Below are 44,990 nucleotides of genomic sequence, written 5' to 3' on the forward strand. Positions count from 1 at the left end.
GTCTTTCCATTGAAATGGCTTGTGTGAGGTGTCCTCTTCCTTCTCCCTGAACGATAAATAAGATTTTCATGATGCGATAGGTATTAGCGGTATGACATTATTTTCTTCAGGTTTCGTAGCCTGCTGTTCCAATTCGGTGTAATAGATTACTTTCCATTCCCCGTTTTCATCTTCGGTAAGTGCCGACATGGTTTCTACCCAGTCGCCTGAGTTCAGGTAGTGTATCTGGTCGGTCATGCGGTTTTCCGGATGGTGGATATGACCGCAGATAACCCCTTCGCACTGACGGTTCTTCGCGAATTCTACCAGTACGTTTTCAAAATCAGAAATATAGGATACGGCAGATTTTACTTTCTGCTTGATGGCCTGTGAAAGTGAATAATAAGGTTTTCCTTTTCTTACGCGATAGCGGTTGTACTGGCTGTTGAGCCACAGCAGGAGCGTATAGCCTATATCTCCCAATTTAGCCAGCCATTTCATGCTGGTAGTTACTTTATCGAACACATCGCCGTGTGTTACGAAATAATGTTTTCCATTGCTTTCCAGTATATAATCTTTTGTAATGGTCAGGTTAGCAAATTGCAGGGGAGCAAGATTGTCAAGAAAATCGTCATGATTGCCGCGGATATAGATGATTTCCGTACCGTGTTTTTCCATCATTTTCATGATGATTTTAAAAAAGTGCGTGTGTTCCGCTTTCCATTTGCTGATGCCGGATTTCTGCAGATGCCATCCGTCGATGATGTCACCGTTCAGAATCAGTCGTCCGCAGTCTACTCTACTAAGAAAATCGCTGATTTGGTTTACTTTCGAATGGGTAGTTCCCAAATGAATGTCCGACACCACAATGGTCCGGTAATAAGGTCTTTCTTTCATGCTTCATGTTTTTCTTAACGCTGTACAAAAGAAGGGAATGTATATTACAAGGGTATGACTGTCAAATGAATAACTTGTTTCAACAAGCGAGAAGACGGAGCAAGAAGAAAGCCATTCCTGCGTCCCACAGAAATGGCTTTTGATAATGACTAAATATTGGCAATTTATTTACAATGTGTGTTTTTTGGAACACTATCAAGCTATGTCTTCCATGTAGAATATGGAACTGAATTCATTGTAGAACTCTTCTGCGGCAATCTCCAGATTTTCCAGGACCTCTTCTTCTGTTTCACCGTATGCAAAACATTGTTCATGATTGCACAGATAAGCATAATATCCCCCGTCGGGAGTACACTCCACTGTATATTTGTCAGCAATTGTTTCCATAATAATCTCCTTTTTTAAAGTCTGCCCAAAGGTCAGTGTTTTTTATTACAGAAAAGTTGCTACGCAGTTACGTTTGCGTGAAATTATGTATCTGTAAAAATTTGGAATGAGAAGTGACAGGCATTCTACTTACTTTATATCAGTTGCTTTATGTCATGTTTAGGCGTAAAGAATTAAGAAACTTTATTTTGAATAGCTATAATGAAGAAACTTTTACCCAATCAATCCACATTTCTCCTGGTAAGTCATCGTCATTGATTTTCCCTGGCCAAGTCGGATTCCCGTTTAAGTCTCCACCGAGTGAGAAATTTAAAATAATATCGTATTTGTATTGGCAAAATGGATATTGCATTTTTTCTTCTGGTAGATGCTGATTAGGATATCTCCATGTTTCTTTTCCATCTATGTAGAATATTATAGCTTCTTCCGTTCTGTCTGCTGCATAAACATGATATTGGGTTATATCAAAATTGGTAGGTCGATTTGGATTAGTGGCTCCTGCGGAACCATTATCTCCATTTATAAAATAAGTGTGTACAGTTTGGTATATATCATTTGGAGTACCTTGTACCCATTCCATTAGGTCGATTTCGCCACCACGTGGCCATTGTGGTGCATCCATTGGCATTTGCCAGATGGCAGGAAATCCCCCTTTTACTAATTTAGTTAATTTAGCTTTGACTTCCAACCGGGTATTACAGGGAAATCCTGACGTCGTGCGAATCCCTCCATTTTTATAAGAATTTTTATCCTTAGAAACTTTTAGCTTTAATACTCCATTTTCTACTTTCACATTTTCATAGCCTTCTACATTCTTGAAATGTTGTCCCCATGTGTGATTACCATAAGTACATAATTTCCATATTGAAGAATCTGGTATAATAGAATTTTCGTTGAACTCATCTATAAATAAGATATTTCCTTTTTGAGGCGAAACTGATAAACATGGTAATGGAATGAGTATTGAAATAATGGTATAATATAAAATATGCAATGTTTTTTTCATACTGTTATTATTAAGATTCTATACTTTGATAAAGATAAAAATAGAGTTGTCTATTGACAACCCTATTTTTTATTCAGCATGTTATTTCCATTCATCGTGTTGAACAAGTTGCTTGTTTGTATCTATTTCTCCTTGTGGAATAGGCCAGACTGTATCTTGTGCTCCACGATAATTAAAATCATATACACAGAATTTATCACCATAGAATTCTTTATCATTTTGCATACGTTTTACGGCATTTTCCCACTCTCCCCATCTGTATAAATCTGCCAGACGTAAATCTTCAAAAGCTAATTCTACACGGCGTTCATGGCGGACTATTTTTCTTAATTCATCCTGGGAAAGGCTGGTTCCTTCTACAGCTTCTACAGCAGGCATACCTACGCGTGCACGCACTTCGTTGATGTATGGTGTTACTTCTGTCTGTGGAGCATTTTTTTCAATCTTAGCTTCTGCCATGGAAAGCAATACTTCAGCGTAACGAATAATGTAATAATCCAGGCTGCCGTCATATTCATTAGCTGTATTTTCTGGGGTAAACCATTTAAGAATACAAGCTGTAGATTTGGCAGGTAAATTATTTGTATATTCTTTTCCGTTCCAAGTCATTCCGGGCAGCATTAATGTTGCTTTTAACCGTGGATCACGGTTTTCGTATCTCGCATAATCAGGATTCTCTTGTGTGTGCTTACCTTTTTCAAGGCTGCCTTTATTAAAGAGAGGTGATATATCAATAGGTAACCCGTCTGTACAATAAAAATCATCACATAAATTCATTGAAGCTTCAATGGCATTCAAAGGAGCATTCCAACAGACTCCAAAAGTGCTGCCCTCTTTTAGTCCAGGGCCTGTGTAGTGTACACTTAAAAGAACCTCATCACAAGTCTCATTATCTTCTTTGAACAAATCTCTGAAATTGGCTTCATAATCAGTACCATCTCCAGATTTAAATAAAGAAACTTTACCAATTACATTGTTATATGCTTCGATGGCGTCATCCCATCTTTGATTGAATAATGCCATACGCCCCATAATTGCATATCCTGCTTCTTGTGACATTCTTCCTTTTTGTTCTGTTCCCTTTGGTGGCAAATTCGGATTATTAGCTTTCAAATCGGCTAAAACTTTGTCTGCAATGGTACTTTTAAGCTCTTTGGGAGCCTCCGGATTTTCAAGAGTTAAAGGGGCTGTGATGTATGGTACATCTCTATACAAAGAAGTCAAGTTGCAATAACCCAAGGCTCTTAATGCGATAGCTTCTGCTTTGATGGTACCTTTAGCCTTGTCTTCCATCGGAATAGCATCTATTTTAGATAATAGTAGATTGCAACGTTTGATTAGTTCATAGTTTGCATTCCAATAGTTTGAAAAACATCCGTCAGTCGTTGCGGAAGTTCCTTTAGAAACGGTGCTTCCCTGCATCCAGTCACCCCAAGTATGCTGTCCGTTATCGGTACTTGTTTCACGCATAAGGAAACCGAATCCACCTCCATCTACATTGTCATCGTATAAATGATCGGATTGTAAAGCATCATAACATGCTGCAAGAGCCATTAAGGCATCACTTTCAGATTGCCAGAACGTATTGTCTGATACTTGATTGGGATTATCCAATTCCAGAAAGCTATCGGAGCAAGAAATATTGGCTAACATTAAGCCGGAGAATAATAATCCTCTGTATAAGTGATTAAATTTTAGTTTCATAATTGTAGTATTTATAAGTTAAAAGGTTACGTTTATACCGAATGAGAATGACTTGGCATTTGGATAGTTATCATTTCTTGTATCACCAGCTCCTTTTTCTGGATCCCAGTTGTCAAGTTTGGTGAATGTAAGCAGGTTTGTTCCTGCGAAGTAGATACGTAGTTTTGAAACACCAATTTTGGGGAGATTGCCGAATGTGTAGCCGAATTCGAAATTCTTCAATCTTAAATAGCTTGCATTTTCCAGCCAGAAAGATGAGAATTGTTCATTCATTGTGTTGCCTAATGCCGGCATTTTACCATTAGGATTATCAGTAGACCAACGATCCAGCCATCTGTCTGTGAAATTACCACGAATATCTGTGGTTGTTTCCCAATTGTATCGATAAATGCCTGCTACTCCTTGCCAGAATGTAGAAAGATCGAATCCTTTCCAGCTGGCTCCTAAATTGATACCATAGGAATATTTAGGGAATGGGTTACCGATAATAGTTCTGTCTTCAGGAGTGATATTTCCATCGTCATTTAAGTCTGCATACATGATGTCACCTAATTTAGGAGCAACACCATTTTGCTTGATTACTTCACCCTTTGAGTTAGTTCTGTTCAAATCTTCTTCTGTTCTGTATAAACCAAGAGCCTGGTATGCGTAATATGCTCCGATAGGCTCACCTACCCGGTTGATTGTTTGTCCGCTGATACGTTCATCCAAACCACCCATATAAAGAATCTTATTATTCACATGTGACAAGTTAAATCCGGCATACCAGCTCCAGTCTCCTTTACTGTCATTATAATTCACATTCCATTCCCAACCTCTATTTCTTACTGTACCTACATTCTGGTAGGGAGCACTCAATGAGCCTAAGAAGATATTAGGCATTGCTAATTGCATCAGGATGTCAGAGGTTTTCTTATCGAACCATTCAAAAGTTGTTTGAATTTTGTTGTTCAGAAAACCTAAATCAATAGCAACATTTAAAGTACGTGTAGTTTCCCATTTTATGTTTTCATTTGGAATTGAGGTGGATACCATTCCAGTTTGTGGGTCTTTACTTTGGTCAAAATAATAATTTCCCGATGCACCTAAACTTGCTAAATAAGCGTAGCTGCCAATTTCTTGGTTTCCTAACTTACCCCAAGAAAAACGGAGTTTACCGAATAGCCATTGATAATTCTCCATGAATGATTCATTGGTAAATACCCATCCTGCAGATACAGAAGGGAAGGTTGCATATCTGTTATTTTTAGGCATACGTGAAGAACCGTCATGTCGTACATTTACTTCAAGAAGGTATTTATCAGCGTAACTATAATTGATACGTCCGAAGAATGATTGCAATCTGTATTCATCACTATTACCTACTGCTGATGGATTTTTTGATCCTCCATCCATTTCATAAATATTCTCTGTAGGAAAGCCTTCTATGCCGGCTGTAGTTGTGTAGCGAGTGTAGCTGATAAGAGAATGCCCTAATAATACATTTAAATTGTGAAGCCCGAATTTTTTGTCGTATGTAAGAATGTTTTCATTTGTCCACGTAGCTTCTCTCCAATAATAATCTTCTAATCTGTTGTTTTGTCCGGCTGCTTTTAATATATTGCCTTCTGCATCATATCGTGCCAGTTCTTTGGGCGTATATTTTTTAGTGGCATTCATGTAGAATGCATATGCCAGGCTTGTTTTGAATTTTAGTCCGTCAATAATATCGATACCTGCATATGCTTTTCCATTAAAACGCCAGGCTTCGTCAAGACGATATCCTTGTTCCATGAATTGTAGCGGGTTTTTGACTAATTCTGCATTTTTTAAAGATCCGTCTACATAGCCATAGTAACCGTTGGAATATTTTACAGGAACTGTGGGACGTGAGAACCATGATAAATAACGCATGACACTTGTTTCACCGCTTGGAGCGATAGAGGCTGGCTGGTCAACATTGTTTTTGTTTCCTGAAACGTTTAAGCCAAAATTGAAACGGCCGATATTGCTATCTACATTAGAGCGGAATGAAAATTTCTCAGCTCCTGTTTTCTTCATTATACCTTCTTGGTTAGAATAAGAGATAGAAGTCATATATTGGGTATGTTCGTTACCTCCAGAAACAGAAAGATGGTGTTGGTGCATACTTGCATTTCTGAATACCTCGTCAAGCCAGTTTGTGTTAGCATAATGATCCGGATCTGATCCATCTTGGAGTTTCTGTAATGCTGTTGCATCATAAGTGTCTGGAGCTACATCGTTTTTCATTAAAGCCCATTGATAACTGTCAATATAAGTTGGCAACATTGGTTTTTGCAGGGTATAGCTACCTGAGTAGTTTACAGAGATTTTTCCGGCTTTTCCTTTTTTTGTGGTTATTAAAATGACACCATTTGCTGCACGTACACCATAGATTGCAGCAGAGGCGGCATCTTTTAAAACAGAAATATTCTCGATGTCGGCTGCTGGAATATCACTCATTTGTGACAGGGTTCCTTCAACTCCGTCAATTAAAACCATCGGGTTATTATTTCCAAATGTTCCTACACCGCGTACTCTAACTTCCATATCTTCTTTACCTGCCTGACCTCCATTTTGGCTTATTACCAAACCAGGCATACGGCCTTGTAACAAGGATGCTGTATTTGAGGTTGGTACATCTTGTATATCTTTAGCTGAAACAGAAGAAACAGAACCTGTAAGGTTTACTTTTTTCTGTGTTCCATAACCAACAACTACTACTTCCTCTAATGTTTCTGAATCTTCCTTTAGAGTTATAGTAAAATCTTTTTTACCTTTTGCTGATATTTCTTGACTTACATAGCCGATATAAGAGAATACCAGTGTGGAATTAGATGATGATAAATTTAAAGTAAAATTTCCATTAAAATCAGTGATGGTACCATTGGTTGTTCCTTTTTCCAGCACGTTTACACCAATTAGAGCCTCTCCATTGCTGTCCAGAACTTTACCTGTAATCGTAGATGTTTGTTGTACGATTAGTTTCGAATCAATAGTTGTGATGGGGTCTGCATGACCGTTAGCGACAACGAATAACCCTGTTATGACAGGTATTGATTGCAATAATCTTTTTCTCCATACGGAGTCCTCTCTGAAAAAAATGCCTTTTTTCATACTACTATGATTTTGGGTTAATTTGGTTTGTAATATATCCGAAGTTTTTATTATTCTGCTTCAGATGTTTTTTCGATGTAAATATATTTATTATTTTATAAAAAAAATGATATGCCAATTAATAAAATCTATTGAGAGTAAATTTTTAATATTTTTTATATTTGTCAGGATAACAAAAAAGCCCGCTAAAATGTCGTTTTAGCGGGCTTTTGACTATAAATGTCTTGAAAAACGTTGGACTACCAGGATTCGAACCTGGACAAACAGAACCAAAACCTGTTGTGCTACCATTACACCATAGTCCAAACTTCTTGGTGTTTTCCTCAGAAAACGCTGCAAAGATAAGCGTTTTTATGAATACCTTCCAAATAATTTCTGACTTTTTTTCTGTTTCTGACGGGAATCCTTACCTTTGTTTGCAAAACAACTTAGCTTATGAGGAAAAAAATATTGTGCACATTGTTGCTGGGGACTACTTTTGCACATGCCATGGCGGTTACTCCGCTATGGATGCGTGATGTACGTATCTCTCCAGACGGAAAAGAAATTGTATTTTGTTATAAGGGCGACATTTACAAAGTGTCTGCCAAGGGTGGAGAAGCGGTACAGCTGACTACACAAGATTCGTATGAGTCGTCTCCGGTGTGGTCGCCGGACGGTAAACAGATTGCTTTTGCCAGCGATCGTTTTGGAAATACAGATGTGTTTGTTATGCCGGCTAATGGAGGTTCTGCCCGCAGACTGACTACGAATTCTGCTTCGGAAATTCCTTCTGCGTTTACACCGGACGGAAAGTTTATTGTATTTTCTGCAAGCATTCAGGACCCTGCCAGCAGTGCATTGTTCCCGACTTCTGCCATGACAGAACTGTATAAGGTTTCTGCAGAAGGTGGAAAAACGGAACAAATTCTGGGTACTCCTGCCGAAATGGTTTGTTTTAATGCGGCAGGCGACAAGTTTTTGTATCAGGACCGGAAAGGATTTGAAGATGAATGGCGTAAACATCATACTTCTTCTATTACACGGGATGTATGGATGTACGACATGGCATCGGGCAAGCATACCAATCTGACCAAGCGGGCAGGAGAGGACCGTAATCCGGTGCTTTCGTCGGATGGTAAGGAGGTTTTCTTCTTGAGTGAACGCAACAAAGGCTCGTTTAACGTCTATTCTTTCCCGCTGGATAATCCGGAACAGGTGAAACCGCTGACTTCATTCTCTACACATCCGGTACGTTTCCTTTCTTTGGGAGGAGACGGTACGCTGTGCTATACCTATAATGGAGAAATTTATACACAGAAACAAGGAGGAAAGCCAAGTAAGGTGAATGTGTCACTGACACGGGATGACCAGGAAATTCCGGTTACATTAACTTATACTCGGGGAGCATCGGAAGCAGTCGTATCGCCCGATGGCAAGCAGGTGGCTTTCATTGTACGAGGAGAAGTGTTCGTGACTTCTGTGGAATATGGTACTACCAAACAGATTACGCACACACCTGAAGCAGAAGAAGGTCTTTCTTTCGGGGCAGACAATCGTACACTGGTATATGCCAGCGAACGCGATGGAAACTGGCAGCTTTATAAGGCGGAAATTGAACGGAAAGAAGATTTGAATTTCCCGAATGCGACATTGATAAAAGAAGAAGTGCTGTTGCCTTCCAAGACTGTGGAACGGATGTATCCTAAGTTCTCACCCGATGGCAAGGAAGTGGCTTTCATTGAAGACCGTATCCGTCTGAAAGTATTAAATCTGGAAACGAATAAGGTACGTCAGATTACTGATGGAAGTACTTGGTACAGCTTGAGTGGAGGGTTTAATTATGCCTGGTCGCCCGACGGTAAATGGTTTACGTTGGAGTTTATCGGAAACAAGCATGATCCTTATACGGACATTGCCTTGGTCAGTGCAGACGGAAAGGGAGAGTTAGTTAACCTGACGAACAGTGGTTATACAAGTAGCTCTCCGAAGTGGACAATGGACGGTAATGCCATTTTGTTTACTACAGAGCGTTACGGTATGAGAAATCACGCTTCATGGGGTTCACTGGACGATGTGATGATGGTATTTGTCAATCAGGATACCTACGATAAATTCCGTATGAGCAAGGAGGATTATGAACTCCAGAAGGAACTGGAAAAAGAACAGGAAAAAGCTGCGGACAAGAAAGACGGAAAGAAAAAAGAAGATAAAAAAGAGGATAAGGACAAGAAAGAAGAAGCCGACAAGGTGAAAGATATTGTGGTGGAACTGGAGGGTATTCAGGACCGCATCGTACGTCTGACTCCGAATTCATCAAGCATTGCTTCGGCTATTCTTTCAAAGGATGGAGAAAGTTTGTATTACCTGTCGGCTTTTGAGCGTGGATTTGATATGTGGAAGATGGATTTGCGCAAACGGGAAACCAAATTGTTACACAAGATGGGTTCCGGATGGGCCGATATGGAAATGGATAAGGAAGGAAAAAATCTTTTCGTATTAGGTTCAGGCTCCATGCAGAAAATGGATTTGGGCGGTGAGAAGTTGAAACCGATTTCTTATCGTGCAGAAATGAAGATGGATTTGGCTGCCGAACGTGCTTATATGTATGATAATATGTGCCGTGAGGAACAGAAACGTTTTTATGAGGTAAATATGCACGGGGTAGACTGGAAGGCTATGACCGCTAATTATCGTCGTTTCTTGCCGCATATCAATAATAAGTATGACTACGCGGAAATGTTGAGTGAGTTGCTGGGCGAACTGAACGTATCGCATACAGGTGGCCGTTATCGCCCGGGAGTGAAAGAGGCAACTGCCAGCTTGGGATTGCTTTATGACTGGAATTACACCGGAAAAGGCATGAAAGTGGACGAAGTGGTGGAAAAAGGTCCGTTCGACCGGAAAACTACACGGGTAAAACCGGGTGTGGTGATTGAAAAGATTGACGGTCAGCCGGTAGATGCTGATTTCTCTGCTTTGCTGAACGGAAAGGCAGGCAAGAAGATATTGGTTTCATGCTACGATGTACAATCAAAAGAACGCTGGGATGAGGTGGTGAAGCCTATTAGCGGTGGAACGTTGAGCAGTCTGCTGTATGAACGTTGGGTAAAGCAGCGTGCAGCAGATGTGGATAAATGGTCAAACGGCCGTTTAGGCTATGTACATATCGAATCAATGGACGACGGCAGCTTCCGTACGGTATATTCCGATATTTTGGGTAAATACAACAACCGCGAAGGTATTGTGATTGATACCCGTTTCAACGGAGGAGGACGTTTGCATGAAGATATTGAAGTGCTGTTCAGTGGGCAGAAGTATCTGACACAGGTGATTCGTGGTCGTGAAGCATGCGACATGCCGAGCCGTCGCTGGAACAAGCCTTCTATCATGGTACAGTGCGAAGCCAACTATTCCAATGCACACGGCACACCGTGGGTGTACAAACATCGCCAGATGGGTAAGCTGGTAGGTGCTCCGGTACCTGGAACCATGACCAGTGTAAACTGGGTACAGATGCAGGATCCGGATTTGATTTACGGTATTCCTGTGATTGGTTATCGTCTGCCAGACGGAAGCTACCTGGAAAACAAAGAGCTGGAGCCGGATGTATATGTATTGAATGCGCCTGAAACAGTGGTGAAAGGAGAGGATACACAGTTGAAGGCTGCGGTAGATGAACTGCTTAAAGAGCTGGATGCAAAGAAATAAGTACTGAAATATCCGGAAGGATTGCCTTCCGGACATACTCTAAAGTACCGGTTAATTCACAAGGAGTCAGCCGGTATTTTTTTATCCCTGGCTTTATTTCCCGAGGTGATTTTCATCTCCTGCCAGTACTTCTTTGGCAGTACTCCAGTACTTCCTTGAAAGTACTAAAGTACTGCTTAGGGAGTACTGCAGTACTGGCCTGAAAGTACTGGTAACTTGTTCCTTGCTGTTTGATAAAGAATTATGGAGGAACTGTAAGATAAGAAAGGCTGCCCCAAATTGAATTGAGACAGCCTTCCGGTATTTTTTTCTGAAAGAATTTATTTGGCAATTACCAGATAATAGTTTTTCTTTCCGCGCTGTACGAGCAGGTATTTTTCATCCAGCAAGTCAGCAGTAGTAATTTCCTGATCAAATGCAGCCAGTTTTTCTTTGTTTAAAGAAACGCCGCCGCCCTGAACCAGCTTACGCATCTCACCTTTTGACGGGAAGATAGCAGCCTTTTCAGTAAATAAGTCTACAGCCTTGATACCGGCTTCAATATCCGATTTGGCTACTTCAAACTGAGGAACGCCTTCGAATACAGAAAGCAGGGTATCTTCATCCAGTTTCTTCAATGCTTCAGAAGTAGCGTTGCCAAACAGGATGCCGGAAGCTTCTACAGCAGCGTTGTAGTCAGCTTCAGAGTGAACCATGATAGTTACTTCCTTAGCCAGACGTTTCTGGAGTACACGCAAGTGAGGAGCCTGTTCGTGTTCTGCAATCAGGCCTTCTATTTCTTCTTTGCTCAGTGAAGTGAATATCTTGATATAACGCTTAGCGTCTTCGTCGCTTACATTCAGCCAGAATTGATAGAACTTGTAAGGAGAGGTATATCGTGCGTCCAGCCAGATATTTCCTGATTCTGTTTTACCAAATTTACCACCGTCGGCCTTTGTAATCAGCGGACAAGTCAAGGCAAATACTTCACCTCCGTTGGTACGGCGGATTAATTCTGCTCCCGTGGTGATGTTTCCCCACTGGTCAGAACCACCCAGCTGAAGCTTACAGTTTTTGGTTTCATACAGATGCAGGAAATCGTATCCTTGTAACAGCTGATAAGTAAATTCAGTGAATGAAAGACCGTCGCGTGCTTCTCCGTTCAGACGTTTCTGAACTGATTCCTTTGCCATCATGTAGTTCACGGTGATGTGTTTTCCTACGGTGCGGGCAAAATCCAGGAAAGAGAAGTCTTTCATCCAGTCGTAGTTGTTTACCAGTTCTGCACGGTTAGGGGCATCCGATTCGAAATCGAGGAATTTGCCCAACTGCTTCTTGATACACTCCTGATTGTGGCGCAGTGTTTCCTCATCCAGCAAGTTACGTTCCTGTGACTTACCTGAAGGGTCTCCAATCATACCGGTTGCACCTCCTACCAGAGCCAGCGGTTTGTGGCCGCAACGCTGGAAATGACGCAACATCATCACGCCACACAAGTGGCCGATATGCAACGAGTCAGCTGTAGGGTCAATACCCAGGTAAGCTGTCACCATTTCCTTCTCCAGCAATTCTTCTGTGCCCGGCATCATGGTATGTACCATTCCACGCCATCTTAGTTCATCTACAAAATTCATCGAATGAAATTCTTAGTTTAACATATTTATTTAATAATACAGAAGCAAAAGTACGACACTTTATCTGAATAACCAATTTTTAGCGATTAAAAAAGAGACGGTTAGCATTTTCTTTGATATTTTCAATCAAGCTGTCAAAAGAGGTTCCGCGTAGTGAAGCTACTTGCCGGTAGAAGTCTGGAAAGTCTGTGTCTGCTTCGTCACTCTCTAATAAAAATCTGTCTGCAGGGACGATAGATAAGGCTTTTTCCTGGTATTTTTTTCCGAAAGAGAGATAAAATCCGTGTCGTATCAGGTCGGTGGCAAGTTCTTTTTTACCTCGGAAACCATGGATAATCCAGGCTTGTGCGGGGTGATATTCCTTGTGTAGGGCAAGCAGTTCTTCAGTGGCTTTTACGGAATGTATCACTAAGGGGAGATGATAGGTTTCTGATATCTCTATTACTTTCTTGAAGGCCTGTATTTGTAAGTCGAAAGGGGTATCGCATACTTTGTCCAGTCCGGTTTCTCCCAGTGCGACTACTCGCGAATCACTTTGGATAGTCTGTACCAGCCAATCTATTTGTGGCTGAATGTTTTCTTCCGTGAGATACCACGGGTGCAGGCTGGCGGAGATAAATGTAGCTTGCAGGTAAGAGGAAGCCGTTTTCTCGTCCATGCGGCAGCTTACGATGGCAGTGATCTGCGGCTGAGGCAAATGATGTGTGTGTGCATCGAAAAAGGGAGTGTCAATCATGTGAAAACAGGCTTTTTAAGGAACTGGGTCATATCCCGAACCTCCCCAGGGGTGGCAACGAAGAATGCGTCGTATGGCCAGGTAAAGTCCTTTGAAAGGTCCATGCTTTTGTATCGCTTCTATGGCATATTGAGAACAAGTCGGAGTAAAGCGACAGGAGGGAGGTGTAAAAGGTGAAATGCAGTTCCGGTAAAAATAAATGGGGAGCAGGAGCAGGAAAGATATGAACTTTTTCATGCCAGACGTTCAGCGGTAAGTTGCAACAATTTAACCACCTTAGCTTCCACATCGGCCGATTCATGCAGTTCATTGTCGAGCCAGATAAAGGCGACGGCAATTTTCTGTCCTGAACTTTTTAAAGCATCGAGCAGGATGTGTTTGTTTTTACGGTAGGCCTCACGTACTTGACGTTTTACACGATTGCGTTTGACTGCCCGCTTGAATCTTTTTTTGGGTACGCTAATCAGGATAGTGGCTGCAGGTAGATTCTCTCCCTCTACCGGCATGTATACGATACGCAACGGAAAAGCAGGTAGTGATTTGCTGCCTCCTGTAAACAGTCTTTCAATCAGAATCCGGCTGTTCAGTCGTTCTACTTTCGGTAGGGTTAATTTTAGAGAATCGGTCATAGAGGGGGATATAATGAAACAAAGCGAAGTAATGAGAAAATGGATTGCTTCGCTTTGTTTGTCAGAATTATTTTTTATTTGTTGTGTTCGCGGATAAACATATCCAACGCTGCTGGCATGGAAGGAGCTACACTTGAAGGAGCTTCCAAATCAAGACGCAGACCTGCATCTTTTACGGCCTTAGCTGTAGTCGGTCCGAAGCTTCCGATAGCAATGTCTTTCTGTTCGAAATTCGGGAAGTTCTTCATCAATGACTGAATACCTGCCGGGCTGAAGAATATCAGCATGTCATAGTTGAATTCTTCTTCTGGAGTGAAATCGTTGCTGACAGTACGATACATTACAGCTTCCGTGTGCTGAATGTGGTTTTTGTCGAGCAAGTCTTTTACTTCGTCATTGTGTACATCTGACATCGGGATAAAGTATTTTTCCGTATTATGCTTGATAATTTGCGGAAGCAGGTCAGCAAACTTTCCGGTAGCTCCGAAGAATACTTTACGCTTGCGGTATTGAACGTATTTTTGAATATATAGAGCGATGGTTTCCGAAGTACAGAAGTATTTCATTGTTTCCGGAATTGTTACACGCAACTCTGCACACAGGCTAAAGAAGTGATCGATAGCATGGCGTGAAGTAAACACAACGGCTGTATGATCTAAGATAGAAACCTTTTGCTGTCTGAATTCTTTAGCTGACAAACTTTCTACTTTAATAAACGGGCGAAAATCTATCTTCACTCCGTACTTCTCAGCAATGTCAAAATAGGGAGACTTTTCTGTCGTCGGTTTTGGCTGAGAAACGAGGACTTTCTTTATTTTCAACGTTACTAAAATTTTAAAATCAAAATGTTATTTATATATATCAATCCTTTCCAGAGGAAAAGTAAGGGTATGATTTCGAGGGTGCAAAAGTACAGAATTAAATGTAAAATGCCATGGAAATGATTAAAAAAGTTCCTAATACACTTATAAAATAACAATATTTTGAAACTGACTACTGCAATGAATACGAAGGTTTTAGAAAAATTAAAGTCTAAGTTGAAATAGACAATAAGCAAGGATAGAGGAAATAAAACAAATGCGGCTCCAGAAAGCAAATCAAAATAGGCCGAAATCCAGGTGCTGTTTTTTTCTTTATCAAAAAAAATCCAGTTAACAAATTGATATAAAGCAGTTTTCCCTACAACGGTGAGTAAAATGCAGAAAATGTAGACAAACAGAATGGCATAGTGTGAAACTGTTTGAAATAGAAACGGTTCGGTCTTAGAGAAGAAATCATAGACAAATAACCCAGTAGATATGCAACTTATACCGCCTAAAGTGAGGGTGTAGCGAATGTTAAATCCGGAACTCTCATCAAAGAGTCCAGCTCGTTCTTTATGTCGGAAAAAGCTTTTGATGTGTTGATACAGGTATTTTTGTCCGTTTTTTAAGGAATAAGTGACCAAAAAGAAGCAAAGAAACACAATACCTGTAATTGCAAAGTCATTACGTAACTGATAAGGGACAGGTTCTCCTGCCATACCGTTTGTACACGGTGTTTCCTTACAATGCTGCAGTGCACTGTCTATTTGCTCTACGTGCTGGTTGTAGAGTTCTTGAATCTGTGAGAAACCGGTATGGCAGAACTTGTTCATATTGCGGCAAATTTACGAATTTCTTTGCTCCAGTGAGGGGTGGTATATAATAAATTTACAGCTTCTTCGGGAGTTTGTGCTACGTGCCAGATGTTTCCATGTTCCTTTCGCATGAAGTTTTGGGAAATAGCTTGTTGAAGCATCTCCAGCAGCAGGTTATAAAATCCGTTGGTATTCAGTATGACGATGGGTTTCAGGTATAGTCCGAGTTGTTTCCAGGTAATGATTTCGAGCAATTCTTCCAATGTACCGCATCCTCCGGGCAGGGCAATCACTCCATCGGACAAATCGGCCATAAGTTGTTTGCGTTCGTGCATGCTTTCCGTTTCTATTAGCCGGGTCAGTCCTTTATGATGCCAGCCTTGCTCCACCATAAACCGGGGAATGACACCGGTTACGGTTCCTCCGGCAGCAAGAGTCGCGTCGCTGATGCGGCACATCAGTCCCAGGCATCCGGCTCCGTTGATAAGGTTGATGTGCTTTTGTGCAAGAATTTTTCCAAGTTCTTCGGCTGCTTCGAAATAGATAGAATCAATTTTAGTGCTGGAAGCACTGTATACGCATATATTCTTGATATCGTTCATGGTCTTTTTAGTTTTTGCAAAGATAGGTAAAGGTGAGTGCATAGCCAAACCGTTGTGCCAGCAAAAAGGGCTTGACCATCTTCTGATGTATCAAGCCCTCTGTATGGTTAGTGGAAGATCTCAGCTTATTTCAGTCCGAAAGCTTCTTTCACTTTGTCTACATAATCCAGTTTCTCCCAAGTGAAGAGTTCCACTTCTACGTCTTTGTTGCCTTCGTAAACCGATTCGAAATGCTTGGTAACGATTTGCGGTTCACGGCCCATGTGTCCGTAAGCAGCAGTTTCGCTATAAATCGGGTTGCGCAGCTTCAAGCGTTCTTCGATGGCACGCGGACGCATATCGAAGATTTCATCTACTTTCTTAGCGATTTCTCCGTCGGTCAGAGCTACATTGCTACGTCCGTAAGTATTTACGTAGATATTGATCGGACGTGCTACTCCGATGGCGTATGAAACCTGTACCAATACTTCGTCTGCTACTCCGGCAGCTACCAGGTTCTTGGCAATGTGGCGTGCAGCGTATGCAGCACTACGGTCTACCTTGCTGGGGTCTTTTCCTGAGAAAGCACCTCCTCCGTGAGCTCCGGCACCACCGTAAGTGTCTACAATAATCTTACGGCCAGTCAGTCCGGTATCACCGTGAGGACCACCAATCACGAACTTACCTGTCGGGTTTACGTGGTATTTAATCTGGTCGTTGAATAAAGCCAGTACCTGCGGGTTGTGGATTTCGGCAATGACACGCGGCATCAGGATTTCAATTACGTCCTTGCGAATCTGTGCCAGCATTTCCTCGTCAGCCTTCAATTGAGCTTCTTTTGAGTCATTTTCTGGCTGGATAAATTCATCGTGCTGGGTAGATACTACGATGGTATCAATACGTACCGGACGACGGTTGTCATCGTATTCGATAGTTACCTGGCTCTTAGAGTCCGGACGAAGGTAAGTCATCACCTTTCCTTCACGACGGATGTCGGCCAATACCATCAGCAGTTTGTGTGCCAGGTCGAGCGACAGCGGCATGTAGTTTTCAGTTTCGTTGGTAGCATAACCGAACATCATACCTTGGTCGCCTGCTCCCTGATTCATCGGGTCTTCGCGTTCTACTCCACGGTTGATGTCAGGACTCTGTTCGTGAATGGCAGAGAATACACCGCATGAATTACCTTCGAACATGTATTCACTCTTGGTATAGCCTATCTTATTAATTACTTCGCGTGCTACGCGCTGCAAATCAATATATGCTTTGGTTTTCACTTCTCCTGCCAGTACCACCTGTCCGGTAGTTACCAGAGTTTCGCAAGCTACTTTTGAACTGGGGTCGTAAGCCAACAGTTTGTCAAGCACAGCGTCCGAAATTTGATCGGCCACTTTGTCGGGGTGTCCTTCAGACACCGATTCGGATGTGAATAAGTATCCCATTGTTGTGGTAAATTAAAATTGTTAATGGTTTGTTTTTATCCGTGTACGGACAGAGTAGAGAAGTAATCTTCGGGGAAATAACAATGTGTTTTAGCATTTTTTTCCGTGGTTGCAAGCTACTCAAATCTTTCCACTTTTTATTTTCGCTGCAAAGATAGTGATATAAATTGGAATAATTACAATTTCAGTTTCTTTTTAACATAGCTTTATGCTCCTGCCTGTCGGTAAATCATTCCAGATATAATTCTGACAATGTTTTTTGAAGGGTGGGGTGGATTGCATTTCCTGCAATTTCGATTAACGGTTTCATTACAAAATCTCTTTCCGTCATCAATGGATGAGGAACCGTAAGCTCAGGTGTCTGGAGTACGAGATTGTCGTATAAAAGAATATCAATATCAATGAGCCGGTCGCTGTAGCTGCCGTTGACTGATTTCTTTGTCCTGCCGAGTTCTTTCTCTATTTCCTGCGTGATATGAAGCACTTCGATAGGGGAGAGATTGGTTTCCAGTCCGATTGCTGCATTCAGAAAGCTGTGGTCTGATTTAAATCCCCAAGGGGCTGTTTCATAAAAAGAGGATAGGGAAACTTGCTTCCCTATCCTTTCCTGTAGTTTATAGATGGCGGTACGTAAATTAGCTTCTTTATCGCCAAGGTTTGTACCTAATCCCAGATAAATTGTTGCCATAGAATGATGGTTTATTTATCCAGAATCAGCATGGCATCACCGTATGTTCCAAAACGGTAGTCTTCTTTCAGTGCGATGTTGTAAGCATCCATGATCAGTTCATATCCTCCGTAAGCACATACAAGCATCAGCATGGTAGAAAGCGGCATGTGGAAATTGCTTACCATGGCATTGGCTACTGAGAAGTCGTAAGGAGGGAAAATAAACTTGTTGGTCCATCCTTCGAACTCTTTCAAATGGCCGTCTGTACCCACAGCTGTTTCAATGGCACGCATCACAGTAGTACCGATAGCGCATACTTTGTTGCCTCTGTCTTTGGCTTCGTTGACGATGCGGCAGGCTTCCGCGTTGACGAACATCTGTTCTGAATCCATTTTATGCTTGGTTAAATCTTCCACATCGATGTCGCGGAAGTTACCCAATCCGGCATGCATGGTGATGAAAGAGAAGTCGATGCCTTTGATTTCCATACGTTTCATAAGCTCACGGCTGAAGTGAAGACCGGCTGCCGGTACGGTAACGGCTCCTTCATTTTTGGCGTAGATAGTCTGGAAACGTTCTTCGTCTTCCGGTTCTGCCGGACGATGGATGAAAGGAGGCAATGGAGGTTCTCCCAAGGCATACAAAGCCTTCTTGAATTCATCATGAGGACCGTCGTACAAAAAGCGGAGTGTACGTCCGCGAGAAGTCGTATTGTCAATTACTTCGGCCACCATCGAGTCATCGTCGCCGAAGTACAACTTGTTACCGATACGGATTTTACGGGCGGGATCTACCAGCACATCCCACAAGCGCAGTTCTTCGTTCAACTCACGGAGCAGGAATACTTCAATGCGGGCACCTGTTTTTTCCTTGTTACCATACAAACGAGCAGGAAAGACTTTGGTATCGTTAAAGATAAACACGTCTTTGTCGTCGAAATAGTTCAGTATATCCTTGAAATTGACATGTTCAATTTCTCCGGTTGACTTGTGAATTACCATCAGGCGGGATTCATCTCTGTATTTAGCCGGATAAAGAGCGATTTTTTCTTCCGGCAACTTGAATTTGAATTGTGACAGTTTCATCTTCTTCCTTTCTTTCCTTAATCGTTTATAACTTCTATTTCTTGCTGGTCGAGCCAGGCTTCAAAATCTTCCACTTTCATGCAGTCTTCCAACTTTACTTCTCCTACCCGTGTACGTATCAGACCGGTCAGGTGGGCACCGCTTTGCAGTGCTTGGCCAATGTCTCTGGCCAATGCCCGTATGTAAGTACCCTTGCTACAGACTACCCGTATCTTAATTTCCGGCAGGTTGCATTCCAGCAGCTCGATTTCATCAATGACCAGAACTTTGGGTTTCAGTTCTACTTCATCTCCTTTTCTAGCCAGGTCGTATGCACGCTTCCCGTCTATCTTGCATGCGGAAAATGCCGGTGGTACCTGTTCAATGGTGCCGACAAACTTTTTCAATGTTTCCTCGACCATTTCTTTGGTGATGTGGTCGGTAGGGTAAGTCGCATCAACCTCCTTTTCCAGGTCGAATGAGGGAGTGGTTGCTCCCAGCTGGAGAGTGGCAATGTACTCTTTTGTATGATACTGGAACTCCTCAATACGCTTTGTGGCCTTTCCGGTACAGATAATCATCACTCCGGTGGCCAGTGGATCGAGCGTTCCGGCATGTCCTACTTTTATTTTCTTTACTCCTAATTTGCGACTGATGTGGTATCTTATCTTATTGACCACGGCAAAAGAGGTCCATCGCAGTGGCTTGTCAAAATATAATACTTCTCCTTCTTTGAAATTCATTCTTTGGTTGTAAATTGTTGTTGAGGCTGCTTATCCCAGCAGACTGCACGCAATTGTAATTACTCCGGCAATGGCGCAATATACGCCGAACCATATCAATTTTCCTTTCTTTACAATGTTAATCATCCATTTGCAAGCTACGCAACCTGAAATAAAAGCAGCCAGAAAACCAATAATGAGTGCTCCCATACTGATTTCTGCATTGGCGGCTGAAGCATTTTTTACGATTTCCATTCCGGAAAGTAGTGCTTCCCCTAAAATAGGAGGAATAACCATCAGAAAGGAGAATTGTGCCAGTGTTTCCTTTTTGTTTCCCAAAATCAGTCCGGTAGCGATGGTACTTCCTGAGCGTGACAATCCTGGCATGACTGCACAGGCCTGAGCCAGTCCGATGATGAATGCATCACGCAGGCTGATTTTTTCTTTCTGCCGAGGTCTGGCGTAATAAGAAAAAGCCAGCAACACGGCAGTCAGTAACAACATGCATCCTACGATCAGCAAACCGGAGCCGAAAATTTCTTCTACGTAATCTTTAAAGAATATTCCGACAATGCCGATAGGAATCATTGACACAAGAATGTTGATGACATATTTGGTCTCGTCATTCATTTTCCATTTAAACAATCCCCGGAAAATCCAGTCAATTTCTTTCCACAAGATAACCAGTGTACTCAGTACGGTAGCAATGTGAACCACTACAGTGAAAGTCAGATTTTCTTCACCTTGAATGCCGAACAAAGCCGATCCGATGGCAAGGTGTCCACTACTACTTACGGGGAGGTATTCTGTCAGTCCCTGCAGAATTCCTAAAATTAAGGCTTCAAACCAACTCATTGCATTTATTCTTTAGTAATTGTTTCTTCTTTGTCTTTAGGTTTTCTCAGAATGCCATAAATCATGAAAATAAATCCCAAAAAGCAAACAACGGGAGCTACTTTGATGCGGCGTACACTGAAAATATCTGGTTCAAAAGCTGTTTCAGTGGAGCCTGGTCCGCTCATTAACAGGAATCCGATGATAATGACTATCATACCTATGGCAAGCAGTATGAAGTTTGTTTTATCAAAAGCAAAACTTTTTTTGTCCATAATGAATTTTGTCTATTTAGTTTGAACATTAAAGGCGATATAAATCTCCGGCTTTCATCTTCAAATATTTGTTGATGGAGATGTAGGCACATAAGGTGGCGATGAGGATACCCGAGATAAAGACAGCTCCCATTACGCAAAGCATAATTTCCGGAGTAATAAGTTCCAGTAGCCCTGGTTCATAATTGACGAGCATGTAGGACATACTGATAAGCAGGGCATTGGCCATAGCCGCCGCAAGAATGCCTATCCATACATTTCTGACAATGAACGGTCGCCGGATGAATGACCAGCTTGCACCTACCAGTTTCATGGTGTGAATCAGAAAACGTTTGGAGTAAATGGTCAGTCGTATGGTATTGTTGATCAATGCAAATGAAATAAGGGTGAGCAAAGCAGCTAGCCCTAACAGGAACATGCTGATCTTACGTATGTTCTGGTTGATGGTGTCAATCAGGTCCTGCGGATAATTTACTTCAATGACTTTTTTATTGTCCAGCAGTTTTTCCTGAATCCAGCTCAGACTGTCAGAATTGGCATATGCTGCATTGAGCTTGATTTCGATGGAAGCCGTAAATGGATTATAGCCTAAGAATTCAGCCGGATCTGTTCCCATGGCTTCTGTCTGTTCTTTCAGAGCCTGTGCTTTTGATATGTAGGTGGCCTGCTTCACAAAAGGCTCTTCTTCCAGCTGCTTTTGGAAGCGGATGGCTTCTGCTTCTTTCATGTCGTCGTTGAGGAGAACGGAAAAGTTGATATTCTCACGTACGTATACAGAAAGATTATTGGCGGTCATAACAAAAAAGACCACCATACCCAACAACAGCAGTACCAGCATTGTACTGATGCAGGAGGTAATGAATTGCATATCGAAAAGACTGCCCGACTTCTGACTCATAATTTCTTATTTTTTTCTGAATACATAAATCATGGAACTGCTTCGGTCTTTCTTAGCCAGTGAAACAATCCATGCTTCCGTTCCGGCAATCAGGCCTTTTAGGAACGGGAAAGCACTTTTCCGGTACTTCTCGCTCAGCATAGATACGTAAAACGCATCAAAAGGCATCGGATGTCGCTCGCAGAGAATAAAGTCGTGTTTGGCTCCAAACTGCTGCATAACGGAAGGGCTGAAATGCCACAAATGTCGGGGAACATCGTAGGCACCCCACATTTCTTTGTACTTCTCTGCATCGAATGAAGTGGGGTTGGGCACGGCTATAATGAGTATACCCTGATCTTTCAGAATACGCTTCAGTGTTTCCCAGGTCTCATTTAAATGTTCCAGATGCTCCATGACATGCCACAATGTAATTACATCGAACGATTTGTCGGCGAATTCATTGAGGGCTTCCGGAGCTGCCACATCCAGTTCAAAGTGCTCTTTGGCAAACTGGCGGGCTTGAGGGCTTTTTTCGATGGCAGAAACGTGCCATCCTCTTTCCTGCATGAAATGCGGAAAATAGCCTGTGCCTGTACCGATGTCCAGCAGGCTGCCCTGGTTTAATCTGGAATTATGCTTGACAAGGCGTGCTTTACGGGCAAGCATAACACGGCGCACCCAGTGATATACACGGTTCATTAACCCTTTGTGTGTATCGCTGTGTGAAATATAATCTGGAGTTTCGTAGTAGCGTCCTATTTCTGCTTCAACCGGAACAGGATGAGTGAACTGGAAACCGCAGTCTTTGCAACGACAAATCTGAAAAGACTCACCGGAAGCATAGTGGTCTGTACATGTCATTACCTCTTCAAAGTGGTTTCCTCCACAAAGTGGACATTTATCTATTTTCAGTATATTCACTTTATTCCCTAATTTGCTGCAAAATAACAAATAAAAAGCCTATGCCATGATTTTCTTTAAAAGTTTTTAAGAGTAATAGGATGCTTTATGTATGTTTTTTGTAACTTAGCCCCGAATAATGAATATTTGCCAATAGATTATGGAGAAAAAGAGATTGACACGGTCAAACAATCGTATGATAGGTGGGGTCTGTGCTGGAATAGCCGATTATTTTGGATGGGATATTACTTTAGTACGTATTATTTATGTGCTGGTCACATTTTTTACGGCTTTTTCTGGTGGATTGGTTTATCTGATTCTCTGGCTGGTAATGCCGGAGGCCGGAAGAGAAAGTAATTAAAAAACAGACTTGTATAAAGCAGTATACGTGCTGTAATTGTTTAGGTTTTCCTCGCGCGAACCGTATGTTTTGCGGAGCGGAAACCTATGTTTTTCATGCCGGAAACGTAAGTTTCCGCCTTGTGAAATGTAAAAAACCTGCAAGCATCTTGAAAAAAATGCTTGCAGGTTTTTATTGAGATTTCTCCAAACTATTTCAGTAAGAATTATTCAGTTACTTCTATGCCTTTCAGAGTAGCAGAACTGGACTCTGTAATTTTTACCTTTACAAAGTCGCCGATGCGATGGCTGCCACGGTCAAAGACTACTACTTTATTTTGTTCCGTACGACCGAACAACTGTTCTTTAGAGCGCTTGGATACACCTTCTACCAATACTTCGAAAGTTTTTCCTACATCTTTGGCATTGCTTTCAGCAGAAAGCTGGTTCTGCAGTTCAATCATTTCATTCAGTCGGCGGATTTTGATTTCTTCGGGCACGTCATCCGGAAGATGTTTGGAAGCGTATGTACCCGGACGTTCAGAATATTTGAACATGAAAGCCGAGTCGTAAGCACATTCGCACATCAGCGACAAAGACATCTGGTGGTCTTCTTCTGTTTCAGAATGGAAGCCCGAGAAAATATCGGTACTGAGTCCGCAGTCGGGGATAATTCTCCGGATAGCAGCCACTCTTTCCAGGTACCATTCACGGGTATATTTACGGTTCATCAGTTTCAGGATGCGTGAACTTCCGCTCTGTACGGGCAAGTGGATGTGCTTGCATACATTGGGCACTTCTGCGATGACATGAAGCGTTTCGTCACTCATGTCTTTGGGGTGTGAAGTGGTGAAACGTACGCGCATGTCGGGCACCGCTTCGGCCACGATACGGAGCAGCATAGGGAAGGTTACTGTCTGGCCGTCTTTTTCAAAACGGTATGAGTTGACGTTCTGTCCCAACAAGGTTACTTCCTTATAGCCTTTTCGTTGCAGGTCGCGTACTTCGTTCAGGATACTTTCTACGTCACGGCTGCGTTCCCGTCCGCGTGTGTAAGGCACAATACAGTAATGGCAGAAATTGTTGCATCCTCGCATGATGGAAACAAAGCCTGAAATATGGTTTCCGCAAATGCGTGAAGGTATCACGTCGCGGTACGTTTCCGTAGTAGAAAGTTCCACATTGATGGCTTTTTCGCCTGCTTCTACAGCTCCAATCAGGTCAGGGAGGGTCAGATAGGCATCCGGACCAGCTACCAGGTCTACATGATGCTTTTCTATCAGCTCATTTTTCACTCTCTCGGCCATGCATCCCAGTACGCCCACAATCAGGTTTTTCCGCTTTTTGCGCAAAGAATGGAAAAATTCCAGTCGGTTCAGGATTTTCTGTTCCGCATTGTCGCGGATAGAGCAGGTGTTCATGAATACGGCATCGGCTTCCTCCAGTGTGTCGCAAGGAGAATATCCAGCCATTTGCATGATAGATGCAATTACTTCACTGTCTGCCACATTCATCTGGCATCCGTAGGTCTCGATAAACAATTTCTTGTTTTCGTGTTCAGTTGCAGATTTAAAGTCTGCTCCTGTAGCTTCTTTTGTCATAAGGTTTTCTATATTAAAAATTTGCTTGCAAAGATATCTGTTTCTTGGTTAACTTCCATAAAAAGGGTGGGAGATATAGATTTTATTCGTATCTTTGAAGAAAACCTTAACACTTAATATTTATGGATATAATTCAAGTTCTTGTTTTTTTAGGTATAATTGGCTGGGGACTTTTTCAGGTCAGGACTCAAAAACAGAAGAAGCCGAAGCGTGCAAAGACCGTAAGACAGGCACCTCCGGCAGCATCTTTTTCTGTAGAAGAGGAGATTCCTGAAGAAGTGATACCAGCTCCTGTACCCGAAGCAAGGAAGAAACGGAGATACACTTCTGTCAAACCTTCCACTCCGAAAGAACAAGCATTGAATGTACCGAAAAAAGAGGAGCAGAAGCCTGAAATAGCTTTTCGTAATGCAGCAGATGCACGTAGGGCTTTTATCTATTCTGAAATTTTTCGTCGTAAATATGACTGATTGACTAACTTTTTTAATACTAACATAAAAAACACTTGATACTATGAGCTTTAACTTTATTACGGCAGCCGAAGCTGCCAGCTATATTAAGGATGGAGACATTGTTGGACTGAGTGGCTTCACCCCTGCCGGAAGTCCGAAAGCTGTGACTGCAGAGTTAGCGAAAATAGCAGAAGAAAAGCATGCAAGGGGAGAAGCTTTTCAGATAGGTGTGATAACGGGAGCTTCTACGGGAGATTCTTGTGACGGGATGTTGACGCGTGCGCACGCCATTAAGTTCCGTGCTCCTTATACCACTAATACAGATTTCCGCAAGGCTGTGAATAACGGCGAAATCAATTATACAGACATTCACCTCTCACAAGTGGCTCAACGTTTGCGTTCTGGCTTTTTGGGGCATGTGAATGTAGCCATCATAGAAGCTTGTGAAATTACGGAAGACGGACGTATTTACCTGACTGCCGGAGTAGGTATTACACCTACTATCGCTCGATTGGCTGATAAAATTATTGTGGAATTGAATGCGGCGCATAGTAAAAGCCTGATAGGCATGCACGATTTGTATGAAATGGAGCGTCCTCCTTATCGCCGTCCGATTCCTATCGTACGTCCTAGCGACCGTATTGGTCTTCCTTATGTTCAGGTCGATCCTTCCAAGATTGTGGGTGTGGTAGAAACGAATATACCGGATGAGGCACGTGGTTTCCATGAATCTGACCCAGTGACGGATAAAATCGGTCAGAATGTGGCTGAGTTTTTAGCTTCAGATATGCGTAAGGGAATTATTCCTTCTACATTCCTTCCTTTACAATCGGGAGTAGGAAATATTGCCAATGCCGTGTTGAGCGCATTGGGTAAGGATCCCAGCATTCCTCCTTTTGAGATGTACACTGAAGTGATTCAGAATTCCGTTATTAAACTGGTGAAAGAGGGTAGAATCAAGTTTGGTAGCACTTGCTCTTTGAGTGTGACGAATGATTGTTTGCAAGATATTTACGATAATATGGACTTTTTCCGCCATAAACTGGTGTTGCGTCCTTCTGAAATTTCCAACTGTCCGGAAGTGGTTCGTCGTATTGGTGTGATATCTATGAATACTGCCATTGAAGCAGATATTTATGGAAATGTCAATTCCACTCATATTTGTGGAACCAAGATGATGAATGGTATCGGAGGTTCCGGCGACTTTACCCGCAGTGCCTACATTTCTATTTTCTCTTGTCCGTCAACGGCCAAGGGAGGTTGTATCAGTTCTATTGTACCGATGGTTTCTCATTTGGACCACAGCGAGCATTCGGTAAATGTTATTATTACTGAACAGGGTATAGCCGATTTACGTGGAAGGAGTCCGATGGAACGTGCGGAAGCGGTGATTGAAAACTGTGCACATCCTGATTACAAGCAGCTACTTTGGGATTACTTGAAGATTTCTACGAAAGGACAAACCTGTCACAGCCTGTCTGCAGCGTTGGGTATGCATCAGGTGTTTATCAATAAAGGTGACATGCGTTTGACAGACTGGGCTGAATTCCAGAAATAAAAAAGAAATAGTATCTCATAAAAAATGCCCCGTACTGAATTGGCAGTGCGGGGCATTGATTTTATCTGTAAATGCTTATTTCAGATAGTCTTTCAGGTCGCAATTCTGGAGCGAACGGATACCTTCTACCACAGATTCTGCATTCAATACAGCACCTTCCTGAGTGTTGTGTACAGAGTCTGCATAGTAAGCGGCAGTCTTTTCTTTTCCTATGGCTTCAAATTTATTGGCAGTCAGGTCGTTCAAGTCAATAAAGCTTACACCTTCCTGTTCTGCTACTTCTTTTGACCATTTGCCGTAAGTCTTATCGCAGCGGTTCATGTGATTGTCGGTCCAGCGGTTACCCGGAGTGTGTGACATCACGATGACTTTTGCTCCTTTAGCTTTTGCCTGGCGAATATACATACGGATGTAGTGGCCGAAGCTGTATACTTTTTCCGTGCTTCCGTCTTTTTCCATGACTACTTTTTTAGAGTCATCTCCAGTGCCTAGCAGAGAAGCGCGTGCACGTCCGGTATTCATCGGGCCTCCGTCATTGTGTCCGAAATCAATCAATACATAATCACCCGGTTTGATGGCAGGAAGTACACGGTTCCAAAGGCCTTCCGTGAAATAAGTACGGCTGCTTCTTCCTCCCAATGCACAGTTTTCAATGCTGATGCGGGTTGTGTCAAAGTAATTTTGCAAGTAGCTTCCCCATCCCCATTTGTTATCTTCTCCGTTGCCTGCTCCACATTTTACGGTAGAGTCTCCAATCAGGAAAGCGACAGGACTCTTTTCGTTGATACGGCTTACTCCTGCTACAAATTCACGCGGATTTCCCGGCTCAGAATAGAAGAAGATAGGTTCTTTCGTCTGCTGTTCTGTAGGATAGAAATGTACGGCGCTGTCGTTCATACGCGGATGCTGGTGCTTCAGTAAATTGAGCATTTCGGCTCCGGCCCAGATGACAGGACCATACCCGTGGGCTGCATATACATTTACCGGGCGGTAGTAATAGAATGCCGGGTCATATCCCATACCAGTTCCTACGCAGGTCATTTCTACCTGTCCCTGGGCGTTGATGGCAGAAGATACGGCATGCCATCCCAGTTGCACTACCGGACCGTATGCCATGGCGTCAATCCATCCTTTGTTGATGGCATGTGCTATACAGTATACGTAGAGGGCAGTGGCAGAAGATTCCAGGTAAGAATCATTGCGGTCGAGCAACTGATGCCAGAAACCGTCTTTGCTTTGACAGGCAGCCAGTCCGCGAACGTGTGCCTGCAACAGGCTGATAATTTTATCGCGTCCGGGATAGTCGGCCGGAAGTACATCCAGCACTTCACACATAGTAAGAATAGCCCATCCGTTGGCACGTCCCCAGTGGAAAGCCGGATGATCTTTCATTCCTTCTACCCATCCATGACGGAACAAGCCTTTTTCCGGAACAAACATGCGCTCTGCAAACTGCAGTACCTGGCGTACGGCTTCCTGATAATATTTGTCATTGTGGTCGGATGCATAGCGTCCCATCAGAGCAACAGAGGGGATGCCCATGAACATGTCGTCCAACCACAATGTGTTGTGGTAAGGACGGTTACGGGCAAATGTTCCGTCGGCCAGACGATGCTCTTTGTACATGATGAAATGGAAGTAATTGTCAATCATGTCCTGCAATTTCAGGCTTTTGTCTTTCATCTGTGCCTTCATCATTGCCGCACATACTGCTCCTGCATCATCCAAGGCGTGAGGAGTCAGAATCTGAAGCATCTGTGCATCGGTTGTACCGTATTTTTCATATACTTTCTTAAAGTAAGGAGCTACTTCCGATAAGAATTTGAAGCGGTCGTATACATATTTTTTGTAGGCTTCGTCACCCGTAGCTTCTGCAGCAGCCAGCATGGCGGAATAAGTAACTCCCCATTCATAACTGGCCAGACGGAAAGCACCTCTTTCCAATTGTGCATTGGTATCCATGTTCGCATAGTCGGTAATGACTTTTCTGTTGCGTTTGTCAACCACTCTGGTCGGTGTGTTACTTTCCAGATATCTCAAGACACGGTCCATGTCTTTTTTGATGTCTTCTGCTGATACAATACCATACCCTACCTGATAATCAGGCTGCAAAAGATGAAGCGGAGTATTGGAGTCATTGATGACTTCCTTTTTCTTTTGTGCATGGGCACTAAGACCGGCAGAAAGAGCCGCCAGCAGTGCGAAGTTTAAGACGAGTTTATTCATATAACTAGTTTTAAATGTAAGCGTAATGGGTTATTTGAATGTATATCCTCTGAAAGTGCCTTTCAGTTCCGGTCCGATATAGAAACCAGGCTGGGTAGGCTGGTTGTAAGCCACGTTCTGTGTAGCAATACTGATTCTATATACAGGGTCTTCCAGGAAAGTTTGGAAGCGGTACTCAGTAGGAATTGTGGTTACGTACAAGCGGAGAGACTTGTTGTCCTCGGTACGAACCAGCACCTCTTCTCTCCAGTCACCGATAAGGTCGCCCTGAAGTGAGGGATTAGATTTGGTACCATTGTTAAATGCGCATCCTTCAAATGTAAAGATGGTATTGCAACATTTGTTTTTCCAGTCGTATTTGCTTACTTTCCCTTTGTCAAGCAGTTCACGGAGCAAGTCGCCATCCCACCATACTGCCATGTTGTAAGACAGTCCGGGAACTTTTTCTGCCACTACTTCTCCTTTGATGTTACGAATTCCTCCTGAGGCTAGTGACCACATTTCTACACCGGGACTTGTCGGGTCAATTTCGGCAGCCATACAACGTCCTACATCGGTCTTGTCGGGATATTGAAGCAATACTTTTCCGGTTTTTGCATCTCGGAATGAAGAACCGTCTTTCCGGTTTTCATGGCAGGCCCATACTTGCAGACTGGCTGAAGCCGGATCAAATTGAGTGAGGTGCATGGCATCTCCGTGTCCCATTCCTGTGGAATAAAGTCCTTTTCCATCGTGGTCGAATGTACAAGAGCCATATACGATTTCATCGCATCCGTCCTGATCAATATCTCCTACACGGAGGTTATGGTTGCCTTGTCCGGCATATTTCTCACATCCCGGGTTGTTGCTGTCGAATACCCAGCGGTTTTTCAGTTCTTTTCCGTTCCAGTCGAATGCAGCCAGTACGGTACGTGTATAATATCCACGGCACATGACTACGCTAGGATGAACTCCGTCCAGGTAAGCAATGCATGCCAGAAAACGGTCACTACGGTTGGCACGCTCGTCTCCCCAGCCTTTCAAATCGCCACGTAATGGAATATAGTCAATGGTTTGCATAGCTTCGCCTGTCAGTCCGTTGAAGACAGTCAGGTATTCATTTCCGGTCAATATACGTCCTTGGTTACGAAGAGGGTCTGTAGGTTTTCCTTTACCTCGAGGATCATTGGGAGGAAAATCTCCTCCTTTAGGCTGGTTGGGATTTCCTGGTTCACGATAGTCGGCCGTGGCATCTCCGATTGCTTTTCCTTTTCCATCTATGGTTCCGTCGGAAGTTTTCATCACGATTTCAGCTTTTCCGTCTCCATCCAGGTCATATACCATAAACTGGGTGTAGTGAGCACCGGCACGTATGTTCTTTCCCATATCAATGCGCCATAGTTTTTCTCCGGTCAGGCGATAGCAGTCGAAATATACGTTTCCTGTGTAACCATCGTGTGCATTGTCGTGTGCGTTTGATGGGTCCCATTTCAGGATAATTTCATAGTTTCCATCTCCATCTACATCTCCGATGGAGGCATCGTTGGGACTGTAGCTGTATTTTTCTCCGGTCGGTGTAACACCGTCTGCGGGTTTGTCCAGTGGAATGTCAATGTATCCTGAAGGAGCATTTCCCGGAAGGGTATAGCTTCCTTCATTTGAAGTCTCTTTCCCATTGATCACGGGTTTTACCATATAGACTGCTTTCTGGTTTCCTGCATAATTGTCTGTATAAAAAGTTCCTGTTCCAGCTGGAACTTGTGCAATCTTTTTTCCGTTCCGGTAAACATTGAATGCGGTTTCCATTGGGTCGGAAGAAAGGTATCTCCATGAAACTGCTACTTTTTGTGCATTCTCTCTGACGGCGACAACTCCTCTTCCGAGTTTTTCTCGCTGCAGTTTACTGAAATCATAATTCGTTTGTGCGGAGCTGAGCACTCCCAGGCTGCAGGCAGCCAATGTCATGAGCCATTTCCTTTGTGTCTTCATTTTATGTGATATTTGATTATTGATTTATTGTGATTGAAACGTCTTCTCCATTCTCCCGAATATCTGTAAAGCGGATGTTTTCTACATCTTTGGTTACGAATAAAGGACGTCCATCCGGTTTCTCATAATAGAAGTTGATATGATGAAACGAGATATTCTTAGCATGTGAAATGTAGAAGCCTTTTGCCGGGATAGTACCGAACATCCATGGTTCAGGATATACCTTTTCTTGTTCCGGAAGCTCTCTTTTTCCATCTTCTTTTGTATATCCTCCTTTATAATACAAGTGAATATGGTCGAAGGTAACATCTTCTATAATCCCATTAGGGATACCGCTGATAATGGAAGAATAACGGGAGTCTACATTGTATACATTGATGTGACTGATACGGATACGCTTCATACTTCCGGCTGGAGTTCCTTCGGGGCTTCGCATACGGGCTCCCAGGCGGAGAAAGATACCGGCATTGACAATGTGTCGCATGGTGATATGGCTGATTTCGATGTCTTCCAGATGCCCTCCGTCTACCGTTTCCAAAGCCAGTCCCCTGCAGTGTTCAAAAATACAGTTGGTTACGGTGATATTCTTAAATCCTCCACTAGATTCTGTACCCAGTTTGATACGTCCTGTACGGTAGCCATGGTCCGGTGCCTGAGGCTCATCCAGTTCCCAAGTACCGCTGAGCATAGTTCCGCGATCGTATCCGCTGACGTAACAGTCGGAGATTGTTACGTTTTCTGTATCTTTAAAGTAGCCTAACGCATAAGATGATTTTAGTACAATAGCATCATCCCATGGAGTATTGACGCTGCATCGGCTGATACGTACATTTTTGCAACAGTCGATGTCAAATCCGTCACGGTTGGTATCTACTTTCAGGTTATCGATGGTCAAGTTGTCTACTCCAGTAGCCAGTAGGGCAAAGTGACCACAACGAAACATAGACAGATCTTTCAGTGTAACATTCTTGCATTCTTTCAGACTGATGGCTTTATTGCCTACTCCGTCGCGTCGGCTTTCTTCGCGTGTCAATCCTTTTCCGTCAATCTTTCCTGGACCACTGATTGTAATATCTTCCAGGTTAATTCCCCAGATAAGGGAATTCTTCCAGTGACTGTGTCCGAAGTCTTGATAGCTGTTATGGGGATTGGATTCTGCTTTGTCATATCCCTTTTCGGCCGTAGGGAAAGCAGCCACAATTGTAGCACCTTGTTCCAGATACAAATGAATCTGGCTGGCAAGTCGGATAGAATAACAGGCATATTTTCCAGCAGGAACATATATTGTTCCCCCTCCTTCGCGGGCAGCTTGCACGATAGCCTGATTGATGGCTTCAGAATCAATGTGCTGTCCGTCGCCTACGGCTCCGAAATCTTTTACGTTATAAATTTTTGCTTGCAGTATGTTTGTACAGAGAAACAAAATCCACAAGCAAATGATGATTTTCTTATTCATGGTTGTTGCTTTTCTTGGTAAAACAATGCTGGTAACATGTAGTCGGCATAGTCGGCCTTTGCATTTTGCTTGTATGCACAGAAGTACACTTTTTCTCCTTTACGAATCAGGCAGGTTGCTGCCAGTACGGGAGCATCCGTTTTCTTTCCGGATGTGAAAAGTGCCAACGGAGTATGTTGCTTGTGTCCGTCGGATAAACGAATAGAAGAAGCTGAGGGAACTATAAGATTGGTCACTTTTAGTTGCATAACTTTTCCGTGGTAGACTGTAACTTGTGTACCTTCTACATTGAAAACATTGTCTTTGCAATATTGAGGTTCAATATCTGTTTCTGGAGTGGTCGCATCGCATCCTCCAAAAGCCCATCCCAATGTAATATCTTCTCTCTTATTTTCGATTTCCAGAATGAATCCTTTTGTATCACTGAGTGGATGGCAATCGATATGCAGCTGTGTCTGTTTCTCATCCAGCCATCGGCTTGAGTCGTTTTCAATAATGCCTAGTCTGAGTGTACCTGAACCATCGGGCATAGAGAAAGAAAGTGCTTTGTTTTGAGCAGAAATTCCCCCCAAAATGCTCCATAAAAAAAATCCAGTCACAAATGATTTCAGTGAATTCATAGTTCTTGATAAAATGTTGTCCTTGTTTCAGCAAAGTTACGCATCTTGAATCGAAAGGAGCATGGATTATTATACATGTTCCTCGATTATCATACACTTTCCTGAAAAAAATGAGCTATCATGCAGGCTGATTGTGATTTCCTTCTACCTTTGCAAGAGTAATACATTTCAAAACTAATACTTGAATACGATGAAAAAACGTTTGCTTGCAATGGTATGCGGGTGCTTGTTCTATGGGGGAGTTTTTGCTCAGCATACCTGGTTTAATGACAAAGATTTGACCTTGACAGGAGCTTATTATTATCCGGAACATTGGGATGAAAGTCAATGGGAACGCGACCTGAAACAGATGCATGAACTAGGATTTGAATTTACTCATTTTGCAGAATTCGCTTGGGCGCAGCTTGAGCCACAGGAGGGGGTATATGATTTTTCTTGGCTGGACCGGGCAGTTGCCTTGGCGGCCAAATATGATTTGAAGGTCGTGATGTGCACTTCTACAGCTACTCCTCCTGTATGGTTAAGCCGTAAATATCCGGAGGTTTTGCTGAAGTCCGAAGACGGTACTGTGCAAGATCATGGGGCACGCCAGCATGCTTCTTTTGCTTCTCCTGTTTACCGGAAACTCGCTTATCGTATGATTGAAGAACTGGCCCGCCATTATGGAAAGGATTCGCGCATAATTGGTTGGCAGCTGGATAATGAGCCTACTGTACAATTTGACTATAATCAGGCAGCAGAAGAAGCTTTCCGGGAATTCTTGAAAGAGAAATACCATCACAATATTCAGGAACTGAATGCAGCCTGGGGCACTGCCTTCTGGAGTGAAGTCTATTCTCGGTTTGAGGAAATTACCTTGCCTAAAACCGCCCAGATGTTTATGAATCATCATCAGATTCTAGATTATCGTCGGTTTGCAGCCAAGCAGACTAATGACTTTTTGAATGAACAATGCAGGTTAATCAAGAAATATGCCAAGAACCAGTGGGTGACTACCAATTATATTCCAGATTATGATAAAGGACATATTGGAGGTAGCAAGGACTTGGATTTTGTCAGCTATACCCGCTATATGGTATATGGTGACAATGAAGGTATCGGTCGTAGAGGATATCGTGTGGGAAATCCTTTACGGATTGCCATGGCAAATGACTTTTTCCGTCCGGTAAATGGTATTTACGGGGTAATGGAGTTGCAGCCGGGACAGGTAAACTGGGGAAGTATCAATCCTCAACCCTTGCCAGGTGCTGTCCGTTTGTGGTTATGGAGTGTATTTGCCGGAGGCTCTGATTTTATCTGTACGTATCGCTATCGTCAGCCTTTGTATGGAACTGAGCAGTACCATTATGGTATTGTGGGCACAGACGGTGTGACTGTGACACCTGGCGGACGAGAGTATGAACAGTTTATGAAAGAAATCCGTTCTTTGAGAAAAGATTATCGCCCGAAGGAAGATAAACCGGAAACCTATCTGAAACGGAAGACAGCTATTTTATGGAATCCGGAAAATTATTGGAGTATTGACCGTCAGAAACAGAATGCAACATGGAATACTTTTGCTCATGTAGATAAATATTATCGTACACTTAAGTCTTATGCAGCTCCTGTAGATTTTATTTCTGAAGAGAAAGATTTCTCACAATATCCGGTGATGATAGTTCCCGCATATCAGTTGGCCGATAAAGAACTGGTAGCAAGGTGGAAAAAATATGTGGAAGAAGGAGGAAACTTGGTGCTGACTTGCCGTACCGCACAGAAAGACCGTTTTGGACGTTTACCGGAGGCTCCTTTTGGTTCAATGATTGATGAGTTGACCGGGAATCACATGGAGTTTTATGACTTGTTGTTGCCTCAAGATCCAGGACAAGTAAAGATGGATGGAAAGGTTTATACTTGGAATACTTGGGGAGAGATTTTGCAACCCAGTGCTTCCAATGAGGTTTGGGCTACTTATACGAATGAATTTTATGAAGGAAAACCTGCGGTTACTTTCCGTAAATTAGGAAAGGGGTCTGTGACTTATATCGGAGTAGACAGTTCAGACGGGGCTTTGGAGCGTCAGGTTTTGGATAAGTTGTATAGTCGTCTGCAAATCGAAGTAATGAATTTACCTTACGGTGTGACAATGGAATACCGTAACGGATTAGGTATAGTGCTAAACTATAGTGACCAGCCTTATCAGTTTGCACTTCCTCAAGGAGCAAAAGTGTTGATTGGTACTCCTAATATTGCTACAGCCGGTGTATTGGTCTTCAAATTTTAGAAGAGAGAAAATATAGGATGTAAAAAACGGCTTTAAATGATGTTTTCCTGTCATTTAAAGCCGTTTTTGTTATCTATTAATGTGGTGTTATTGCGGAATTACCTCCTGCATATAAATCGCATCCAGACTCCACAATGCAGCATCATTGGTGCTGATTGTCTTACATTCATCCATAGTTGCCGGGACTTCTGGAGGAAGCACTTTTTCTATCTTGAATTCCGGTGCCGGAGTATGTTCCAGTTTGCTCCATAAATCTTTCCAGGCCTCTGCGGCTGTTTTCGGGTCATACAGATGGGATGCAGCGTATGCCATTAGTCTGCAAACCCGGAAGCGGTTACGTGTTATTTCGAGTGCTTTTTGTTTGTAGTCACGTGCATGTTCCAGCCATACTTTGTTGAACTCCGGAACCTGAATCATTTCCTGCATTTCATTCATTATTTCAAAGCCTCCCATGATCGTCATCAGGTGATTGGTATTCTGTCTATTGGGATCGCCCTCATAACTGATCACTCCGGTTGCCGGGTCATATCCTAAGGCCATATTTCCAGTGAACAATCCATTTTTCAGGGCTGCAATGCTCTTCATGCCTGTGATAATCTTGTCGCAGTACTTCGTATTCTGCGTACGTTCCCATTCAGTCATCCAGTTGCCTGCGTAGGCCAGCCAGTCGGGGCCGATGCGTAATCGGGCAGGTGCGCTGCATGGGAACTGGCTCTTTGGCTCGGCCAAACGCATCGGATCGAGTGTATATAGCTTCTGGTCTGCATCGGTTACTTCTTTCATTAAGTCGCCGGCTCTTTCGTCTGTGGTCAGGTAATAATAGAAACGATTCCAGGCGGCCTGACTGATACGAGCCTCTTTTGCACCGCATCCCCAGTGACTGACGTTGTGACGGCTTCCTAAGCCTGCATTGGGACCGATGTGGTATACATCCACTTCTGCCGTATGACGTGTGATGGCTTCTGCCATTTTCCAGATGTCCTGCCGTCCTGTACGCAGGAAATTATACCACAGCCACATGTTGGATGCCAGTTCGGTGTTATCCCATGCATATCCGCCTACATCGTATCTCCAAGAGTGGCGTATCGGATCGTAAGCATGCATTAAGTCACCATAGTTCCAAAAACCATACCATTTATGTTGAGCAATAGCGTTTTGATATAAATCGATATAAGCATTCAGGCGGTCTTCTACCTTACTGCGCTGCGGATTACTTCTGTCAGGTAATGACCAGATGCCAAAAGCCCGGCAGGCATGGAGATATTCCGGTGTACACATCAGTGGAGCTGCTTCTGATAGAATCTGTGCCGTTTCTGCGATGCCGGCTTTACCTGGATAAGCAGCTTGTGGAACAACGGTCAGTGTGTGTGTGCGAGCAATACCATAGGGGGTACTCATTCCTTCCTGTACGTCTTCGTAGCTGGCTATCAGGTCATGTGCCACCTTGTCATAGTGTCTTAAGTCCATAGCTTCTGACTCCGGACTCCATAACCAGACAATCAGTGAAGCTTCCTGGCTACGTGCATATTGTACTTCCAGGGTAGAAGGATAAGCTTGCCAGAAATCCTGTAAGGCAACTCCTATTCCTCCACTGACATCACCGGCAAAAGCATATCCTCCGGCTTGTGTGCCGGTAAAAGTACCAATCCAGGGACTGTCTTCTGTAGCCCGTTTGCGGATGCTGAAAGAATTGTCTGTAAGTTGAGAGAGACGGAAATTATCCCATGCTGCCCAATTGTCAATCAAACTTCTGTTTTTTGCATCAAAACGCTGGTATTCAGGAATGCGTTTTCCTTCCATCTGTTGTTTCTGCCAGCTTTGGTCTTTGTCGAGTGTCAGGATTCTTCTTCCCACCAGCGGTTTAACCGGTTCGCTCCATACACCTCCGTCGGCACCGGCGAAGGCTACATGACGGTTATATAAATCCTCTCTCATCGGAACCTGGAATCGTACTCCTAGTGAGCGGATAAAATCTTTGTTTTGGTCTCCATCGTAGATGAAAGAGTGTACCATTTTGATTTGCTCATTTCCTGCGTAAAAATACATACGCAGAGTGAACGGAAGCCATTCACGTCCGTCTTTTCCCTGCTGTACACCCTCCAGTTTGATGGTAGTACGTATTTTTCCTTGCTGTTCAATTACGGCTTTTTTGATGAGGCTATTGAATGACTGATAATGAATCTCAGTGGCATCTTCTCGTGATGGAGAATCTTGTGTGCTGGCAATTAAATCCGCCTTTCCACCTACTTTCACATTCCCATACAGAAGACTGTCTAGAATACAAGTTCCAGATTTAGGGATAAAAGCAGTAATTTTTCCAGTGGCTATAGTCAGTTGGTTATCGGATTCTGTGACATGAATTTCTTCTGTATTGGTCGTTTTTTTCTTTTTAGAAGAAGGTATTACTTTTACTGAACGGGTATTACCCGGAATAACAGCAGCCATACCTGCCCATTTTACAGATCCATCGGGCCAGTATGCTGTGGTCCATGTGTCGGCCTCCACTAATTCTCCGTTTTCAGTTTGTACACACAAGGGGGTACCTGATTTTACTTTACCTTGTTTGAACGGAACTCCAAAACTGATGGGGCGTGCTTGTTCTGGAACCTTTCCAATCCAGTGTAAAGGAGCTTCGGTAGCTTTTTCTTTTTCAATGGAGTATTTGAAATTAGTGATACGTGTCCTAGATAATGTGGTACGGAAACCGAACCAGCCGGAAGTCAACGGTGACGGATCATAAAAGTCGACAAGTAATTTCCCGTCGATGTAATAGCGTATTCTGTTGTCTGTATTTTGAATCTTAATGTGATACCATTTATTTGCTGTCAACAGATTATTTTGGTCTTTGTATTCTTTCAAAATGGCAGGACGCACCTTTTCATCTGTAACCCCGGCTTCATTGCCGTCATAACGACGGAAACGAGTGGTCGAATTGTAGTTTCCTCCATATCCTAGATAATACAGCTGAAGGCTGTAGCAGTTTACGAAAACTCCGTTTCGCCAATTCATGCGTTTCCAGATGTCAGAAGCTTTCGGGTCGGAAGCCATCCAGAAGCAGTTTAAGTCGCTTAGTCTGTCACCTGGTTTCCCTTCTACTGCCACACAGGCATCGTATTCAATGGTGACGTTGCCCGACATTTTTTCTTTTCTCCACAGAGTCAGTCCTTTAGGAGATAAAATTTCACAGGTATCTCCTGAAAAGGAAACTTTATAGTCAGGAGATTCGGATTCCACCTTCCAGTATTTGCTGAAATGGCTTTTGTCCAGTCCGGATGTCGTTCCGGATTGTGCATTCATCGTAAACGGACTATACATCAAAAGTCCTATTAACCACAGTTTCTTCATAGTTTTATTGGAAAAATAATCATTTTACAAAGTACGGGAAAGCTTCTGTCTTAGGGACTGGAGTATTGTACATGTTGCTGTAAATTTGTATAAAAAAGAGACGCTTCTCTTTTTTGAAAAGCGTCTCTTAAAATTGTATGGAAAAATAAGGTTTTGGTTAATAGCCAGGATTCTGCATTGCTTGTTTTTCCTCATTGGTCAAAGCTGCTCCACTCTCATTTGTGATACCATCAAGGAATGATTGTGGAATTGGGCGATAGTAATGTTTGTCTGGGTTAAACTCACCGATACCACGGCTTACACCGTCGTTAAATGCATGCCAGCGTGCATCAAGAGTTTTTGTACGTGCCAGGTCTTCCCATCTATATCCTTCACCACAAAGTTCACGTGTACGTTCGTTCAACAAGAAGCACATCATTTTTTCTGCATTGCTAGTGCAATTCAGTGCCTGATAGATAGGTGCATCTGTTTGAGAATTATATACATCGTCTACGCTGTTCAGGTGCATGCCTGAAAGAGATGACTGTGCATTGTAAACACTTTCCTGTCCTTCCAGGTTATTAGATTCATAATAAGTGTTCTGTTCAGAATAGATGGCTCCGTCAGCAGAGTAACCTCCTCCTTTTCCGGAGCAGTATGTGTTGTTTTTGTAAGATTGACCACCATCCACGTTTACACTTCTGTCTTCACCTTCTTTATAGGCAGCACGGTCACGCAATTTGTTAATCCAGGTGATAGCGTCTGCATAATGGCTTTCTCCTTTACGGATATAAGCTTCTGCTACCATTAGCACATCATCAGCTGAACGTGCGATAATGGCATCACGAGTTCCAAACTGAGAACCAATAGAGTTACGCGAACCGTCACGGAACTTAGACAATGCAACAGAGCGTTTGTGAGGAATAATGTTATAATAGTTTCCTGTGTGTGTAGAGAGGTTCCAGTTCAGCTGATTTTCACCTTTGAAATAACGTACAAATGTGTGTGGTGCACAAATCTCTCCATTTTTCTTTACTTTGATATCAGCTGCCCCTGTTGAGTAGTTTTCAAAACGGTCGTCTCCCGGTTCGTTAACGATATATTTGATACCTACTTCTCCAGCGATAAAACGCTTATCTCCCACATTAACACCTGCGGGTGCGCCGTTATTTATATCTTCTTCAGTCCATGTAGGTGCTCCGGCTGTGTAGTTTGCTCCATAGCAAGTAATAAATGATTTCCAGAATCTGGAGTCATTAACTCGGTCGAATACCTGCATGGTATATTCAGTTGCACTTACATAAGAGAATTCACGGCCACCAGAGATGTCACGTTTAGTTCCCTGTATATCCTGGTATACAGATGGGTAATACAGATGCATCTGATTACCGTAACGTCCCCATGTAGATTCATCGTTTGAGAACTGTGCTGCCAATACGACTTCACTGACTTTTTCATTTGCTCCATTAGGTTCCTGGTAGTCCCAAAGTTCTACGTAGTTAGTACATATCGGGTGTTTGCTTACCACTTCCGAACCATACTGAATTACGGCGTCCAAGTCTTCAGCAACATAGCTTGAGTTCCATCCACTGTATAACTCAGAAGCACGGAACAGATGTGCTTTAGCTAAAAAATGGGCAGCGGCATATTTTGTAATACGGCCTGTCTGCTCTGGGCTTTCTGGCAACAAGTTATAAGCTTCTTGGAAGTCGCTGATAATCTGTTTGTAAACATCTTCTTCAGATGCGCGTGTGAAATAGGTCTCTACACTGGTTGAAGGGGTTAGCTTAAGGGGCACACCGCCAAATTGTTTAACCAGTTCAAAATAGGCAAACGCTCTTAAAAAATAGCCTTCTCCCAAACGGGTTTTATAGGTAGCACTATTTTTATCGTAATATTGAGGCATATTGGCAATGATGATATTTGCCGGTTCTACCAAGCCATAGAAATTATCCCAAACCGGTTGGTTAGCTCCAGTTTCCGCTGAGTTCAAGTCTTGGCTGTAGTGATTCCATGCAGGCATAGTATTGTTTGCATCGGTAAATTCATCTACTCCCATGTTGTAGCATTCGATTGCCCAAACGTAGTTATATTTAAATTTCAATTTCTGATATGCACCGGTAACCAGTTCATCGAGACCTTCTTGGGTTTCAAATCGGTCGGTACTATATTGGGTAATTAGTTCTTCATCCAGGAAAGAATCTTTACATGAAGACAGACTGCTTCCCATAGAACTGATCATTAATGCAGTATATAATATTTTATTTAGTTTCATAGTTCCTTAATTTTATGATTAGAATCCAATATTAACACCGATAACAAAGCTCTTCAGAGTTGTTGCAGAACCAAATGTTTTAGTGTTATTATCATAGTTAAGCAAATCAGTATCCAACCAGTCACAAGCTTTATAAATAGTGAATGGGTTCATGGCCTGTACGTATACTTTAAGATTGTTCAATCCTACATTTTTCAGTTGCTTAGAAGTAAAGTTATATCCCAAAGAAATATTACGTACTTTGATGTATGAACCATCCTGATAGTTCATAGAAGAGCTGTATGTATCTGCAGCCTCTCCATTTGAACCCGGAGAGTAATATTGTGCATTTTCGTTGGTGCCAGCTACCCAATAGTCCAATTTACGCATCATGTAACGGCCGTCAAGAGTGGCAGCTCCTTGTGGAACGGTAAAGCCCCAACGTGAAAGGATAAAGAATGAAAGTTCAAAATTCTTGTAGCTGAATGTATTATTCCATCCGGCAGTCCAGTCAGGACGTACTTTACCGACAATCTGACGGTCGTTTGTGGCATCAATAGAACTATCCTGATTTAAATCTTTTACTTTAATCTGACCAGGTTTACGACCATATTTTGCAGCTTCTTCAGCTTCAGATGTTTTCCAGATTCCATCATATACATAATCATAGTATACACCGATTTCTTCACCTACAAACCATCTGTTATTTACATCTTCAGTTCTTCCATTAGATAACTGTTCAATCTTGTTACGGTCCATAGACCATGTCAATGTAGTATTCCAAGAGAAATCTTTTGTTTGAACAGGAATGGCATTTACCTGTAAGTCAATACCCCATCCGGATGTCTTTCCTACGTTGGCATATGTAGAAGTGTAACCTGTTAATGAAGGAATCGTCATACCGAGCAACAAGTCATTGGTCTTAGTCTTATAGGCATCAATGCTACCACTTAAGCGGTTATTAAAGAATCCATAATCGATACCTACGTTGTACTGAGTTGTTTTTTCCCATCCTAAATCCTGATTAGCCATCTTAGCCGGATTTTTTGCAGAAGGATCTGAAGGAACATATCCTAATGAAGAATCTGTTTGTCCCCAGTTGTAGTATAATCCGGTAATAGCTCCTTTAGTGGCATAAGCTGCAATAGCGGCATTACCTGTGATACCAAATCCAAGACGCAATTTCAATTGGCTTAACCAGTTAACGTCTTTCAGGAAATTTTCCTGATCCAGGCGCCATGCCAACGCCATAGAAGGGAAGCTTGCCCATTTATGTCCTGGAGCTAACTGTGAAGCACCATCCCAACGCATAGATGCGGTCAATAAGTATTTATCCATGAATCCGTAGTTTGCACGAATCATGTAAGAAGTCATCTGGGTTTCTGTCAGTCCAGTGCCGAATGAACTTAATGTACCAGCTGTAGACATATTATACCATAATTCTTCTGATGAAGCAACATTAGTGGCACGCATATCACCCATTTCATAGTGATAAGCAGAAGCTGATTGCATCAAAGTCAATCCTAAATTATGTTTTTCAGCAAATGTCTTGTTGTAATAAATCAAGTTATCCAGTGTCCATGAACGTTTCTGTTCATTTTTGTATTGAGCTCCATTGTTTCCATCTCCGTTGATACCTTCTGCAGCATTGGCTATTCCCAGAGTATAATACTGGAATTCAGGACCAAACTGAATTCTATAAGAAAGTCCTTCCAGTGGTTCCCAGATTTTTCCGAAGTCTACTTGTGCATACATGCTGGCATTAGCTCGGAATGTACGGCGCTGGTTGGTATTGTAATCCAGTTCACGAATAGGGTTGATGATGTTTACATCACCATTCGGGTTACGAATGTATTCTCCGTTTTCATCATAAGGTACAGTCCATGGCAGCATGCTTCTCAATGCTCCATAAAGGTCTCCCGAACCTGTAACAGATTTTGTGAAGCTGTAACCATAATCCTGATCTGAATAAGATGCGTTGATTGAAGAACCCATCTTAAAGAAACTCAGAGGGGAAGCGTCGAAAGAAGTTTTTAATGTATAGCGTTCATAGGCCTGTCCAGGCTGTGTACCTTTCTGATTTAAATATCCGAATGAAGCATAACCCTGGAATTTGTCTGTACCGCCAGAAGCGCTTAATGTATGTTCATGAGTGATACCCGTTTGTTTGCCATTAGAAGCCCAATCATAGGAACCTACTTTTGAAGGATCATAAGTTCCTCCTTCCCATGCTTTTTCAATGTTTGCCCAAGAAGCGGCTACACTGCCAAATGCAGCTTTATCAGCTTCGTAATCAGGAGTTGCAGATACATAAGATCCCATGTTATATTTGGCAAGACGAGCGTAATCCAACCATTCTGAAGCAGACATCATTTCTGTTACATCATGCAGGGTCTCAAAGGTTACGGTTCCTGAATAATTCAATGAAATCTTTCCTTCTTTTCCTTTCTTAGTAGTAACCAAGATTACACCATTGGCACCGCGCGAACCATAAATAGCAGTAGCAGAAGCATCTTTCAATACGTCGATAGATTCAATATCACTCGGGTTGATATTTTCGATACCGCCGTTTTGGATAATCATACCATCTACTACATACAGCGGGCCTTGATCGGCAGTGATAGAACGTACACCACGGATATTAATGCTTCCTACTTCACCCGGACGCTGGCTGGAAGTAATGTCCACACCAGCGGTTTTACCTTGCATACCTTCCAGTGCATTTTTAACAGGCATCGCTTTCAATTCTTTTTCTCCGACACGTGCCATCGCACCAGTAACGTCTGACTTTTTCTGCACACCGTAACCTACCACAACAACCTCATCGAGCACTTCGGTGTCTTCTGCCATTGTGACATTAAATGTTGTTTTTCCTTGTACCGGAATCACTTGAGTCTTGTAGCCAACAAAGCTGATTTCAAGTGAAGCGTCATTAGGTACATTAGATAAGGTAAACTTACCGTCAAAGTCAGTAATTGTACCGTTAGTAGTTCCTTTTACTACTACACTTGCACCAATTACAGATTCCCCACTTTTATCGAGTACCGTACCCGACACCGTCTTACCTTGTGCATACGCTCCAATAGCGATAACAGAGAACAAGGCTAAGAAGAACAGGCGTTGCAAGTTAGAAGCGCAACGCATCAGACTAGAATAAGTTCTGTCTTTCATACCTCTAATTTGGTTAAGTTAAACAAAAGTTAGTTTCATTATATCTTTGTTTTTGCATTTTTGAATGCGATGTAAAAGTACAATTGTATGAGAGGGTAAACAATGTAAAATTGTGTAGAAACATGGAAAAATTTGTACAAATACCTTTCAAGAGTTTTTTAAGCCTGCTTTGACATGAAAATCTTCTTTATGTTATGCTCATCAAACAATCTTATCATACATATCGCAGATTTGTTAACAGATTAGGGACTTTAAGTTATTTCATTAACATTCAAACATACAAATCCTGTATATAATTCTTCTTTTCCCTTTGATGTATTCCTTTAAATTTAGGTGCCAATTCTCTGTTTCACACTGTGGGATATAAAAACCACAGTGTGGGATACATATTTCACAGTGTGAAATACAAATTCCACACTGTGAAACAGAGTTTTTGCAAAGTAGTTCTGAAAAAATGATTAGAACAAAATAAACTATCAATAAGAATCTTTTTCTTTATGTAAATTTTCATCCATTTAAATCTTATCATTATGACTACGTTTTCTATCGTCATTGTACCCACAAAAAGATTAGCGAATGGAAAGCACAGAATACGTATTGCTGTTGCTCACCAAGCGCAAACTCGTTACATTGCAACTCCTTTTATCTTAGACTCTATTTCACAGCTTAAGAAAGGACGAGTCGTCCGTCATGAAAATGCAGCACAAATAAATCTTTGCCTACAACGGACAATAAATGAATATATACTTATACTTTCTTCCATAAAACATGCTAATCAACTTACATGCACACAACTTATTCATTCTATTCAAGAGGAAGAACGTAAAAAGTATTTGACATTTGATGTTATAGCTAAAGAATTCTTATCAACTTTACAATCAGAAAGCAGAATAAAATCATATAAACTATATAAAACGGCAATTTCACATTTTAATCGATTTTTAAAAAAAGAGCATGATATACCGCTTGAACAAATCAGACCATCTCATATTCATCAATATCAGAATTTTCTAG

The 44,990-nt window shown here is 42.4% G+C and carries 34 protein-coding genes, 1 tRNA gene and 1 pseudogene; 6 read left to right on the forward strand and 30 right to left on the reverse strand.

Annotation, left to right across the window (positions count from 1 at the left end; genetic code table 11):
• Nucleotides 1-66: 66 nt before the first annotated feature.
• The 6 genes from WKT20_RS09755 to WKT20_RS09780 all read right to left on the reverse strand — a co-directional run bounded on the left by WKT20_RS09755 (nucleotide 67) and on the right by WKT20_RS09780 (nucleotide 7,395).
• Nucleotides 67-876 carry a UDP-2,3-diacylglucosamine diphosphatase gene (locus WKT20_RS09755; RefSeq protein WP_270653187.1) on the reverse strand — a complete coding sequence of 270 codons (810 nt, stop codon included), beginning with the start codon at nucleotides 874-876 and terminating at the stop codon, nucleotides 67-69.
• A 195-nt stretch (nucleotides 877-1,071) separates the two neighbouring features.
• Nucleotides 1,072-1,263, reverse strand: coding sequence for a type II toxin-antitoxin system HicB family antitoxin (locus WKT20_RS09760; protein WP_118028004.1), 192 nt, complete (start codon nucleotides 1,261-1,263; stop codon nucleotides 1,072-1,074).
• A 196-nt stretch (nucleotides 1,264-1,459) separates the two neighbouring features.
• Entirely contained in the window at nucleotides 1,460-2,269 is an 810-nt protein-coding gene (locus WKT20_RS09765; protein ID WP_118028003.1) for a glycoside hydrolase family 16 protein, read from the reverse strand.
• Between the two features lie 81 nt (nucleotides 2,270-2,350).
• Nucleotides 2,351-3,973: a RagB/SusD family nutrient uptake outer membrane protein gene (locus WKT20_RS09770; RefSeq protein WP_118164405.1), complete on the reverse strand. Its 1,623-nt coding sequence runs from the start codon at nucleotides 3,971-3,973 to the stop codon at nucleotides 2,351-2,353.
• Nucleotides 3,974-3,991: 18 nt separating this feature from the next.
• Nucleotides 3,992-7,090 carry a SusC/RagA family TonB-linked outer membrane protein gene (locus tag WKT20_RS09775; protein WP_118164408.1) on the reverse strand — a complete coding sequence of 1,033 codons (3,099 nt, stop codon included), beginning with the start codon at nucleotides 7,088-7,090 and terminating at the stop codon, nucleotides 3,992-3,994.
• A 234-nt stretch (nucleotides 7,091-7,324) separates the two neighbouring features.
• Nucleotides 7,325-7,395 (reverse strand) — tRNA-Gln (locus WKT20_RS09780).
• A gap of 130 nt (nucleotides 7,396-7,525) precedes the next feature.
• Between WKT20_RS09780 and WKT20_RS09785 the strand changes: the two genes are divergently transcribed.
• A complete protein-coding gene (locus WKT20_RS09785) occupies nucleotides 7,526-10,780 on the forward strand; it encodes a S41 family peptidase (protein ID WP_118164411.1) in 3,255 nt (1,084 codons plus the stop codon).
• A 320-nt stretch (nucleotides 10,781-11,100) separates the two neighbouring features.
• On the opposite strand, the gene tyrS is transcribed toward WKT20_RS09785, so the two are convergent.
• The 15 genes from tyrS to WKT20_RS09860 all read right to left on the reverse strand — a co-directional run bounded on the left by tyrS (nucleotide 11,101) and on the right by WKT20_RS09860 (nucleotide 22,765).
• The gene (gene tyrS, locus WKT20_RS09790; RefSeq protein ID WP_007559600.1) at nucleotides 11,101-12,393 is read right to left on the reverse strand and encodes a tyrosine--tRNA ligase; all 1,293 of its coding nucleotides are present in this window, start codon (nucleotides 12,391-12,393) and stop codon (nucleotides 11,101-11,103) included.
• Nucleotides 12,394-12,472: 79 nt separating this feature from the next.
• Nucleotides 12,473-13,129 (reverse strand): TatD family hydrolase, encoded by a 657-nt coding sequence (locus WKT20_RS09795; RefSeq protein WP_117701165.1) that lies wholly within the window; start codon nucleotides 13,127-13,129, stop codon nucleotides 12,473-12,475.
• Nucleotides 13,130-13,144: 15 nt separating this feature from the next.
• Nucleotides 13,145-13,366 (reverse strand): membrane protein insertion efficiency factor YidD, encoded by a 222-nt coding sequence (yidD, locus tag WKT20_RS09800; protein WP_007559596.1) that lies wholly within the window; start codon nucleotides 13,364-13,366, stop codon nucleotides 13,145-13,147.
• Nucleotides 13,363-13,758, reverse strand: a complete 396-nt coding sequence (rnpA, locus tag WKT20_RS09805; protein WP_118164413.1) for a ribonuclease P protein component — start codon at nucleotides 13,756-13,758, stop codon at nucleotides 13,363-13,365. Before rnpA ends, yidD begins: the two co-directional genes overlap by 4 nt.
• Nucleotides 13,759-13,832: 74 nt before the next feature.
• Nucleotides 13,833-14,579, reverse strand: a complete 747-nt coding sequence (locus WKT20_RS09810) for a uroporphyrinogen-III synthase (RefSeq protein WP_118164415.1) — start codon at nucleotides 14,577-14,579, stop codon at nucleotides 13,833-13,835.
• Between the two features lie 5 nt (nucleotides 14,580-14,584).
• Nucleotides 14,585-15,394 (reverse strand): DUF4271 domain-containing protein, encoded by an 810-nt coding sequence (locus WKT20_RS09815; RefSeq protein ID WP_117701161.1) that lies wholly within the window; start codon nucleotides 15,392-15,394, stop codon nucleotides 14,585-14,587.
• Nucleotides 15,391-15,978 carry an LOG family protein gene (locus WKT20_RS09820; RefSeq protein WP_118164418.1) on the reverse strand — a complete coding sequence of 196 codons (588 nt, stop codon included), beginning with the start codon at nucleotides 15,976-15,978 and terminating at the stop codon, nucleotides 15,391-15,393. The genes WKT20_RS09815 and WKT20_RS09820 overlap by 4 nt, the downstream gene beginning before the upstream one ends.
• A 125-nt stretch (nucleotides 15,979-16,103) precedes the next feature.
• Nucleotides 16,104-17,399, reverse strand: a complete 1,296-nt coding sequence (metK, locus tag WKT20_RS09825; RefSeq protein ID WP_007559587.1) for a methionine adenosyltransferase — start codon at nucleotides 17,397-17,399, stop codon at nucleotides 16,104-16,106.
• Nucleotides 17,400-17,628: 229 nt separating this feature from the next.
• Nucleotides 17,629-18,087 carry a 2-amino-4-hydroxy-6-hydroxymethyldihydropteridine diphosphokinase gene (gene folK, locus WKT20_RS09830; RefSeq protein WP_117701157.1) on the reverse strand — a complete coding sequence of 153 codons (459 nt, stop codon included), beginning with the start codon at nucleotides 18,085-18,087 and terminating at the stop codon, nucleotides 17,629-17,631.
• An 11-nt stretch (nucleotides 18,088-18,098) separates the two neighbouring features.
• Entirely contained in the window at nucleotides 18,099-19,154 is a 1,056-nt protein-coding gene (gene queA / locus WKT20_RS09835; RefSeq protein WP_007559583.1) for a tRNA preQ1(34) S-adenosylmethionine ribosyltransferase-isomerase QueA, read from the reverse strand.
• 17 nt (nucleotides 19,155-19,171) lie between these two features.
• The gene (gene truB / locus WKT20_RS09840) at nucleotides 19,172-19,876 is read right to left on the reverse strand and encodes a tRNA pseudouridine(55) synthase TruB (protein ID WP_118164421.1); all 705 of its coding nucleotides are present in this window, start codon (nucleotides 19,874-19,876) and stop codon (nucleotides 19,172-19,174) included.
• Between the two features lie 30 nt (nucleotides 19,877-19,906).
• Entirely contained in the window at nucleotides 19,907-20,710 is an 804-nt protein-coding gene (locus WKT20_RS09845; protein WP_117701153.1) for an undecaprenyl-diphosphate phosphatase, read from the reverse strand.
• A 5-nt stretch (nucleotides 20,711-20,715) separates the two neighbouring features.
• The gene (locus WKT20_RS09850; RefSeq protein WP_007559577.1) at nucleotides 20,716-20,964 is read right to left on the reverse strand and encodes a DUF3098 domain-containing protein; all 249 of its coding nucleotides are present in this window, start codon (nucleotides 20,962-20,964) and stop codon (nucleotides 20,716-20,718) included.
• Between the two features lie 28 nt (nucleotides 20,965-20,992).
• A complete protein-coding gene (locus WKT20_RS09855; protein WP_117701151.1) occupies nucleotides 20,993-21,862 on the reverse strand; it encodes a cell division protein FtsX in 870 nt (289 codons plus the stop codon).
• 6 nt (nucleotides 21,863-21,868) lie between these two features.
• The gene (locus tag WKT20_RS09860) at nucleotides 21,869-22,765 is read right to left on the reverse strand and encodes a class I SAM-dependent methyltransferase (protein ID WP_040312431.1); all 897 of its coding nucleotides are present in this window, start codon (nucleotides 22,763-22,765) and stop codon (nucleotides 21,869-21,871) included.
• A gap of 139 nt (nucleotides 22,766-22,904) precedes the next feature.
• Here WKT20_RS09860 and WKT20_RS09865 point away from each other — a divergent pair, with 139 nt between their 5' ends.
• Nucleotides 22,905-23,105 (forward strand): PspC domain-containing protein, encoded by a 201-nt coding sequence (locus WKT20_RS09865; protein WP_117701149.1) that lies wholly within the window; start codon nucleotides 22,905-22,907, stop codon nucleotides 23,103-23,105.
• Nucleotides 23,106-23,310: 205 nt separating this feature from the next.
• Here the strand turns inward: WKT20_RS09865 and miaB are convergent, their stop codons facing one another.
• On the reverse strand, nucleotides 23,311-24,684 hold the full coding sequence (gene miaB / locus WKT20_RS09870) for a tRNA (N6-isopentenyl adenosine(37)-C2)-methylthiotransferase MiaB (protein WP_340417298.1): 1,374 nt from the start codon (nucleotides 24,682-24,684) through the stop codon (nucleotides 23,311-23,313).
• Nucleotides 24,685-24,806: 122 nt separating this feature from the next.
• Between miaB and WKT20_RS09875 the strand changes: the two genes are divergently transcribed.
• Both WKT20_RS09875 and WKT20_RS09880 read left to right on the forward strand, forming a co-directional pair.
• Nucleotides 24,807-25,154: a hypothetical protein gene (locus tag WKT20_RS09875; protein WP_118164426.1), complete on the forward strand. Its 348-nt coding sequence runs from the start codon at nucleotides 24,807-24,809 to the stop codon at nucleotides 25,152-25,154.
• A 43-nt stretch (nucleotides 25,155-25,197) separates the two neighbouring features.
• The gene (locus WKT20_RS09880) at nucleotides 25,198-26,694 is read left to right on the forward strand and encodes an acetyl-CoA hydrolase/transferase family protein (RefSeq protein WP_117701143.1); all 1,497 of its coding nucleotides are present in this window, start codon (nucleotides 25,198-25,200) and stop codon (nucleotides 26,692-26,694) included.
• Nucleotides 26,695-26,769: 75 nt separating this feature from the next.
• On the opposite strand, the gene WKT20_RS09885 is transcribed toward WKT20_RS09880, so the two are convergent.
• The 5 genes and pseudogenes from WKT20_RS09885 to WKT20_RS09905 all read right to left on the reverse strand — a co-directional run bounded on the left by WKT20_RS09885 (nucleotide 26,770) and on the right by WKT20_RS09905 (nucleotide 32,964).
• Complete coding sequence (locus tag WKT20_RS09885) at nucleotides 26,770-27,537, reverse strand: rhamnogalacturonan acetylesterase (protein ID WP_340417301.1); 768 nt, start codon at nucleotides 27,535-27,537, stop codon at nucleotides 26,770-26,772.
• Nucleotides 27,532-28,920: pseudogene (locus WKT20_RS09890) on the reverse strand (glycoside hydrolase family 88/105 protein); the annotation flags it as partial. The gene WKT20_RS09885 and the pseudogene WKT20_RS09890, both read right to left, overlap by 6 nt.
• Nucleotides 28,921-28,950: 30 nt before the next feature.
• Nucleotides 28,951-30,888 (reverse strand): rhamnogalacturonan lyase, encoded by a 1,938-nt coding sequence (locus WKT20_RS09895; RefSeq protein WP_117701139.1) that lies wholly within the window; start codon nucleotides 30,886-30,888, stop codon nucleotides 28,951-28,953.
• Between the two features lie 16 nt (nucleotides 30,889-30,904).
• Nucleotides 30,905-32,344: a rhamnogalacturonidase gene (locus WKT20_RS09900; RefSeq protein ID WP_118164434.1), complete on the reverse strand. Its 1,440-nt coding sequence runs from the start codon at nucleotides 32,342-32,344 to the stop codon at nucleotides 30,905-30,907.
• Nucleotides 32,341-32,964: a DUF4450 domain-containing protein gene (locus tag WKT20_RS09905; RefSeq protein WP_117701135.1), complete on the reverse strand. Its 624-nt coding sequence runs from the start codon at nucleotides 32,962-32,964 to the stop codon at nucleotides 32,341-32,343. Before WKT20_RS09905 ends, WKT20_RS09900 begins: the two co-directional genes overlap by 4 nt.
• Before the next feature lie 211 nt (nucleotides 32,965-33,175).
• Between WKT20_RS09905 and WKT20_RS09910 the strand changes: the two genes are divergently transcribed.
• Nucleotides 33,176-35,227 (forward strand): beta-galactosidase, encoded by a 2,052-nt coding sequence (locus tag WKT20_RS09910; RefSeq protein WP_370859908.1) that lies wholly within the window; start codon nucleotides 33,176-33,178, stop codon nucleotides 35,225-35,227.
• Between the two features lie 87 nt (nucleotides 35,228-35,314).
• Here the strand turns inward: WKT20_RS09910 and WKT20_RS09915 are convergent, their stop codons facing one another.
• The 3 genes from WKT20_RS09915 to WKT20_RS09925 all read right to left on the reverse strand — a co-directional run bounded on the left by WKT20_RS09915 (nucleotide 35,315) and on the right by WKT20_RS09925 (nucleotide 43,976).
• On the reverse strand, nucleotides 35,315-38,572 hold the full coding sequence (locus WKT20_RS09915) for an exo-rhamnogalacturonan lyase family protein (RefSeq protein ID WP_278454746.1): 3,258 nt from the start codon (nucleotides 38,570-38,572) through the stop codon (nucleotides 35,315-35,317).
• A gap of 157 nt (nucleotides 38,573-38,729) precedes the next feature.
• Entirely contained in the window at nucleotides 38,730-40,826 is a 2,097-nt protein-coding gene (locus WKT20_RS09920; RefSeq protein WP_117701131.1) for a RagB/SusD family nutrient uptake outer membrane protein, read from the reverse strand.
• Nucleotides 40,827-40,844: 18 nt separating this feature from the next.
• Nucleotides 40,845-43,976 (reverse strand): SusC/RagA family TonB-linked outer membrane protein, encoded by a 3,132-nt coding sequence (locus tag WKT20_RS09925; RefSeq protein ID WP_340417299.1) that lies wholly within the window; start codon nucleotides 43,974-43,976, stop codon nucleotides 40,845-40,847.
• A 530-nt stretch (nucleotides 43,977-44,506) separates the two neighbouring features.
• Between WKT20_RS09925 and WKT20_RS09930 the strand changes: the two genes are divergently transcribed.
• Nucleotides 44,507-44,990 (forward strand): phage integrase SAM-like domain-containing protein (locus WKT20_RS09930; RefSeq protein WP_340417300.1); only part of this gene is annotated, 484 nt, incomplete at its 3' end.

The organism is Phocaeicola sp. ICN-14070 (assembly GCF_037892625.1).
Lineage (GTDB): Bacteria > Bacteroidota > Bacteroidia > Bacteroidales > Bacteroidaceae > Phocaeicola > Phocaeicola plebeius.

What these genes read in the sequence shown, in the direction of transcription:
- WKT20_RS09755 (WP_270653187.1), bottom strand. Translation starts at nt 876, where the DNA reads ATGAAAGAAAGACCTTATTACCGGACCATTGTGGTGTCGGACATTCAT.
- WKT20_RS09760 (WP_118028004.1), bottom strand. Translation starts at nt 1,263, where the DNA reads ATGGAAACAATTGCTGACAAATATACAGTGGAGTGTACTCCCGACGGG.
- WKT20_RS09765 (WP_118028003.1), bottom strand. Translation starts at nt 2,269, where the DNA reads ATGAAAAAAACATTGCATATTTTATATTATACCATTATTTCAATACTC.
- WKT20_RS09770 (WP_118164405.1), bottom strand. Translation starts at nt 3,973, where the DNA reads ATGAAACTAAAATTTAATCACTTATACAGAGGATTATTATTCTCCGGC.
- WKT20_RS09775 (WP_118164408.1), bottom strand. Translation starts at nt 7,090, where the DNA reads ATGAAAAAAGGCATTTTTTTCAGAGAGGACTCCGTATGGAGAAAAAGA.
- WKT20_RS09785 (WP_118164411.1), top strand. Translation starts at nt 7,526, where the DNA reads ATGAGGAAAAAAATATTGTGCACATTGTTGCTGGGGACTACTTTTGCA.
- tyrS (WP_007559600.1), bottom strand. Translation starts at nt 12,393, where the DNA reads ATGAATTTTGTAGATGAACTAAGATGGCGTGGAATGGTACATACCATG.
- WKT20_RS09795 (WP_117701165.1), bottom strand. Translation starts at nt 13,129, where the DNA reads ATGATTGACACTCCCTTTTTCGATGCACACACACATCATTTGCCTCAG.
- yidD (WP_007559596.1), bottom strand. Translation starts at nt 13,366, where the DNA reads ATGAAAAAGTTCATATCTTTCCTGCTCCTGCTCCCCATTTATTTTTAC.
- rnpA (WP_118164413.1), bottom strand. Translation starts at nt 13,758, where the DNA reads ATGACCGATTCTCTAAAATTAACCCTACCGAAAGTAGAACGACTGAAC.
- WKT20_RS09815 (WP_117701161.1), bottom strand. Translation starts at nt 15,394, where the DNA reads ATGAACAAGTTCTGCCATACCGGTTTCTCACAGATTCAAGAACTCTAC.
- WKT20_RS09820 (WP_118164418.1), bottom strand. Translation starts at nt 15,978, where the DNA reads ATGAACGATATCAAGAATATATGCGTATACAGTGCTTCCAGCACTAAA.
- metK (WP_007559587.1), bottom strand. Translation starts at nt 17,399, where the DNA reads ATGGGATACTTATTCACATCCGAATCGGTGTCTGAAGGACACCCCGAC.
- folK (WP_117701157.1), bottom strand. Translation starts at nt 18,087, where the DNA reads ATGGCAACAATTTATCTGGGATTAGGTACAAACCTTGGCGATAAAGAA.
- queA (WP_007559583.1), bottom strand. Translation starts at nt 19,154, where the DNA reads ATGAAACTGTCACAATTCAAATTCAAGTTGCCGGAAGAAAAAATCGCT.
- truB (WP_118164421.1), bottom strand. Translation starts at nt 19,876, where the DNA reads ATGAATTTCAAAGAAGGAGAAGTATTATATTTTGACAAGCCACTGCGA.
- WKT20_RS09845 (WP_117701153.1), bottom strand. Translation starts at nt 20,710, where the DNA reads ATGAGTTGGTTTGAAGCCTTAATTTTAGGAATTCTGCAGGGACTGACA.
- WKT20_RS09850 (WP_007559577.1), bottom strand. Translation starts at nt 20,964, where the DNA reads ATGGACAAAAAAAGTTTTGCTTTTGATAAAACAAACTTCATACTGCTT.
- WKT20_RS09855 (WP_117701151.1), bottom strand. Translation starts at nt 21,862, where the DNA reads ATGAGTCAGAAGTCGGGCAGTCTTTTCGATATGCAATTCATTACCTCC.
- WKT20_RS09865 (WP_117701149.1), top strand. Translation starts at nt 22,905, where the DNA reads ATGGAGAAAAAGAGATTGACACGGTCAAACAATCGTATGATAGGTGGG.
- miaB (WP_340417298.1), bottom strand. Translation starts at nt 24,684, where the DNA reads ATGACAAAAGAAGCTACAGGAGCAGACTTTAAATCTGCAACTGAACAC.
- WKT20_RS09875 (WP_118164426.1), top strand. Translation starts at nt 24,807, where the DNA reads ATGGATATAATTCAAGTTCTTGTTTTTTTAGGTATAATTGGCTGGGGA.
- WKT20_RS09880 (WP_117701143.1), top strand. Translation starts at nt 25,198, where the DNA reads ATGAGCTTTAACTTTATTACGGCAGCCGAAGCTGCCAGCTATATTAAG.
- WKT20_RS09895 (WP_117701139.1), bottom strand. Translation starts at nt 30,888, where the DNA reads ATGAAGACACAAAGGAAATGGCTCATGACATTGGCTGCCTGCAGCCTG.
- WKT20_RS09900 (WP_118164434.1), bottom strand. Translation starts at nt 32,344, where the DNA reads ATGAATAAGAAAATCATCATTTGCTTGTGGATTTTGTTTCTCTGTACA.
- WKT20_RS09905 (WP_117701135.1), bottom strand. Translation starts at nt 32,964, where the DNA reads ATGAATTCACTGAAATCATTTGTGACTGGATTTTTTTTATGGAGCATT.
- WKT20_RS09910 (WP_370859908.1), top strand. Translation starts at nt 33,176, where the DNA reads ATGGTATGCGGGTGCTTGTTCTATGGGGGAGTTTTTGCTCAGCATACC.
- WKT20_RS09915 (WP_278454746.1), bottom strand. Translation starts at nt 38,572, where the DNA reads ATGAAGAAACTGTGGTTAATAGGACTTTTGATGTATAGTCCGTTTACG.
- WKT20_RS09920 (WP_117701131.1), bottom strand. Translation starts at nt 40,826, where the DNA reads ATGAAACTAAATAAAATATTATATACTGCATTAATGATCAGTTCTATG.
- WKT20_RS09925 (WP_340417299.1), bottom strand. Translation starts at nt 43,976, where the DNA reads ATGAAAGACAGAACTTATTCTAGTCTGATGCGTTGCGCTTCTAACTTG.